Source organism: Helicobacter pylori (assembly GCF_014496485.1).
Lineage (GTDB): Bacteria > Campylobacterota > Campylobacteria > Campylobacterales > Helicobacteraceae > Helicobacter > Helicobacter pylori_DD.
Map to the genome: position 1 here is coordinate 1 of NZ_JACTAX010000013.1, position 46,514 is coordinate 46,514.

The 46,514-nt window shown below is 39.0% G+C and carries 39 protein-coding genes, 4 tRNA genes and 1 pseudogene; 20 read left to right on the forward strand and 24 right to left on the reverse strand.

Annotated features, from left to right (window positions below):
- Positions 1-219: 219 nt before the first annotated feature.
- From speA to metG, 6 genes are read right to left on the reverse strand one after another with little or no spacing between them, the layout of a single operon-like run.
- Positions 220-2,067: an arginine decarboxylase gene (gene speA / locus IC572_RS06760; protein ID WP_001158589.1), complete on the reverse strand. Its 1,848-nt coding sequence runs from the start codon at positions 2,065-2,067 to the stop codon at positions 220-222.
- A 14-nt stretch (positions 2,068-2,081) separates the two neighbouring features.
- Positions 2,082-3,251, reverse strand: a complete 1,170-nt coding sequence (locus IC572_RS06765) for a glycosyltransferase family 4 protein (RefSeq protein ID WP_187855562.1) — start codon at positions 3,249-3,251, stop codon at positions 2,082-2,084.
- A 4-nt stretch (positions 3,252-3,255) separates the two neighbouring features.
- Complete coding sequence (locus IC572_RS06770) at positions 3,256-3,684, reverse strand: hotdog domain-containing protein (RefSeq protein WP_001158316.1); 429 nt, start codon at positions 3,682-3,684, stop codon at positions 3,256-3,258.
- 14 nt (positions 3,685-3,698) lie between these two features.
- A complete protein-coding gene (cmoB, locus tag IC572_RS06775; protein WP_187855563.1) occupies positions 3,699-4,484 on the reverse strand; it encodes a tRNA 5-methoxyuridine(34)/uridine 5-oxyacetic acid(34) synthase CmoB in 786 nt (261 codons plus the stop codon).
- A 3-nt stretch (positions 4,485-4,487) separates the two neighbouring features.
- Entirely contained in the window at positions 4,488-5,495 is a 1,008-nt protein-coding gene (locus IC572_RS06780; protein WP_187855564.1) for a ferrochelatase, read from the reverse strand.
- Positions 5,496-7,460, reverse strand: a complete 1,965-nt coding sequence (metG, locus tag IC572_RS06785; RefSeq protein WP_187855565.1) for a methionine--tRNA ligase — start codon at positions 7,458-7,460, stop codon at positions 5,496-5,498.
- A gap of 168 nt (positions 7,461-7,628) precedes the next feature.
- Here metG and cfaS point away from each other — a divergent pair, with 168 nt between their 5' ends.
- The gene (gene cfaS, locus IC572_RS06790) at positions 7,629-8,798 is read left to right on the forward strand and encodes a cyclopropane fatty acid synthase (RefSeq protein ID WP_000623802.1); all 1,170 of its coding nucleotides are present in this window, start codon (positions 7,629-7,631) and stop codon (positions 8,796-8,798) included.
- Positions 8,799-8,800: 2 nt separating this feature from the next.
- On the opposite strand, the gene IC572_RS06795 is transcribed toward cfaS, so the two are convergent.
- The 12 genes from IC572_RS06795 to IC572_RS06850 all read right to left on the reverse strand — a co-directional run bounded on the left by IC572_RS06795 (position 8,801) and on the right by IC572_RS06850 (position 19,725).
- A complete protein-coding gene (locus IC572_RS06795) occupies positions 8,801-10,672 on the reverse strand; it encodes a mechanosensitive ion channel family protein (RefSeq protein ID WP_047419231.1) in 1,872 nt (623 codons plus the stop codon).
- A 607-nt stretch (positions 10,673-11,279) separates the two neighbouring features.
- Positions 11,280-11,356 (reverse strand) — tRNA-Arg (locus IC572_RS06800).
- A 22-nt stretch (positions 11,357-11,378) separates the two neighbouring features.
- Positions 11,379-11,455 (reverse strand) — tRNA-Arg (locus tag IC572_RS06805).
- Positions 11,456-11,515: 60 nt separating this feature from the next.
- Positions 11,516-11,592: transfer RNA gene (locus IC572_RS06810), tRNA-His, on the reverse strand.
- 67 nt (positions 11,593-11,659) lie between these two features.
- Positions 11,660-11,737 (reverse strand) — tRNA-Pro (locus IC572_RS06815).
- A 182-nt stretch (positions 11,738-11,919) separates the two neighbouring features.
- Complete coding sequence (hpaA2, locus tag IC572_RS06820) at positions 11,920-12,672, reverse strand: HpaA2 protein (protein ID WP_187855566.1); 753 nt, start codon at positions 12,670-12,672, stop codon at positions 11,920-11,922.
- 83 nt (positions 12,673-12,755) lie between these two features.
- On the reverse strand, positions 12,756-14,282 hold the full coding sequence (gene guaA / locus IC572_RS06825; protein WP_187855567.1) for a glutamine-hydrolyzing GMP synthase: 1,527 nt from the start codon (positions 14,280-14,282) through the stop codon (positions 12,756-12,758).
- On the reverse strand, positions 14,279-14,785 hold the full coding sequence (locus IC572_RS06830; RefSeq protein WP_187855568.1) for a hypothetical protein: 507 nt from the start codon (positions 14,783-14,785) through the stop codon (positions 14,279-14,281). The genes guaA and IC572_RS06830 overlap by 4 nt, the downstream gene beginning before the upstream one ends.
- A 173-nt stretch (positions 14,786-14,958) precedes the next feature.
- Positions 14,959-17,349, reverse strand: a complete 2,391-nt coding sequence (locus IC572_RS06835) for a molybdopterin guanine dinucleotide-containing S/N-oxide reductase (protein ID WP_187855569.1) — start codon at positions 17,347-17,349, stop codon at positions 14,959-14,961.
- Between the two features lie 104 nt (positions 17,350-17,453).
- Complete coding sequence (locus IC572_RS06840) at positions 17,454-18,044, reverse strand: DUF3972 domain-containing protein (RefSeq protein ID WP_000352070.1); 591 nt, start codon at positions 18,042-18,044, stop codon at positions 17,454-17,456.
- 25 nt (positions 18,045-18,069) lie between these two features.
- Entirely contained in the window at positions 18,070-19,392 is a 1,323-nt protein-coding gene (locus IC572_RS06845) for an aminotransferase class V-fold PLP-dependent enzyme (RefSeq protein ID WP_187855571.1), read from the reverse strand.
- 18 nt (positions 19,393-19,410) lie between these two features.
- On the reverse strand, positions 19,411-19,725 hold the full coding sequence (locus IC572_RS06850; protein ID WP_001100348.1) for a histidine triad nucleotide-binding protein: 315 nt from the start codon (positions 19,723-19,725) through the stop codon (positions 19,411-19,413).
- 81 nt (positions 19,726-19,806) lie between these two features.
- On the opposite strand from IC572_RS06850, the gene pheS reads away from it, so the two are divergent.
- The 13 genes from pheS (at position 19,807) to cheW (ending at position 36,408) form a co-directional block, all read left to right on the forward strand.
- Entirely contained in the window at positions 19,807-20,793 is a 987-nt protein-coding gene (gene pheS / locus IC572_RS06855) for a phenylalanine--tRNA ligase subunit alpha (protein WP_187855573.1), read from the forward strand.
- Entirely contained in the window at positions 20,793-23,087 is a 2,295-nt protein-coding gene (gene pheT / locus IC572_RS06860; RefSeq protein WP_187855575.1) for a phenylalanine--tRNA ligase subunit beta, read from the forward strand. The genes pheS and pheT overlap by 1 nt, the downstream gene beginning before the upstream one ends.
- Positions 23,088-23,112: 25 nt before the next feature.
- Complete coding sequence (gene aroA / locus IC572_RS06865; protein ID WP_187855577.1) at positions 23,113-24,402, forward strand: 3-phosphoshikimate 1-carboxyvinyltransferase; 1,290 nt, start codon at positions 23,113-23,115, stop codon at positions 24,400-24,402.
- Positions 24,392-25,216 carry a 4-hydroxy-3-methylbut-2-enyl diphosphate reductase gene (locus IC572_RS06870; RefSeq protein WP_000403563.1) on the forward strand — a complete coding sequence of 275 codons (825 nt, stop codon included), beginning with the start codon at positions 24,392-24,394 and terminating at the stop codon, positions 25,214-25,216. Before aroA ends, IC572_RS06870 begins: the two co-directional genes overlap by 11 nt.
- A 121-nt stretch (positions 25,217-25,337) precedes the next feature.
- Positions 25,338-26,996: a 30S ribosomal protein S1 gene (locus IC572_RS06875; protein WP_187855579.1), complete on the forward strand. Its 1,659-nt coding sequence runs from the start codon at positions 25,338-25,340 to the stop codon at positions 26,994-26,996.
- 28 nt (positions 26,997-27,024) lie between these two features.
- Positions 27,025-27,573, forward strand: coding sequence for a hypothetical protein (locus IC572_RS06880; RefSeq protein WP_187855581.1), 549 nt, complete (start codon positions 27,025-27,027; stop codon positions 27,571-27,573).
- Between the two features lie 15 nt (positions 27,574-27,588).
- Positions 27,589-29,163: a phosphoglycerate dehydrogenase gene (serA, locus tag IC572_RS06885; protein ID WP_187855583.1), complete on the forward strand. Its 1,575-nt coding sequence runs from the start codon at positions 27,589-27,591 to the stop codon at positions 29,161-29,163.
- A gap of 9 nt (positions 29,164-29,172) precedes the next feature.
- Complete coding sequence (locus IC572_RS06890; protein ID WP_187855585.1) at positions 29,173-31,023, forward strand: menaquinone biosynthesis decarboxylase; 1,851 nt, start codon at positions 29,173-29,175, stop codon at positions 31,021-31,023.
- 22 nt (positions 31,024-31,045) lie between these two features.
- On the forward strand, positions 31,046-31,714 hold the full coding sequence (locus tag IC572_RS06895) for a YggS family pyridoxal phosphate-dependent enzyme (protein WP_187855587.1): 669 nt from the start codon (positions 31,046-31,048) through the stop codon (positions 31,712-31,714).
- 1 nt (position 31,715) lies between these two features.
- Positions 31,716-32,474, forward strand: a complete 759-nt coding sequence (locus tag IC572_RS06900; protein ID WP_187855589.1) for a UDP-2,3-diacylglucosamine diphosphatase — start codon at positions 31,716-31,718, stop codon at positions 32,472-32,474.
- Between the two features lie 3 nt (positions 32,475-32,477).
- The gene (cheV3, locus tag IC572_RS06905; protein WP_097696561.1) at positions 32,478-33,413 is read left to right on the forward strand and encodes a chemotaxis protein CheV3; all 936 of its coding nucleotides are present in this window, start codon (positions 32,478-32,480) and stop codon (positions 33,411-33,413) included.
- A gap of 56 nt (positions 33,414-33,469) precedes the next feature.
- Positions 33,470-35,914 (forward strand): chemotaxis histidine kinase/response regulator CheAY2, encoded by a 2,445-nt coding sequence (gene cheAY2 / locus IC572_RS06910; RefSeq protein ID WP_187855591.1) that lies wholly within the window; start codon positions 33,470-33,472, stop codon positions 35,912-35,914.
- Positions 35,911-36,408 carry a chemotaxis protein CheW gene (cheW, locus tag IC572_RS06915; RefSeq protein WP_000070762.1) on the forward strand — a complete coding sequence of 166 codons (498 nt, stop codon included), beginning with the start codon at positions 35,911-35,913 and terminating at the stop codon, positions 36,406-36,408. Before cheAY2 ends, cheW begins: the two co-directional genes overlap by 4 nt.
- Before the next feature lie 260 nt (positions 36,409-36,668).
- Here cheW and tpx read toward each other — a convergent pair whose 3' ends face one another.
- Positions 36,669-37,169, reverse strand: coding sequence for a thiol peroxidase (gene tpx / locus IC572_RS06920; protein WP_001174694.1), 501 nt, complete (start codon positions 37,167-37,169; stop codon positions 36,669-36,671).
- A gap of 223 nt (positions 37,170-37,392) precedes the next feature.
- Here tpx and sodB point away from each other — a divergent pair, with 223 nt between their 5' ends.
- Positions 37,393-38,034: a superoxide dismutase [Fe] gene (gene sodB, locus IC572_RS06925; protein ID WP_000494629.1), complete on the forward strand. Its 642-nt coding sequence runs from the start codon at positions 37,393-37,395 to the stop codon at positions 38,032-38,034.
- Between the two features lie 53 nt (positions 38,035-38,087).
- Positions 38,088-38,831: a carboxy-S-adenosyl-L-methionine synthase CmoA gene (gene cmoA, locus IC572_RS06930; protein ID WP_187855593.1), complete on the forward strand. Its 744-nt coding sequence runs from the start codon at positions 38,088-38,090 to the stop codon at positions 38,829-38,831.
- A 26-nt stretch (positions 38,832-38,857) separates the two neighbouring features.
- Here the strand turns inward: cmoA and IC572_RS06935 are convergent, their stop codons facing one another.
- From IC572_RS06935 to zapB, 3 genes are read right to left on the reverse strand one after another with little or no spacing between them, the layout of a single operon-like run.
- Positions 38,858-40,717 carry a primosomal protein N' gene (locus IC572_RS06935; protein WP_187855595.1) on the reverse strand — a complete coding sequence of 620 codons (1,860 nt, stop codon included), beginning with the start codon at positions 40,715-40,717 and terminating at the stop codon, positions 38,858-38,860.
- Entirely contained in the window at positions 40,702-40,938 is a 237-nt protein-coding gene (locus tag IC572_RS06940; protein ID WP_000051171.1) for a hypothetical protein, read from the reverse strand. The genes IC572_RS06935 and IC572_RS06940 overlap by 16 nt, the downstream gene beginning before the upstream one ends.
- 12 nt (positions 40,939-40,950) lie before the next feature.
- A complete protein-coding gene (zapB, locus tag IC572_RS06945; protein WP_001191196.1) occupies positions 40,951-41,178 on the reverse strand; it encodes a cell division protein ZapB in 228 nt (75 codons plus the stop codon).
- Positions 41,179-41,380: 202 nt separating this feature from the next.
- Here zapB and IC572_RS06950 point away from each other — a divergent pair, with 202 nt between their 5' ends.
- On the forward strand, positions 41,381-42,127 hold the full coding sequence (locus IC572_RS06950) for an SPOR domain-containing protein (protein WP_187855597.1): 747 nt from the start codon (positions 41,381-41,383) through the stop codon (positions 42,125-42,127).
- A 42-nt stretch (positions 42,128-42,169) separates the two neighbouring features.
- On the opposite strand, the gene IC572_RS06955 is transcribed toward IC572_RS06950, so the two are convergent.
- Positions 42,170-42,694 (reverse strand): hypothetical protein, encoded by a 525-nt coding sequence (locus IC572_RS06955; RefSeq protein ID WP_187855599.1) that lies wholly within the window; start codon positions 42,692-42,694, stop codon positions 42,170-42,172.
- Positions 42,695-42,873: 179 nt separating this feature from the next.
- On the opposite strand from IC572_RS06955, the gene IC572_RS06960 reads away from it, so the two are divergent.
- From IC572_RS06960 to gdhA, 3 genes are all read left to right on the forward strand, one after another.
- Positions 42,874-44,097: a M48 family metallopeptidase gene (locus IC572_RS06960; protein ID WP_187855601.1), complete on the forward strand. Its 1,224-nt coding sequence runs from the start codon at positions 42,874-42,876 to the stop codon at positions 44,095-44,097.
- Positions 44,094-44,924: a peptide chain release factor N(5)-glutamine methyltransferase gene (gene prmC, locus IC572_RS06965; RefSeq protein ID WP_187855603.1), complete on the forward strand. Its 831-nt coding sequence runs from the start codon at positions 44,094-44,096 to the stop codon at positions 44,922-44,924. Before IC572_RS06960 ends, prmC begins: the two co-directional genes overlap by 4 nt.
- A gap of 66 nt (positions 44,925-44,990) precedes the next feature.
- Positions 44,991-46,337: an NADP-specific glutamate dehydrogenase gene (gene gdhA / locus IC572_RS06970; protein WP_187855605.1), complete on the forward strand. Its 1,347-nt coding sequence runs from the start codon at positions 44,991-44,993 to the stop codon at positions 46,335-46,337.
- Positions 46,338-46,350: 13 nt separating this feature from the next.
- Here the strand turns inward: gdhA and IC572_RS06975 are convergent.
- Positions 46,351-46,514 (reverse strand): annotated as a pseudogene (locus IC572_RS06975) (glycosyltransferase family 10 domain-containing protein); the annotation flags it as partial.

Genomic DNA, 46,514 nt, shown 5'->3' on the forward strand with positions numbered 1-46,514 from the left:
ATTAGCCGATAATCTTGGTAACTATGGACTACGAGATGAGGGCGATGAGGATTTAGCCGATAAAAACGAGGGCGAGGCTGAAAATTTAGAAAACTAAACCCCCCCATGTGGGGTGGCTCTTTTTTTTTGATCTCTCTTTTATTCTTTTATTTTTTCTTTTTTCATTCCCTTATTGATTTATAGCGATTAAAGCCGTTTAAATCCATTTATAGCGTTCTTTTAAGAAATCGTGCGCAAATACCCGTTTTCGCTCAGCATGACATACAAGCGCCCCATGATTTCTTTCTTTTCTTCCATGTCCAGTTGGTTGTTGTCTTCAATTTTTTGTTTTAAAAGGCGCTCAATTTCTTTAGTGTCATAGTCCAAATCGTCTAGCACGTCTAAAATCGTTTGGGCTTCACAAATATCTTCCACTTCATAATCGCCTTTTTCATCAAAAACCACGCTAAATTCCGTAGGGTGCGTGAATAAATTGTGTTTCATGCCTAAAACTTCTTGATACGCTCCCACTAAAAAAAACGCTAAAAAGTATTCTTCTTCATCTATATCTATATCATGCAAAAACAAGGGCTTCGTGGAATCAAAAGCGATTTCCCCATCGCTATCGCAAGTAATATCCCACAAGCTCGCGCTCCTGGTGGGCTTTTCATCTAATTTATTCAAGGGCATGACCGGGAAATTCTGCCTCAAACCCCAATAATCCGGCAAACTTTGGAAAAACGAGCAATTCAACAAATAGCGCTCTTGGACCTGCTCTTGAATGCGTAAAATATCGTTATGATCCTTAACATAAAGCAATTGCACCGCTTTTTTGACGATCAAATGGGCTAAAACTTCAGTGTTACTCCTGTCAATCAAATCAATATAGCCCAAATCAAAAAGCGTGAATAGCGACTCGGTGTGATCAAAACTATCATGCAAGTATTCAATGGCATTTTTTTCATTGATATTAGCGAGCAAGTCTAGCATTTCATCAATCAAGGGGGGGTTATTACTTTCTTTGATTTTTAGGGATTTTTCATTGTATTCATGCGAAAACAATTCTAACACCGGGGCCACTAAAACGGCATGGTTAGCGGAAATGTAACGGCCTGATTCAATGAAAATATCCGGCTCGATTTCTTGCTTATTTTTCACAATTTCTCTCAATAAAAACACCACATCAGCGCTGAATTCTTCTAAAGTGTAGTTCTTGTCTTGGTGGTGCTTGTGTTGGGTGTATTCTACGGCTAACCCCCCTCCAATATTCACGCTATTGAGATTTTTAGCGCCCATTTTACGCAATTCTGCATACAAGTTACCCGCTTCTCTTAAAGCCTTTTTTAAGGGCGAAATATCGCTGATTTGAGAGCCTATGTGGAAATGTATCATGTGGAAATGCTCTAGTAAGTCGTTTTCTTCTAAAAGGCGCATCGCTTCTAAAACTTCAGTGCTGCTAAGACCAAATTTAGAATTGATCCCCCCGCTCTTTGCCCAAACGCCAGTGCCAGCGCTGTGCAAACGGATACGAATGCCAATTTTAGGGCATGCTACAAAATCGTTTTGTTTAGCCACGGCGATAATGGTTTTTAATTCATTCAAACCCTCAATCGTTAAAGTGATCTCATGCTGCATGCTTTTAGCGATAAAGCCAAGCTCAATCATTTCTTTGTCTTTAAAGCCATTCACGGTGATAGGGGCTTTAGGGTTAGTGTAACTCATCGCAATGATGAGCTCAGACTTGCTCCCGGCTTCTAACCCGTAATCCAAGCCCTTAGCCCCTTGCACTAAAGGGAAAACAAACGAGGGCATTTGATTGACTTTTAAAGGGAAAACCGCCTTAAAAGCCCCGCTGTATTGATACTCTTTAATCGCTGAAGAAAACGCATCAAACAAACTTTTGATTTGTTTTTGCACCAAATGGGGGAATCGCACCAACAAAGGCCCTCTATAACCCTTATCGCGCACGCTTTGAACGATTTCCAAAAGCGAGGGGTTTTTGCCATGACAGACTTTAACCAAGCCTTTTTCTATCTTAAATTCGTTATTGCTCCAAAAATTAATCCCATAATCATGGACTTCTTGCATTTTTTATCCTTTTATCACGATAAGGTTTTAAAGAGATGGGGGTTGTTTTTAAAATCTCTGATCGCTTCTTCATAAACTTTTTCAATTTGAATGACTGAATTTTCTAAAGTGTAATTTAAAGCGCTTTTAGCGTATTCGTTTTGCATTCTTTCTCTTTCAAGCTTGTTTTCTAACCACCAATCTATTTTAGCGCTCAAATCTTTAGCGTTATTAGGCTCAAATAACGATCGTTCATCTAGCGCAAATTGCCTGGTCGCGCTTAAAGGGCTATTAGCGATAACAGGCACAATCCCCACGCTAATGGCTTCTAAACACGCAATCGCTTCGCTTTCCACATTGGCTGTGTGCGCATAAAGGGTGCAGGTTTTTAAAATCTCTAACAATTCATGGGAATTGACAAACCCAAACTCCGTTTTTACGCCTAGTTTTTGGGCTAGAAGTTTGATTTTTTTCTCATCAGGCCCTTTGCCTTTGAGCAATAATACAATGTCTTGTTTGTATCGGCTTAAAGCAACCGCTTTAATGAGAACGCTTTGATTTTTTTCATTAGAATAGCGCCCTACCATAGCGATTTTAAAGGGCGTAGTGTCAAAAAGGCTTTTTTGCGGGTGTTCAAATTTAAACATGGGATCAAAGCCGTTAGAAATAGCGTATTTTTTCCCTCCATAGTTGTATTTTTCTAATTCTTCTACAATGAATTTTGAGGGGCAATGGATATGGTGGATATAGCGGTAATGCGAAGATTTAAACCACGAAAAAAGCATCATGTTAAACCAAGAAAATTGCCCCAATTTCATGTTATAAGAAATATGCTCTGGCTGTAAATGGAAAGATCCAATATAAGGCACTTGCATTTCTCGCGCGATTTTTACGGCTGTTTTTTCTAGCAAAAAAGGCAAGTAAGTGTGGATCATATCCGCTCCCTTAAAAGCCTTTCTTAAAATTTTTTCATCGGGTTTAGCAAAAAGAATGTGTTGTTTGTGTGAGATTTCTGTAACTAGGGGGATGTAGCGCTCTTTAAGGTTGTAATACCCTTCTTCTTCACTCCCTAAATTATCCACATGAGGGGCAACCACTCTCATCACATGCCCTCTTTTTTTCAGCGCTTCAAAAAAACGAAACGCTGTCATAGAAGTGCCATTACTGGTGTCTTTAAAGCTATCCACGACTAAAACAATAACCATTTAACTACTCTTCTTTAAAATTGAATTTAAAAGGCTTTTTATCAAACACCACGATTTCTATCATTCCCTCTAAAACCTGAATGTCTAACACAAACGCCTCTATTTTTATTTCAGCTTTTTTCACGCCATCTTGAATGACTTGCGCTTTAATGAGTGCTTCTTGATTCAATTCTAGGGGGGCATAAAAATTGATGTTATTAGAAACCACCACGCTGTGCCTTTTATTCAACGCGCACAAGGCCGCATAATTGCACGCAATAAGCACAAACCCGGCATGCACAAAATTTTCTTCATACACCATGCTTTCATTGCCCTTGAAACGCGCATGGGCTATATCTTTTTCTAAAACGACCAGTTCAGTGCCAACGCTTGGTTTGAAATTCTTACAAGTCTCTAAAGAGTCATAATCCACACGAACGACTGATTCTTGCACTATTTAATCCTTTATTAAAGCTTGCTTGGTTTGAGCATTTTAAAATACCCTCTCAAAGGAGCGTCATACCCCTCTAAAGTTTTAGAGGGATCCGTTTTATCCAAAAAATCTTCCAAACTCTGCCCCAAAATAAAATCCGTTTTACGCTGTTCTTTAAGCGTGGTCTTTGAAACGCTAAGAATCTCAAAATTTTCAAACCCTACCCTTTCGCACCACCCTTTTAAAGCGTTAACACTAGGGATAAAATAAACATTTTTCATTTTAGCGTAAGTTTTTTTAGGGCAAAGGGCGATGTCTAGGGGCGAATCAATGATTAAGGTATCCAACACCAGCTCCCCTTTTATCTTTAAAGCATGATACAAGGCTTTTAAAGCCTCTAGCGGGCTTTTTCTATGGTATAACACCCCTAAGCAAAAAATGACATCAAAAGCGTTAGGGTATTTTTCATGCAAACCCTCTACCCCTAAAGACTCATAAATGATTTTTTTTTCTTTATCAAAAAAGGGGGCTAAAAATTCAAATTGTTTTTTGACTAAAACGCCCGGATCAAACCCCACCAAACTTTTAGGCCCATGTTCTAGCATTTTAAACAAGTAATAGCCGTTATTGCAACCCACATCAGCCACAATCTTATCTTTTAAAGGAGTGGCGTTTTTGACTAGATCCCATTTAATGGAGCTATCCCATTCGCTATCAATCTTAATTTGAGAAATTTCAAAAGGGCCTTTACGCCATGGCCTTAACGCCATGATTTCTTCTAAAAGGGTTTTTGGATTAATTTTATCGTTACAAATGAGCATGACTTACCATAGCGTGGGGGTTTTTTTAAAAAAGGGGGGGTTTAAAAGGGATTCTAAATGATGGGATCTAATCCCATAAATAAAAGCGAAATTAAACGCTAAATTTTTTAATTGCTCTTTTAAGTTGTTTTGGGTGGTGTAACAATAAGGGTTATTTTTTTCAAAGAAAGCCGCACTGTTTTTACGACAAAACACGACAATTTTCCCCCACGATAAAGTCTCAAGGGCTTTTTGAAGCATCATTTCAAACAATTCTTTTGAAGTCTCAGCGACAATCACCCTTGCTGTTGTGCCATAAGGGGCTATCTCTAGATTCTTATTCACAAAAAAGGGTTTGCAATGATCTAGTGGGTATTCTTTTTTGCCTAAAAGATTCAAATCAAATTCAATTTGTAATTTCTCGCACAATTGAATCACCCTTTTTAAAGGCTCTAAAAAAATGCATGGCATTTTTAATTCGTATTCTTGTTTTTCATAGACTAAAGCGCTGCAAAAAAACGATTGGTTGAGAATCATTAAACGACTTTCTTTCAAATCTTCTTTCAAGCGCTCCTGCTTATAAAACAAATGGAGCCACTCCAATTTATCAAAAAAGGCTATTTTACACCCCTCTATAATGAACAAATCTTCAAGGCTCTCTTTCAAGCACCATACAAATTCGCTCACGATGATTTTAGAAGCGATCTCTAATTCTATGGGGCTTAACAGCGCCCCGACCACGCGCTCATTCAACAAGCAAAATTTAAACAAATGGTTCAAAGAATGCTCTATATCTTTAAGCTTGATCCATGCCACATCTCTATCGCTTAAAGGATATTCTCCTGTGTATAAAATCCCATAAGCCCCTAACTCTAATGCTTTAGGAATGAGGGCATGATCCTTAGCCACAAATAAAGAACCTTTTTGCACCTTATTTAAAGACAAAACAATGGAATTAAAATAGCTGATTGAGGGCGTGTTTTGCAATTCGCCCAAACTCAATTCTACGGCTTCATTCACCCCTAATCGCATTTAGCTGATCAAACTTCCTGCGATTTTTTCTCTGGTAGGGCTAATTAAAGCCAGATTATCGCTATCTCGCACCGCTAAAATCATGCCCTCACTCATTTCGCCCATAAGCTTTGCAGGCTTTAAATTAGCCACCACGCACACCATTTGCCCCACCAAACTTTCAGGCTCATAATCCAAAGCGATCCCTGAGATGATCTGCCTCAAACGATTTTCGCCTAAATCCACTTTCAAGCGCAATAATTTATTGGATTTTTCAATCCTTTGAGCTTCTTTGATAAGCCCCACTTTGATCTCTACTTTTTTGAAATCCTCAATGCCGATATAGTTTTCTTGTTTTAGTGGGGCTTTTTCTTTTCTATCTTTTTTTTCTTTTTCGTTTTTTTCTGTTTTTTCTGGTGGGGCTTCTTTTTCCCCTTTTTCAGTCTTTTCAATTTTCTCCATTTTGGAAAATAAAGGCTCGGTGTCTTGTAAAACCATATCTTGTAATTTTTTAGCCTTAAAAAAGCGTTCGTAATTATTGGGCGTGATTTCTACACGAAAAGCACTCGCTAATTTCATAGCACTCTTTGGCATGAACGCATAAAGCAAAAAGCTTGATTGCAACAGCGCGTTTGCGATCAAACTCAATAAGGCTTCTAGTTTTTCTGATTCGTTGTTTTTGTGCAAAACCCACGGCTCTTCTTTAGCGATGAGTTTGTTTAAAAAATCATAAATATTAAACAATTCCTCTAAAGCTTTATGCAATTGCATTTTAGGCACAAAAGAATTAGCGTTATCTAAAATTTGATGCACTTTTTCTAGCTCTTTAGAATAATACGCAGTGATTTTGGCGCTTTTTAGAGAATGGTTAAAATATTTTTTAGCCATGCCTAGCAAACGATTCAACAAATTCCCCAAATCGTTGTTCAAATTCGCATTAATCCTTTCTATTAACGCTTTTTTAGAAAAATCCCCATCTTGCCCAAAAGGCACTTCACGCAATAAAAAATAGCGTAATTCCTCAATCCCATACTCCATAGCGAGCTTTTGAGCGTCTAAAACATTACCCAAGCTCTTACTCATTTTCACGCCCTCTATCGTCCACCACCCATGCACGCAAAGCTGTTTGAATAGAGGCAAATTCAAACTCATCAAAAAAGCCGGCCAATAAATGGCATGGAAGCGCAAAATATCTTTACCCACAATATGCCTAGCGCATTCAAAATGCGCCATTTTATTGTCTAAATCATTCAAATACCCTAACGCGCTCGCATAATTCAATAAAGCGTCCAGCCAAACATACACCACATGTTTAGGATCGTTCATTTTTTTAGGCAAAGGAATGCCCCATTCAAAGCTCGTGCGCGTGATAGACAGATCCAATAAACCCTGCTCAATAAAAGAAGTTACCTCATTTTTACGATAAATAGGCAAAATCGCTTCAGGGTTTTTAGCGTAAAACTCCAATAAAGGCTTTTCATACGCGCTCAATCTGAAAAAATAACTCTCTTCTTCTAAAAGCGTGGTCTCCCTCAAGCAATCAGGGCATAGGACTTTATCGTTCGTGTTGTCCGTTTTAGAGATCGCGCAATAACTCTCACAGCTCACGCAATAATACCCGCTATAAGTGCCTTTATAAATATCCCCTTTTTCAAACATGATTTCAAAGGCGTTTTGCACGCATTTTTGATGCTCGCTGTCTGTGGTGCGGATAAAACCATCATAATCCAAATTGAAAAAATCCCACTGGTTTTTAAAAATCGCGCTAATGCTATCGGCGTAAGCTTTGGGGCTTTGATTCCTTAGTCTCGCACTTTGTTCGATCTTTTGCCCATGCTCATCGGTGCCGGTTAAAAAAAAGACTTCTTCGCCTTGGAGCGTGTAATACTTCTTTAAAGTGTCCGCAATCAAAGTCGTATAAGCATGGCCAATATGAGGGATGTCATTCACATAATAAATGGGGGTTGTGATCAGTGATTTTTGCATCTTTATAATCGTGTTACCTTAAATTTGTTTAAATCTCTTAATTTTAACATGCTTTTAAAAATTTAGAGAATAGAGGTTGAATTTATGCTTATTCATGGGGTGTTTTTAGCTTAAAATTCATTATAATTAACGCTCAAAAAATTGAAAAAGAGTTCAAGGAATAGACAGATGATTTCAAAATTTTTGCTCAAAAGCATGTTCAAGCAGTGGAAAAACGGCGATTATCAGGTCGTTTTTTGGGACAATAGCGTTTATAGGAATGGCGAACATTCGCCTAAATTCACCCTTAAAATCCATCGCCCCCTGAAATTTAGCGACATTAAAAAAGACATGTCTTTGACGATTGCTGAGGCTTATATGGATGGCGTGATTGATATTGAAGGCTCTATGGATGAAGTGATGCATTCTTTGTATTTGCAAACCAATTATGAGCATTTGCACAAACATGATAACGCTAAAGCTATCCAAAAACCCATCAAAGAAAGCTCCAACATTTCTAAACATTACGATCTAGGGAATGACTTTTATTCTATCTGGTTAGATGAAACCTTAAGCTATTCATGCGCGTATTTCAAAAAAGACGATGACACCCTCCATGCCGCCCAGCTCCAAAAATTAGATCACACTTTAAAAAAGCTCCACCTAAAGCCTGGCGAAAAACTGCTGGATATAGGCTGTGGTTGGGGCTATCTCTCTGTAAAAGCTGCACAAGAATACGGGGCGGAAGTGATGGGGATCACCATTTCTAGCGAGCAATACAAACAGGCTAACAAACGAGTCCAAGAGCTAGGGTTAGAAGATAGGGTAACGATCAAGTTATTGAATTACCAGGATTTAGATGGGCGCTTATACCGCTTTGATAAGGTGGTGAGCGTGGGCATGTTTGAGCATGTGGGTAAGGATAATTTGCCCTTTTATTTCAAAAAAGTTAAAGAAGTGTTAAAAACGGGCGGGATGTTTTTGCTCCACTCCATTTTATGCTGTTTTGAAGGCAAGACTAACGCATGGGTGGATAAATACATTTTTCCGGGTGGCTACTTGCCCTCTTTAAGGGAAGTGATGAGCGTGATGAGCGAATGCGACTTCCACTTGCTCATGGCTGAAAGCTTACGCATCCATTACGCTAAGACTTTAGACATTTGGCGAGACAACTTCAACCACAATCTAGACCAAGTGAAAAGACTCGGCTATGATGAACGCTTTATCCGCATGTGGGATCTGTATTTAAGGACTTGTGCTTCCGCTTTCAGGGTGGGGAGCGCGGATTTATTCCAATTGCTTTTAACCAACAGCGTGGATAACACTTTCCCCTTAACCAAAGAATACATCTACCAATAATTTTAGATTTTAGCCCCTTCTTTCAGGCTAACTTCTGGCAAACTCTCCACATACAAACTCTGTGATGGGAAAGCAAAACTCAAATGGTGCTTTTCCACAATCCCCATGATTTTTAGCATCACGTCTTCTTTGACTTCTAGCCACTCTTCCCAAACCACTGTTTTAGAAAAGCAATACACTAAAATATTAATAGAGCTGTCCGCAAACTGATCTAAAAAGACAAACAGATTGTTTTTATACCCTAAAAAATCGTCAATAGAAACAATATCTTTTTTAAACATGTAGCGGTAATCGCTCGCGTTTTGCAAAGCGCTATCGGCTCCATTAGCAATTTTAGGGTGGTTTTCTAACATTTCTTTAATGTCTTTCACACAAAGCTGTAAAGCGCTTTGGCTAGAGCTATAGGTTAAGCCTATTTCCATTTTAATACGCCTTCCCACTTTACGACGGCTCCAATTCCTGATGGGTTTTCCGGCTAACTCTGAATTAGGCACGGACAAAAGAGCGTTGTCAAAGGCTCTGATCGTGGTGCGCCTTAACCCCATTTCCACCACCGTACCCTCCACTTCACCGCACACGATCCAATCCCCTTGAGAAAACGAATTGTCTAATAATAAAATGACCGAAGCAAAAAAATTCGCCAACACATCTTTAACCGCCAAAGCCACCGCTAACCCCCCAATCCCTAAAGAAGCGATGATGGCTGAAACGTTAAACCCCAGTTGTTTCAAAACCCCTAAAAGCGTGACAATAAAGATCAAAAAATACACGACTTTTAAAATCAAGTTGATCACTTCTTTTCTAAAATTGTGCGTGCTTTTGGTAGCCATATTCGTAACTAACGCTTCCCCATAGCCTTTAAAGAGTGCTATCACTAACCATGCTAAAAGCATGATATACACCGCACCCACCCACATAGAAACTTTAGGAGGCGATGCGTTAGGGTAGTAGAAAATATCTAAAGCCACATCGCAACTAAATAACGCTAAAAAGACAGAAACCGGCGAAACAATGCTGCTTTGCACATTGACATGCATTTTTTTATTGCGCTGCATGATTTCAAAAATACGATCTAACAATAAGGCTAAAAGCCAAGTGATCAACTTCCTTAAACCCAGCAATAAGGCTAAAATCATCAAAGCTAGCACGATCTTACTCACTTGCAAGCTATGGGTTGTGAAAGGCAAAACCTTACTGATTTTGTTTAACACAAAATCCATATTCACTTCCATGATCAAGTTTTTAGGAAGCACTTCTTTAGGGTGGTTTTTAATGTAACGCAAGACTTCAGTGTAAGTGTTCAAACGCAATTCATAATCGCTAAACATCTGCTCTAATTCATGCATTTTGACATTGTCTAAATTTTTAGGGAAAGTGTAGAGTTTGAATTGCCCTAAACGCAAAAGGAAAGCATCGCTGATACTTTCCACATCTTTTTGTTCGCTAAAAATATCAATACTGCTCCTGATTTTATCTATAAAACGATACAAAATTTCATCTATCAACAAAATATCTAAAGACAATCTGTCTTTCATGAAAGTGTAGAAATCATCGCCCTTAATGCTTTTAGACAAACGCTTTTTGATTTTTTCCTGCTCTTTTAAATTTTGATTGATATCAATCCCGATCTTATCCCTTTCATTCAACACTTTAGAAGTCAAACTTTTAATCAAATCATTCTTTTGGGTGTTATACAGAGAGACTTCAGCACTTCTTTCAGGGTTTTTCTTGTAAGTTTCAATGACTTGATTGAGTTGGTTGATTTGATTGAAAATCAAAAACAAATCCACCGCATCTGTTTCATGCTCTTCAACCGCTCTCAAAGGATTTAAAAAGAGCGATAATACCAATACCCACCACAATAATAAACGCATGCAAAACCCCACTCAAACAAGATAAAATCTTTCTCATAATTTCTAGCGATTATACCAAAAATTAGAAACGCTTCGCCCCATAAAGTTACCCATGCAATTTGAAAGCACTTTTTATTTATCCCTAAAAAGCGGGCTTTAGCTCAATTGTGAGCCTCTTTTTAGATCGCTATACCGCTTGATGCGATGCTTTGAGTATTTTTACATTTTACAATTAAAATACAGCCTTAATTTTTAACAAATCTTGCTTTATTTAATATTTTTAATATTTTTATAGTAGGATTTCGCATAGGCCGTAGTCAAAAAGCTTTCCATGTTCGGTGCAATAAAGTCACGGATAATGTGCATATCTTTTATTCTTGCATGTTTCACTTTCCTGTTTCACTTTTTAGGTTTTTATAACCGCTTTTATCAATGTTTTCATGCAAGATTTGTGTTTTAGGAGTTTCCAACCCTACTTCTTGTGATTGAGCTATTTTTAATGATCAATCTTTAGAAGAAAAAACCATAAAAATGTAGTATCCTATGCCTATAAGAAAAACAAGAATTAAGAAAATGAGTAATCCCCACTCTAAAGAATCCATAACTCCTCTTTAAAGAATGTCAAAAGTGGTGCGCTTGGCAGGACTCGAACCTGCGACCTACGGCTTAGAAGGCTGTTGCTCTATCCAGCTGAGCTACAAGCGCATTGAATGGTATTAATGTTAGGTGGTACGCCCGAAGGGAGTCGAACCCCTAACCCCCAGATCCGAAGTCTGGTGCTCTATCCAATTGAGCTACGAACGCTTACAATTCAAATAAAGGAATGACTAACATAAACTTGGTAAAAACGCTTATTTAATGAGATGGGGTGGAAGATGGGAATTGAACCCACGACCCTCAGGACCACAATCTGATGCTCTAACCGACTGAGCTACTCCCACCATTCAATGAAAGGAAGCGATATTCTACCAAAGAATCTTAAACAGAACAATAAATTATGCAAAAAAGTGGTCGGGGCGAAAGGATTCGAACCTTCGACCCCTTGGTCCCAAACCAAGTGCGCTAACCAGACTGCGCTACGCCCCGAAATTTTCACATGAAGCGTTATTATAGCTGAATTTTCTAATTTTTGAGTGCAATTTTTCAAAAATACCGCTAAAAATCAAAATTAACGCTCAAAAAACACCTAATCCAACTCCCCCACCCTTTTAAAAGCTGCTTTTTTAAAAACAGCTCTAAATGATTCTAAGCTTTTCGTTTCTAAAAAACTACTTTCGCTTTTTCATCTCGCTAGAAACTTTTTCATAACGTTCCATGTGTTTTTTGCTTAACTCTTTGGTAATATGCACCATCACTTTGTGATAGGCTTGATTCATGATCTTTCTAATGGCTTGGTCATGGTCAGTTTCCTTAATCTTATACACAAAAGTTTTGGGGACAAAACCTCCAGAATTGGTACGCCGCAATTCCACTCTTTCAATCACAGCCTTAATCTTTGAAACATCAATACCAAAACTATGGATAATATCTTCACTTTTTGGCTCAACAAAATTCAAGTTCAAATACCCTGAAGACATGTCTATCACTCTTTCTTCGCTAAGCGCATCGCTCTCTTCTACAATATCTTCTAAGATAGCCACATTCCCGTCCATGCGTAAAACGAGCAACGCTTTTTCTTTGATGTCTTGAGGGATTTCGCTAGCATCTTTAAATTGCGAAACGCTATAGCCTTTCCTCTCTAAAAAACTACTCAATTGCAAGAACAAAGACTTCTCAAACTCTTTTTGATAATTTTCAGGGATAACTTTATTAGCCTCTATCTTAGGATCGATTAAGACAACTAAATGGCCGTTTTTAGGCTCTTGCTTGCCTTTAATAGGATAGTGGAAATGCAAATCCACGGACTCGCCCATGTTATTGTGCTGCTGTTGCTTTGCAGGCATTCCATCAGCTAGAGCCGTATAAAACGCCCCACTCGCTAATAACGATCCTAAAACGATTGCCAAACTACCTTTTTTCATTAAATTCCTTTCTTTCTTTTTCTTTAAAATCAATTCCTAATCTTACCCAAAAAATCCCACTTTTGGCGCTATTTTTAAGATAATCATTCCCATTCAATCGTTCCTGGCGGCTTAGAAGTAATATCATACACCACCCTATTGATACCATTCACTTCATTAGTGATACGATTAGAAACCTTCTCTAAAAAAGAATGCTCTAAAAATGAAAAGCTCGCTGTCATGCCATCGCTCGCGTTTACCGCTCTTAAACAAATAGCGTTTTCATAAGTGCGATTATCCCCCATCACCCCCACAGAATTGACATTCAATAGCACGCAAAAGGCTTGCCAAACCTTATCATACAAATCCGCCTTTTTAAGCTCCTCTATAAAAATAAAATCCGCTTCTTGCAAGCGCTTGATTTTATCCTCACTAACCTCGCCTAAAATCCTTACAGCAAGCCCAGGCCCTGGAAAGGGGTGGCGCATTAAAAAATCCTGGCTAACGCCCAATTCTTTACCCAATAAGCGCACCTCATCTTTAAACAATTCCCTTAAAGGCTCTATGAGTTTAAAGTCCATCCATTCAGGCAGTCCGCCCACATTATGGTGGGTTTTGATCACTTTTGAAGGCCCTTTAACGCTCACGGATTCAATCACATCAGGGTATAAAGTGCCTTGGGCTAAAAACTCAATTTTGCCTTTTAAATGGTGCTTCTTGGCTTCTTTTTCAAACACTTCAATAAAGGTCTCACCGATGATTTTTCGCTTCAATTCAGGCTCGCTCACGCCCTTTAATTTAGACAAAAAGATTCCTTTAGCGTCTATCGTGTTTAAAGGGATTTGCAAGTCTTTAAACATCGCTTGCACCCTTTCTTTTTCATTTTTACGCAACAAGCCATGATCCACAAAAACAGCGATCAAATTATCCTTAATGGCTCTGTGTAATAGCGTAGCGACCACCGTAGAATCCACGCCCCCACTCACCGCGCACAAAACCTTAGCGTTAGCAATTTTTTCTTTCAATCGTGCGATTTCTCTTTGAGCGAAATGCCACATCCCCCAAGTTTTTTCACAGCCGCAAACTAAAAGGGCAAAATTTTCTAAAATCTTACCCCCTTCTTCGCTTTGAATGACTTCTGGGTGGAATTGCAAGCCAAAAATCTTGCCGTTTTCAATCGCGCAATGGGGGGAATTAGGGCTTTTTGCAAGGGTAGTGAAGCCTTTAGGTAATGTTATGACTTTATCCATATGGCTCATCCACACAAGGCTTTTAATCTTCACGCCTTCAAAAATCACAGAATCTTGAGTGATCTCTAAAACAGCCTTACCAAATTCTTGCTCATTCGCGCAAGCCACCACGCCCCCAAAAAAATCCACCAAATACTGCATGCCGTAGCAAATCCCTAAAATCGGCAAATTCAAATCAAAGATTTTCTCGCTAGGCTTGTAAGCGTCTTTAGCATACACACTCGCTGGTCCCCCACTCAAAATCAAACCTTTAGGGGCTTTTTTTTGAATGTTTTCTATGCTTTCAAAAAAAGGGACTATTTCTGCATAAATCCCGCTCTCTCTCAATCTTCTAGCAATCAGCTGTGTGTATTGGCTCCCAAAATCTAATACTAAAATCATCGCTCATTCTTTATTTTTAGTTTTTTTGTTTGTGTTTTATCATACTGGCTCTTATAATCCACTCTGTGGCTCTCAGCTAACTCAGGCGCTTTTTGCACAAACCAGCGTTCTAATTTTTCTAATTCGTATCTGTAATTCCCACCTTTTGAGCAATATTGAGAATCAATCAGCGAAAACGCATAGAGCGTCTTACTTTCTTTAGATTGGAATAAAAACTCCTTATGGAATAGCGCTTTTTTAGGCATGCCGCTCATTAGGGTCTCAGGCAATAAAAAAGCGTCAAAACCACAAAGGACTTTTTTACTCAATTTGTTGCTTTTGGTGAAAACAAAAACGACCTCTTTTCTCATGTCTTGTTTAAAAGCTAATGAAAGCACATTTAAAAAGGGCAGAGCTAAACTTTTATCCACCCTAACCTTAAAAGCTTTAAAATCCCCTAATAAGACCCCCACAGATAAAACCAACCCCACGCAACATTTCAAACTCGTTTGAAAAACGCTCATCTTTTATAATCCTTGACTTATCATCGGTTGCATAACCACAAGTTACATGACACAAAGTATTATAATATAAAAATTGAGAATCACCCCACGCTTTGGCTTGGCTAGTAGTCAAGTCTTTAGTTATTAAGTCTTTATTGGGTAAAAACACTCTCATGCTAGTATTTTCACTCCGTTTAAGCCCCAATGATGCTTGGTGTTGAAATAGAATGGTAGGGTTTGACTAATTCATACCTTCTAAGTCTTCTGATATTGACTAAAGCGGTATTGGCTGAAATGGCTTGTGTCATGCTGCTTGTGGGGCGTAAAGAAGTGAGCGTATTCACATGCCCTGCATTGCATCGTGGGTTTCTAACCCTCTCATCTTCTGGGTCATACCACGCCCCTTTTTGGATACTCAAAACCCCTTGACGGATGTTCTTAGTTACAAACGCCCCTGCCAACAACCTCCCCCTAGCGTTAAACACTTCTACAATTTCACCATGCCTAATGCCTAATTTATTAGCGTCTAGTTCGTTGATCATTACAGGCTCTCTGCCTTGAATTTTATACACATTCCTAACCCAAGTGTTATCAAGCTGTGAATTGACACGGTATTTTGGGTGCGGAGAGATTAAATGGAACGGATAAATCTCAGCCATTTTAGAACCTAGCCACTCAGCTGGCTCAAACCAAGTAGGATGCCCTTTAAAATCAGCCAGTTTAAAATCCGCGCATTTTTGAGAAAAAATTTGAATTTTCCCGCTCTCTGTATCCAGCTTGTTAGCGATAGGGTCTTGCCTGAATTTCGCATGACGCACAAACTTTCTCGCATTTTCAGGGATTTCAAACTCCACAAAGCCATCCCTCCAAAATTGATCAAACGATTTCAAAGTAGGGCCATCGCTTTTTTCATAAAGGCCCTTAATCCATTCCATGTAACTCTTAGATTCAGTGAATTTCTGCTCTGTTTCATTGCCCCCAATGCGTAAAGCAAGCTGCCTGAAAATCTCATAATCGTCTTTAGATTCATAAACAGGCTCTACCACTTTACGCATGGCATAAACCACATTCTTAGAATAACTCCCTCCAAAAGTAATATCATCTCTTTCCATAGTGCTAGTGGAAGCAAAGACAATATCAGCAAATTTTGCCGTAGGCGTCCACCAAGGCTCATGCACGATCACGCAATCTAAGGTCCTTAAAGCGCGAATCAGCTCGTTTGTATCAGCTTCATGCCCTAACAAATCCGCCCCACAATTATAAATCATTTTGATTTTAGGTAATTTGAGTTTTTTACCCATAAAATCAATTTCTTTATCCGGATTCAAAATCGCTTCAGAAATTCTAGATGCTGGAATAACGCTTTTTACAGAATTATGCCCTTGCGAAATCATAGGAACAATTCTTGCCCCCGAGCTCGCTTGAGCGTTCCCTCCATAATGCATAGAAAAGCCAAAGCCCCCACCCGATAAGCCCACTTGACCAATCATGCTGGCTAAAACAATTAACGCCCAATCCGGTTGCTCGCCATACTGAGCTCTTTGCATGGCCCAATTACCCGCTAAAAAAGTGCGCTTAGAGACAAATAAATCCGCTAATTCTTTGATTTTTTCTGCACTCACTCCAGTGATTTGAGACGCCCATTCTAAAGTCTTAGGCGCCTTATCGCTCTCTCCTAGCAAATAGGGTAAGAATTTATCAAAGCCATCAGTGTATTTAGCGATAAACGCTTTATCGTATTGATTGCTTGTATAAAGATAATGCATCATGCCTAGCATCAACGCTACATCAGTGTTAGGGCGAATGGGTATCCATTCAGCACTGAAGGCTTGAGCGGTTTCGGTATAAATGGGATCAATACTAATGAATTTAATACCAGCTCTTTTATACTTAGGGTAGTAGCTGTCATTGACATGGTTTGGCACAAAATAATCAATGCGGTTGCACTTGAATAAATCCGCCCCCCACATGACATACACCTTACAATTTTTAATCATCTCTTCATGCGTGGTTTGTTGCGAATAAACTTCCATATCCCCTACAATCATAGGGTTTATTCTTGCGGCCGCGCCATTACTATATTCCCCATCAGTGCCAATAGCCCCCCCTAAAGTCGTATTAAAAAAACGCCATGTTAAATGATGGCAACGATGCAAGCTGCCCGCATGCCCCCAACCACCATAACTGGCATTATAGATGTTTTCTTTAGGGATTTCTTTAAGCTTTTTAGCCGCTAAATCCAACGCCACATCCCAGCTCACGCGCACAAATTCTTCTCTCCCGCGCAATTCTTTGTGGTTTTTTTTGTTTTCTAAGAAGCTCTTACGCACGCAAGGATACTTCACCCTACTATCTGAATACACCCTATCTGCCATCGCTTTTAACATCATGGTAGGGTTATAATCGCTCTTTTGGGGGACAACATCTTTAATCACTCCATTTTGAACCTTTGCGATAAAGGGGCCAAAATGCGTTGCATGCGGAATGGATTCTACTTTTTCAAAAACACCAACAGCTTTCAAAACATTAGCGCTAGCGAGCGCGATTGGGATTTTTGTTAGGATACTTCTGCGTGAAATGGACATGATTCTCCTTCAAGCTTGCATTCTGTTAAAACACCCCAAATTCTAACATATATTCACATAAAATTACCGCTAATAAGCCCTCAAAGCATGGGCGTTAATTTAAACTACTTTTTATTCACGCTGCTCATGTCAGCGACTTTCCCCCACATCAAGCGGTATTTCCTCTTCATAAATTCAATTTCTTCTCTCGCTTGGTTGAGTTCATCTCGCAAAAGATCAATGGTTTTTTTATCTTCTTCATAGACTTCTTGCATAGAGATTAAAGCGTCTTTTAAAAACATGTTTTCATTTTTAAAGGCTGAAATCGTTTCATCTTTAGCACCAATGACTTTATCATGCAAGTTTAAAATCGTGTTAATGGTTTTTTCCACAAACACAGGCTCTAAAGAACGCCCGTTCATATCCATAGAAATCAAATTGTTTTCTACTTTTTTGATTAAAGCGTTTGTCCCGCTGCTCGCGTCAATTAAAAGCTTGTTGTGGCTTATTTTGCTTTTGATTTTACCAAGATTCACTAATTCCAAAATCCTTTCTTTAGGAAGCCCTGAAAGGCGGCTAAACTCTTCTAATTCAAGCCATGCTAAAGCGCTCAAATCTTCTAAAACCACCGGCTCTTTAGACTCTTTTTCTTTATCCTCTACCTCTTGTTCATTTTGTTGCACCGCTTGCGCTTTATTCAAATCTAAAATATCCAAATTTTTCCTTAAAAATAGTTTTAGCTTAACGCAATTTTTTAACCGCTTTTTTCAAGCTGTCTAGCAAATAATCAATATCGTTTATGGAATGCGTGAAGTGCAAGCTCACTCTAAGCCATCCGGGTTTAGCGTTAAAATCGCTTGACTTTTGAGCGTTAAGATTCAATAAATCATGCCCATAAGGCCCCGCGCAAGAGCAACCTGCCCGGGTCTCAATAGCGTATTCATAGCTTAAAACCCTCGCTAAATCATAAGGCGAAATCCCTCCAATATTAAAAGCCACTACCCCCACACGACTCGCTGTTAAGTTCCCATAAATATTAATAGCGGGCAAGTCTTTTAAGCCATGCATAAGCACCCTTAAAAGGTTGTTTTCTTTCTTATGGATAAAATCCAAACCGCATTCATCTCTTAATTGATACGCTAAAGCGCTCCTGTAAAATTGCAACAATCCTGGCGTGCCAAACTCTTCTCTTAAAGGCAATTCATCAATAAATTCATGCCGTGTGCAATTAGCGTATTTAATCACGCCCCCTGCACTAAAACTCGGAGCGATCTGCGTGTCAATCAAATCTTTAGAAATGCCTAAAAGACCGCACCCTCCAATGCCTCCTAAAAGCTTATGAGGCGCATAAAAACCGGTTTGGTATTCGCAATCTTTAGGGTTAGCATGCGCGCTAAAATTCGCTAAATCCAAAGCCAAAGCGGCCTTATATTTCTTGCACAATGATGAAACTTCTTTTAAGGGCGTGAGCAGTCCGGTTACATTAGAAGCCGCGCTCACAGAAACCAAGCTGTTAGGGGATTTTTTTAAAATTTGCTCTAAAATTTCTAAATCCAACAAACCATGTTCATTTAAAGGGATACGCACCACTTCACACAAACCTTCACGCCAGCTAATCTCATTAGAATGATGCTCATAAGGCCCCACAATCACACGCTTTAAAGCCATATCTTTCAAATACGGCTCTAAATTTTTCTTCGTTTTTGAAGGGATACACACCCCTAAAATTTCTTGAAATTTCTTAATCGCTGAGCTCGCCCCATACCCCGCGCTCAAGACGCAATGATTTTCGCTTAAGTTTAAAGAACGCTTTAACTTTTCTTGGCACTCTTTTAAAAGCATGCCCATTAAAATCGCATGCTTAGAAGCGACAGAATGAGCGTTCGCGTAATAAGGCAGTAAGGATTTCACGCGCTTTTCCACTAAAGTGCTCGCCAAGCCTGAAGCCCCCCAGTCAAAATAAGACACCCCTTTTTTTAAAATAATACTGGATTTAACCTGTTCTAAAGGATTCTCGTTAGGGTTGAGTAAGGGAGCAAAACTCCTGTTTAAAAACGCTTGCATGAAATCCCACCAATGCTTTTAATGCATATCCTCGCTTAAAATATGAAAATGCAAATGCATCACCTCTTGCCCTGCGTTTTTACCCACATTCGTTAAAAGCTTGTAACCTTTCTCTTTGATGCCTAATTTTTCCACCACTTCAAAAATAAAACTTGTCATTTGAGCCATAAGCTCTGGAGTGATGCCATTAAAATCCTGAATGCTTTGTTTAGGGATCACTAACGCATGCACTTTGGCTTTAGGGTTAATGTCATAAAAGGATAAAAAACGCTCGTTTTCTAAAATCTTAGAACAAGGGATTTCGCCTTGGATTATTTTTTCAAACACATTCATGCTCTTTTTACTCCCTTTTAAGGTTTTTCTTTTATTAAAGTTGTATTATAGCTTTTTAAAAATAAAATAGAAGGATCGTTATTGCACACCTTGATAGAACGCTTAGAAAAGGTTACTAACAGCAAAGAATTAGAAGAAGCGCGTTTGAATGCTTTGGGTAAAAAAGGGGTTTTTGCGGATAAATTCAACCAGCTCAAAAATCTGAACGGCGAAGAAAAAAACGCCTTTGCTAAAGAAATCCACCATTATAAACAAGCGTTTGAAAAGGCCTTTGAATGGAAAAAAAAGGCTATTATGGAGTTTGAATTAGAAGAACGCTTGAAAAAAGAAAAAATTGATGTGAGTTTGTTTAACGCTACCAAAACAAACTCTTCTCACCCTTTGAATTATACTAAAAATAAAATCATTGAATTTTTCACCCCATTAGGATACAAGCTTGAAATCGGCTCTTTAGTGGAAGATGATTTCCATAATTTCAGCGCTTTAAACTTGCCCCCTTACCACCCTGCAAGAGACATGCAAGACACTTTCTATTTTAAAGATCACAAGCTTTTAAGGACCCACACTTCGCCCGTTCAAATCCACACCATGCAAGAACAAACCCCACCCATTAAGATGATCTGTTTAGGCGAAACCTTTAGGCGCGATTATGATTTGACCCACACGCCCATGTTCCACCAAATTGAAGGGCTTGTCGTGGATCAAAAAGGGAATATCCGTTTCACGCACTTAAAGGGCGTGATCGAAGACTTTTTGCATTATTTCTTTGGCGGCGTGAAATTAAGGTGGCGCTCTAGCTTTTTCCCTTTCACAGAGCCAAGCGCTGAAGTGGATATTAGTTGCGTGTTTTGCAAGCAAGAAGGCTGTAGGGTTTGCTCGCACACGGGCTGGCTAGAAGTGTTGGGCTGTGGCATGGTCAATAATGCGGTGTTTGAAGCCATAGGGTATGAGAATGTGAGCGGGTTTGCCTTTGGCATGGGGATTGAAAGATTAGCCATGCTGACTTGTCAAATCAATGATTTACGCAGTTTCTTTGAAACTGATTTGAGAGTGTTGGAGAGTTTTTAATGAAACTGAGCGTCAATGATTTGAATGTTTTTGTCAATACGCCTAAAGATATAGCCAAACTCTGTGAGGATTTGAGCCGCTTAGGCTTAGAAGTGGAAAGCTGTGTTTCTTATATCGCTCCTAACAATGTGGTTGTGGGTAAGGTTTTAGAAAAAGCCCCCCATAAAAATGCCGAAAAACTCAGCGTGTGTCAAGTGGATGTGGGTAAAGAAGTGTTGCAAATCGTGTGCGGGGCTAAAAATGTCGCCCCAAACCAATTTGCGCCAGTCGCTCTCAAAGGAGCGATCATAGGCTCAACCACCATCGCTAAAACGGAGCTTAGGGGGGTTGAAAGCCATGGCATGATTTGCTCTAGCATTGAATTAGGCTTCCCTAAAATCAATGATGGCATCTTGGAATTAGATGAGAGCGTTGGGGAGTTGGTTTTAGGGAAAGAATTAAACGAATACACCCCTTTCAACACGCATGTTTTAGAGATTTCATTGACTCCCAATCGTGGGGATTGCTTGAGTGTTTTAGGTATTGCCAGAGAAATTAGCGCCTTTTATCACACGCCCCTAAAACCCATTAAAGCTTTAAATTTTACGCCAACAAGCGATTTGATCACGCTTAGTGCGGGTGAAAATATTGAATCGCATCTAGCTTATTATTTGATTTGCAACCATTCTTTAAAAACCCCTTTAAACATCAAGCTTTCGCTCGCTCATAATAACGCCTTAAGTGAGAACGATCTGAACAATTTCATAGAATTCAGCGCGCATTTTAGTGGGGTAATAATGAACGCTTATAGCCTGAATACAACCCCTATGGATTTGAGCGTGAAAAACGATAAAAACAACCTTGAAAGCGTTTATATCAACCATCAAAAACGCTCCACTATCGCTATCAAGCATCAAGTTCAAAAAGATTTGAGCGAGTTTTTGCTTTTAGAAGCGAGTTATACTGATCCGATAAGCCTGTCTTTAAAATTACACGCTCTAAAAGATAAAACGCTTCAAAAAGACAACGCCCTTATTTATAGGAGCGCTAGGGGGAGTAACCCTAATTTATCAGACGGCTTGAATTTTTTAAGCGCTCATTTGAAAGCCACGATTTTAGAAAGCAAACAAACTGAGCATTCTTTAAAAGATCGTGCCCTTAAATTCCAACTTGAAGACATTACCGAAATTTTGGGGCTTGCTGTAGAAGAAGAAAAAATTCAAAGCATTTTAAAAAATTTAGGCTTTAAAGTCAGCGTAAAAGAGCCAAATTCAAAACCCCAAGTTTTAGAGGTTGTTGCGCCAAATTTCAGGCATGACATTAAAACGATCCAAGATATTGCTGAAGAAATTTTGCGCTTTGTAGGGATTGATAATTTGATTTCAAAGCCTCTTCATTGTGTCAGCAGTAAAAATTCAAACCCCCATTATGACACGCACCGCTTTTTTGAAAACCTTAAACACAAGGTTCTCGCTTGCGGTTTTAAAGAAGTCATTCATTACGTGTTTTATTCTAAAGAAAAACAGCAAAAACTAGGCTTTGAAGTTTTAGAAGATCCCCTAGAATTGCAAAACCCTATCACAACGGATCTCAACACCCTAAGAACGAGTCTTGTTTGCGGGCTTTTAGACGCTAGCTTAAGGAATAAAAATTTAGGGTTTAAAAGCATCGCCCTTTATGAAAAGGGGAGCGTGTATAACGCTAAAAGAGAAGAGATCCAAAAACTAGGCTTTTTAGTAAGCGGCTTACAAAAAAAAGAAAGCTACCCTGACGCTAAGGGCAAGGCTTGGGATTTTTATTCTTTCGCTGAATGCGTTTCAAGAATTATAGGGGATTTTAGCTTGGAAAAACTAACCATTCAAACCCCCATTAACCACCCCTACCAGAGCGCTAAAATCATTCAAAACAATGAAATCATAGGCGTGATCGCCAAGATCCACCCTAAAGTGATCCAGGAATTGGATTTGTTTGAAAGCTATTACGCTGAGATAGACGCTTCTAAACTCAAACGCCATGCCATGCTGTTAAAACCCTTTAGCATTTACCCTAGTAGTGTGAGGGATTTGACTCTCATCATTGATGAAAACACCGCTTTTAGCAAGATTAAAAAAGCCTTAAAGGACGCTCAAATCCCTAATTTAAGCGAGATTCTACCCCTTGATATTTTTAAAGAAAGCGATAATGCCATAGCCTTAAGCGTGCGTTGCGTGATCCATTCTTTAGAAAAAACCTTAAATGATGAAGAGGTCAATTCAGCCGTGCAAAAAGCGCTTGAAATTTTAGAAAAAGAATTTAACGCCCGCCTTAAGGGATAACATAAAGGATAGCAAAGGATAATACATGATGGAGCTTGACATTAACGCTAGCGATAAATCGCTCTCACACAGAGCCGTTATTTTTAGCCTTCTCGCTCAAAAGCCTTGTTTCGTGCGGAATTTTTTAATGGGAGAAGATTGTTTAAGCTCTTTGGAAATCGCTCAAAATTTAGGGGCTAAAGTGGAAAATACCGCTAAAAATTCTTTTAAAATCACGCCTCCAACGGCTATAAAAGAGCCTAACAAGATTTTAAATTGCAACAATTCTGGCACTAGCATGCGTTTATACAGCGGTCTTTTAAGCGCTCAAAAAGGCCTTTTTGTTTTAAGCGGGGACAATTCCTTAAACGCGCGCCCCATGAAAAGAATCATTGAGCCTTTGAAAGCTTTTGGGGCAAGGATTTTAGGGAGAGAGGATAACCATTTCGCCCCCTTAGTGATTGTAGGGAGTCCTTTAAAAGCTTGCCATTATGAAAGCCCTATCGCTTCAGCTCAAGTCAAAAGCGCTTTTATTTTAAGCGCTTTGCAAGCTCAAGGCACAAGCACCTATAAAGAAAATGAGCTTAGCCGTAACCACACAGAAATCATGCTTAAAAGTTTGGGGGCTAACATTCACAATCAAGACGGCGTTTTAATGATTTCACCCCTAGAAAAACCCCTAGAAGCTTTTGATTTTACTATAGCTAATGATCCGTCTAGCGCGTTTTTTTTCGCTCTCGCTTGCGCGATTGCGCCAAAAAGCCGCCTTCTTTTAAAAAATGTCTTGCTCAACCCCACTCGCATAGAAGCTTTTGAAGCGTTAAAAAAAATGGGCGCTTCCATAGAGTATGTTATCCAATCCAAAGATTTAGAAATGATTGGCGATATTTACATAGAGCATGCCCCTTTAAAAGCGATCGCTATTAATCAAAATATCGCCAGTCTTATTGATGAAATCCCCGCTTTAAGTATCGCTATGCTTTTTGCAAAAGGCAAAAGCATGGTGAAAAACGCTAAAGATTTACGAGCTAAAGAAAGCGATAGGATTAAAGCGGTTGTTTCTAATTTCAAAGCTTTAGGGATTGAGTGCGAAGAGTTTGAAGACGGGTTTTACATAGAGGGATTAGAAGATATAAGCCAATTAAAACAGCGCTTTTCTCAAAAAAAACCCCCCCTTATCAAAAGCTTCAATGACCACAGGATTGCGATGAGTTTTGCTGTTTTAACTTTAGCGTTGCCTTTAGAAATTGATAATTTAGAATGTGCAAACATTTCTTTCCCGCAATTCAAACGCTTACTCAATCTATTCAAAAAAGGGAGTCTTAATGGAAATTAAAATGGCTAAGGATTATGGTTTTTGTTTTGGCGTCAAAAGAGCGATACAAATCGCTGAAAAAAATCAAAACAGCTTGATTTTTGGATCGCTCATTCATAACGCTAAAGAAATCAATCGTTTGGAAAAAAACTTCAATGTGAAAATTGAAGAAGACCCTAAAAAAATCCCTAAAAATAAGAGCGTGATCATAAGAACCCATGGCATTCCTAAGCAGGATTTAGAATACTTGAAAAATAAGGGGGTCAAAATCACTGATGCGACTTGCCCGTATGTGATCAAACCTCAACAGATTGTGGAATCCATGAGTAAAGAAGGGTATCAAATCGTGCTTTTTGGAGACATTAACCACCCTGAAGTCAAGGGCGTGATCAGCTATGCCACTAACCAGGCTTTAGTCATCAATTCCTTAGAAGAATTGCAAGAAAAAAAGCTCCAACGAAAAGTGGCTTTAGTCTCTCAAACCACCAAACAAACCCCAAAACTCTTGCAAATCGCTTCTTATTTGGTGGAAAGATGCACTGAAGTGCGTATTTTTAACACGATTTGTAACGCCACTTCCTACAACCAAAAAGCCGCTTTGGATTTGAGTAAGGAAGTGGATATTATGATAGTCGTGGGCGGTAAAACTTCTTCAAACACCAAACAGCTCTTAAGCATCGCCAAACAGCATTGCAAAGACAGCTACTTAGTGGAAGATGAAAACGAATTAGAGTTAGCGTGGTTTAAGGATAAAAGATTGTGCGGGATTACCGCTGGGGCTTCCACGCCGGATTGGATTATAGAAAATGTCAAGCAAAAAATCAGCACGATTTAACACGTTTTGAAAATTTTCTTTAAAAAAACCGCTAATTGTTAATTTTTAAACGATTTTGTAAGCCAAAAAAGGATACAATCCCCCTAAGGAATTTTATATTTATTTTATAGTAAGGCAGTCAATGAGCAAGATAGCAGACGATCAGTATTTTAATGACGAGGAGGAAGACTTCGCAAAACTCTTAGAAAAAGAAGAAACTCTAGAAAAAGGCACTATCAAAGAAGGGTTAATCGTTTCCATTAATGAGAATGATGGGTATGCCATGGTGAGCGTGGGCGGTAAGACAGAAGGTCGTTTGGCCTTGAGCGAGATCACCGATGAAAAGGGGCAATTGATGTATCAAAAAAATGACCCCATTGTCGTGCATGTGTCCGAAAAAGGCGAACACCCTAGCGTTTCTTACAAAAAGGCCATCTCCCAACAAAAGATTCAAGCCAAAATTGAAGAATTGGGCGAAAACTATGAAAACGCCATTATTGAGGGCAAGATTGTAGGCAAGAATAAAGGGGGTTATATCGTGGAGTCTCAAGGCGTGGAATATTTTCTCTCCCGCTCGCACTCTTCTTTAAAAAATGACGCAAACCATATCGGTAAACGCATTAAAGCGTGCATTATTCGTGTGGATAAGGAAAACCATTCTATCAATATTTCTCGCAAACGATTCTTTGAAGTCAATGACAAATGGCAGCTTGAGGTTTCTAAAGAATTGTTAGAAGCTAAAGAGCCGGTGTTAGGGGTTGTGCGCCAGATCACCCCTTTTGGCGTTTTTGTAGAAGCTAAGGGGATTGAGGGCTTGGTCCATTATTCTGAAATCAGCCATAAAGGGCCAGTCAATCCTGAAAAATACTACAAAGAGGGCGATGAAGTCTATGTCAAAGCCATCGCTTATGATGCAGAAAAAAGACGCCTTTCACTCTCCATAAAAGCGACCATAGAAGACCCATGGGAAGAGATCCAAGACAAGCTAAAACCCGGATACGCCATTAAGGTGGTGGTGAGCAATATTGAACATTACGGGGTGTTTGTGGATATTGGTAATGATATTGAAGGCTTTTTGCATGTTTCTGAAATCTCTTGGGATAAAAATGTCAGCCACCCTAGCCATTACTTGAGCGTGGGGCAAGAGATTGATGTGAAAATCATTGACATTGATCCTAAAAACCGTCGCTTAAGGGTTTCTTTAAAACAACTCACTAACAGGCCTTTTGATGTTTTTGAATCCAAACACCAAGTGGGGGATATTGTAGAGGGCAAAGTAGCGACCTTAACGGATTTTGGGGCGTTTTTGAATCTGGGTGGGGTGGATGGTTTGCTCCACAATCATGACGCTTTTTGGGATAAAGATAAAAAGTGCAAAGACCACTATAAAATTGGCGATGTGATCAAAGTGAAAATCCTTAAAATCAACAAAAAAGATAAGAAGATTTCTTTAAGCGCGAAGCACTTGGTGACTTCCCCCACAGAAGAATTCGCTCAAAAGCATAAAACAGACAGCGTGATTCAAGGCAAAGTGGTGAGTATTAAGGATTTTGGCGTTTTCATTAATGCTGATGGCATTGATGTGCTGATCAAAAATGAAGATTTGAACCCCTTGAAAAAAGATGAAATCAAAATAGGCCAAGAAATCACATGCGTGGTGGTTGCGATTGAAAAATCTAATAACAAGGTGCGCGCTTCTGTGCATAGGTTAGAGCGCAAAAAAGAAAAAGAAGAATTGCAAGCTTTTAACACGAGCGATGATAAAATGACTTTAGGGGATATTCTTAAAGAAAAACTCTAAAGAGTGATTTTAAAAGCATGAGAATGGCATGAGATTTAAGGGTGTTGTTGCTTTTATTTCCCTAGCTGTCGCTCTTGGCGTTTTAGCCTATTTGTTTTTAAGCGTTAAAAAAGAAATGCCCGCTACTTCTCATGCGATCTCTCAAACACATGCGATCTCTCAAACCAATGAAGGCCTCTCTCAAACGGATGCAAAAAGCCATGACATCAACCTAGAAGAAAATAGCCCTAATGGAACCTCTCATAATGAAAAAGCCCCCCATAACCAAGAAGATCGCAATAACGCCTTTTCTCAAAACCTTGATGCGCAAGAAGTGATCAATTACCCTGTTATAGAGCATCATTTTGAAATCCCTTTTGAAGAAAAAAAAAGGGAATATTCAAAGCTTATCATTAAGGATTTAAAGGGTTATCAATGGTGGTGTTTAAAAGAAATCCTTAAAAAAGAACAAATTGATTACGCTTACGATAGCACCAAAAACCAACCCAACCTCATCATCTATTTAGATGAAAATAAAAAAGAACGCTTTTTAGCTGATTTAGACTATTATAAAATACGCTATCATGCTGTTTTTTAAATTCAAAGGATAAAAATGTATCAAGTAGCCATTTGCGACCCCATCCATGCTAAAGGCATTCAAATTTTAGAAGCCCAAAAAGACATTGTCTTGCATGATTATTCCAAATGCCCCAAAAAGGAGCTTTTAGAAAAACTCATCCCCATGGATGCGCTCATCACTCGCAGCATGACCCCTATCACAAGCGATTTTTTAAAGCCCTTAACCCACTTAAAATCCATTGTGAGAGCGGGCGTGGGAGTGGATAATATTGATTTAGAAAGCTGCTCTCAAAAAGGCATTGTCGTGATGAATATCCCTACCGCTAACACGATTGCCGCTGTGGAATTGACCATGGCGCATTTGATCAATGCAGTGCGCTCATTCCCTTGCGCGAACGATCAAATCAAACACCAAAGGTTATGGAAAAGAGAAGATTGGTATGGCACGGAATTGAGAAATAAAAAGCTGGGCATCATTGGTTTTGGAAACATTGGCTCTAGGGTGGGCATTAGAGCAAAAGCTTTTGAAATGGAAGTTTTAGCCTATGATCCTTATATCCCTTCTTCAAAAGCCACTGATTTAGGGGTCATTTACACAAAGAATTTTGAAGACATTTTGCAATGCGATATGATCACTATCCACACCCCTAAAAATAAAGAAACCATTAACATGATAGGCGCTAAAGAGATCGAACGCATGAAAAAAGGGGTTATTTTAATTAATTGTGCTAGAGGGGGGCTTTATAATGAAGACGCTCTTTATGAAGCTTTAGAAACCAAAAAAGTGCGTTGGCTTGGCATTGATGTCTTTTCTAAAGAGCCTGGCATTCATAACAAGCTTTTAGACTTGCCCAATGTTTATGCGACCCCCCATATTGGCGCGAACACTTTAGAGTCCCAAGAAGAAATTTCCAAACAAGCCGCTCAAGGGGTTATGGAATCTTTAAGGGGTTCAAGCCATCCGCATGCTCTAAATTTACCCATGCAAGCTTTTGATGCAAGCGCGAAAGCCTACTTGAATTTAGCGCAAAAATTGGGTTATTTTTCCAGTCAAATCCATAAGGGCGTGTGCCAAAAAATTGAACTCAGTCTTTGCGGGGAGATCAACCAATTCAAAGACGCTCTTGTAGCCTTTATGTTAGTGGGGGTGTTAAAACCCGTTGTAGGGGATAAAATCAATTACATTAACGCCCCTTTTGTGGCCAAAGAAAGAGGCATTGAGATTAAGGTTAGCCTTAAAGAAAGCGCTTCGCCCTATAAAAACATGCTCTCTTTAACTCTCAATGCGGCTAATGGTGCAATCAGCGTGAGCGGCACGGTGTTTGAAGAAGATATTTTAAAACTCACTGAGATTGATGGGTTTCATATTGATATAGAGCCAAAGGGTAAAATGCTTTTATTCAGGAATACGGATATTCCAGGCGTTATTGGGAGTGTGGGGAATGCGTTCGCTAGGCATGGCATTAACATCGCTGATTTTCGTTTGGGGCGCAACACGCAAAAAGAAGCTTTAGCGCTCATTATTGTAGATGAAGAAGTTTCTTTGGAAGTTTTAGAAGAGCTTAAAAACATTCCTGCATGCTTAAGCGTTCATTATGTGGTTATTTAAGGTAGTTGGATGCGAGATTTTTTAAAGCTTTTAAAAAAACATGATGAATTAAAGATCATTGACACCCCCCTTGAAGTGGATTTAGAAATCGCTCATCTGGCGTATATAGAAGCGAAAAAGCCTGATGGAGGCAAAGCCCTTTTATTCACGCAACCCATAAAAAAAGAGCATGACCAGATCAAAACCTTTGGCATGCCTGTTTTGATGAACGCTTTTGGTTCTTTCAAACGCTTGGATCTTTTGTTAAAAACCCCCATAGAAAGCCTGCAACAACGCATGCAAGCGTTCTTACACTTTGACGCCCCTAAAAACTTCACTGAGGGTTTGAAAGTTTTAAAAGATTTATGGGATTTAAGACACATTTTCCCTAAAAAAACCACTCGCCCTAAAAATCTCATTGTCAAGCAAGATAAAGAAGTCAATTTGTTGGATCTGCCCGTTTTAAAAACTTGGGAAAAAGATGGCGGGGCTTTTATCACTATGGGGCAAGTCTATACCCAAAGCCTAGATCATAAAAAAAAGAATTTGGGCATGTACCGTTTGCAGGTTTATGATAAAAACCATTTAGGCTTGCACTGGCAAATCCATAAAGACTCCCAACTCTTTTTCCACGAATACGCTAAGGCTAAAGTCAAAATGCCTGTCAGTATCGCTATTGGTGGGGATTTGCTCTACACATGGTGTGCGACAGCCCCCTTACCTTATGGGGTTTATGAACTCATGCTCTATGGGTTTATGAGAGGAAAAAAAGTGCAAGTGATGCCATGCTTGAGCAATCCTTTGAGCGTGCCAAGCGATTGCGATATTGTGATAGAAGGGTTTGTGGATTGCGAAAAGTTAGAGCTTGAAGGGCCTTTTGGGGATCACACTGGCTATTATACCCCCATTGAGCCTTACCCTGTTTTAGAAGTCAAAACCATTAGCTATAAAAAAGATTCCATTTACTTAGCCACTGTGGTGGGTAAGCCCCCTTTAGAAGACAAATACATGGGGTATTTGACTGAACGCTTGTTCTTGCCTTTACTTCAAATGAACGCCCCCAATCTCATAGATTATTGCATGCCAGAAAATGGGGTGTTTCATAATTTGATTTTAGCCAAAATACACACGCGCTATAACGCTCATGCCAAGCAAGTCATGCATGCTTTTTGGGGCGTGGGGCAGATGAGTTTTGTCAAACATGCGATTTTTGTCAATGAAGACGCTCCTAATCTAAGAGACACCAACGCTATCATTGAGTATATACTGGAAAATTTTTCTAAAGAAAAAATTCTTATCTCTCAAGGCGTATGCGACGCCTTAGATCATGCAAGCCCTGAATACGCTATGGGGGGGAAACTCGGTATTGATGCGACTTCTAAAAGCAATACCCCCTACCCCACGCTTTTAAACGATAACGCCCTATTAGCGCTTTTACAAGATAAAATGCAAAATATCGTTCTTTTGAAGCAATACTACCCGCACACCCGTAACCCCATTTGCGTCATTAGCGTGGAAAAGAAAGATAAAAGCGTCATTGAACTGGCTAAAAATTTGCTCGGTTTTGAAGAGCATTTGCGCATCGTCATCTTTGTAGAGCATACCAGCAACGATTTAAACAACCCCTACATGCTGTTATGGCGCATCGTTAATAACATTGACGCCAAGCGTGATATCCTCACCTCTAAACATTGCTTTTTTATAGACGCTACCAATAAGGGCGTTATGGATAAACATTTTAGAGAATGGCCTACAGAAACCAATTGCTCCATGGAAGTCATAGAAAATTTGAAAAAGAAAGGGCTTTTAAAAGATTTTGAAACTTTAAATCAAAAATTCCACCTCACGCATTCTTTCAGCACGCACAAAGAAGATCTATAAAGAATAGCCATAAAGAAGAATTATGTTAGATTATCGCCAAAAAATTGATGCTCTCATCACCAAAATAGAAAAGGCTCGCATCGCCTATTCAAGGCACCACATTGTCAAAATCGTGGCTGTTTCAAAAAACGCTCCCCCAGAAGCTATCCAACATTACTACAACTGCTCTCAAAGGGCTTTTGGAGAAAATAAAGTTCAAGATTTAAAAACTAAAATGCATTCTTTAGAGCATTTGCCCCTTGAATGGCACATGATAGGCTCTTTACAAGAAAATAAAATCAATGCGCTTTTGAGTTTAAAACCCGCTCTTTTGCATTCTTTAGACTCTTTAAAACTCGCTTTGAAAATAGAAAAGCGTTGCGAAATATTGGGCGTCAATTTAAACGCTCTTTTACAGGTTAATAGCGCGTATGAGAAAAGTAAAAGCGGGGTGGTGCCTGAAGAAGCGCTAGAAATTTATTCTCAAATCAGTGAAACTTGCAAGCGCCTCAAGCTTAAGGGGCTTATGTGTATAGGGGCGCACACCGATGATGAAAAGGAAATTGAAAAATCCTTTATCACCACCAAAAAGCTTTTTGACCAAATAAAGAATGCGAGCGTTCTTTCAATGGGCATGAGTGATGATTTTGAATTAGCGATTGCTTGCGGGGCGAATCTTTTAAGGATTGGCTCTTTTTTGTTCAAAGAGTAAGATGCTAGAAACTTATGTGCTTAAAAATGGGGCTGTTTTTATCTCTGATGTGCATTTTTTGCCTAAAAGCCCTCATTTAATCCATACGCTTCAAGAACTTTTAAGCGCCAAACCCCCACAAGTCTTTTTCATGGGCGATATTTTCCATGTTCTTGTGGGCTACTTGCCCCTAGACAAAGAGCAGCAAAAAATCATTGATCTCATCAACGCTTTAAGCGAAATTTCACAAGTCTTTTATTTTGAAGGCAACCATGATTTTTCCATGCGTTTTGTATTCAATTCCAAAGTGGTAGTTTTTGAGCGCCAAAACCAACCCGTATTATTCCAATACGATAACAAACGCTTTTTACTAGCTCATGGGGATTTATTCACCACTAAAGCGTATGAATTTTACATCACGCAGCTCACTTCCACTTGGGCGAGATTTTTTTTAACTTTTTTAAATTTTGCGAGCTTTAAAACCTTATACCCTTTTTTGAAAAAACGCATCTATCAAAAACCCATCCGTCTTTGGGAATTAGAGCCAAAAGAATTAAAAGCCTTTATTGAAAAGCGCCTAAAAGCCTATCAAAACTACATTAAAGATCTTAACATTGATAGTATTGACGGCATTATAGAGGGGCATTTTCACCTCAAAAGCAGCGCAAAAATCCCCTTGAATGCGCCTATTTATTGCCCACTGCCCTCCTTTTATTACGAACAAAGCCTTTTTAAGGTATCATCAAGTATCTTAGAATCATCTCAAAATAAGGACGCCTAAATCATGGCAGAAAAAACAGCTAACGATTTAAAACTAAGCGAGATAGAACTCGTGGATTTTCGTATTTATGGCATGCAAGAGGGCGTCCCTTATGAGGGGATTTATGGCATCAATGTGGCTAAAGTCCAAGAAATCATCCCCATGCCCACCCTTTTTGAATACCCTACGAATTTGGATTACATCATCGGCGTGTTTGATTTGCGCTCCACGATCATTCCGCTTATAGACTTGGCTAAATGGATAGGGATTATCCCGGATAAAAGCAAGGAAAACGAAAAAATCGTCATTATCACGGAATTTAATAATGTCAAATTGGGTTTTTTAGTCCATTCGGCTAGGCGTATCAGGCGCATTAGCTGGAAAGATGTAGAACCTGCATCCTTTAGTGCCTCTAATAGCATCAATAAAGAAAATATCACCGGCACGACCCGCATTGAAAACGACAAAACCCTACTCATTTTGGATTTAGAAAGCATTTTAGACGATTTAAAACTTAATGAAGACGCTAAAAACACTAAAGATACCCCTAAAGAGCGTTTTGAAGGCGAAGTGTTGTTTTTAGACGATAGCAGAACGGCGAGGAAAACCTTAAAGAACCATTTGAGTAAAATGGGTTTTAGCATCACGGAAGCTGTGGATGGGGAAGACGGGCTGAATAAATTAGAAATGCTATTCAAAAAATACGGGGACGATTTGAGGAAACATTTGAAATTCATTATTTCAGATGTTGAAATGCCTAAAATGGATGGCTATCATTTCTTATTCAAGCTCCAAAAAGACCCTAGGTTCGCTTATATTCCTGTGATTTTTAATTCTTCTATTTGCGATAATTACAGCGCTGAAAGGGCTAAAGAAATGGGGGCTGTGGCGTATTTAGTCAAGTTTGACGCAGAAAAATTCACCGAAGAAATTTCTAAGATTTTAGACAAGAATGCGTAATTTTTATTGATAAAATTGTAAAATACTCTTATCTCAAACGCTAAAAAGGGGTTTAAATGGATGATTTGCAAGAAATAATGGAAGACTTCTTGATTGAAGCCTTTGAAATGAATGAGCAGTTGGATCAGGATTTAGTGGAATTGGAGCATAACCCTGAGGATTTGGACTTGCTCAATCGCATTTTTAGAGTCGCCCACACCATTAAAGGCTCTAGCTCGTTTTTGAATCTTAACATTCTCACGCACCTCACGCACAACATGGAAGATGTCTTAAATCGCGCCAGAAAGGGCGAAATTAAAATCACGCCGGATATCATGGATGTCGTGTTGCGCTCCATTGATTTGATGAAAACTTTGCTCGTAACGATTAGAGACACCGGATCGGATACTAATAACGGCAAGGAAAACGAGATTGAAGAAGTAGTCAAAAAGCTTCAAGCCATTACGAGCCAAAATTTAGAGGGCGCTAAAGAAACTTCAAGGACTAAAGAAGCCCCCCAAAAAGAAAATAAAGAAGAAGCGAAAGAAGAAAATAAAGAAGAAGCGAAAGAAGAAAATAAAGAAAACAAGGCAAAAGCCCCTACTACAGAAAACTTCTCAAGCGATAACCCGCTAGCCGATGAGCCGGATTTGGATTATTCCAACATGAGCACTGAAGAAGTGGAAGCGGAAATTGAACGACTGCTTAACAAGCGCCAAGAGGCCGATAAAGAACGAAGAGCCCAAAAAAAACAAGAAGCCAAACCTAAACAAGAAGAACAAGCCAAACCTAAACAAGAAGTTGCCCCAACAAAAGAAGCCCCTAAAACCGAAACTAAAGCTAAGGCTAAAGCCGATACTGAAGAAAATAAAGCCCCCTCTATTGGCGTGGAGCAAACCGTTAGGGTGGATGTGCGCCGCTTGGATCACTTGATGAATTTAATCGGTGAGCTTGTGTTGGGCAAAAATCGCTTGATCAGGATTTATAGCGATGTGGAAGAACGCTATGATGGGGAAAAGTTTTTAGAGGAATTAAACCAGGTGGTTTCTTCTATTTCAGCGGTAACGACAGACTTGCAACTTGCGGTGATGAAAACCAGGATGCAACCAGTGGGCAAAGTGTTCAATAAATTCCCTCGCATGGTAAGGGATTTGAGCCGGGAATTAGGCAAGAGCATTGAATTAATCATTGAAGGCGAAGAAACCGAATTAGACAAATCCATTGTAGAAGAGATTGGCGATCCGCTCATTCATATTATCCGCAACTCATGCGATCATGGGATTGAGCCTTTAGAAGAAAGAAGAAGGCTTAACAAGCCTGAAACCGGTAAAGTGCAATTGAGCGCGTATAATGAGGGTAACCACATTGTGATTAAAATCTCTGATGATGGCAAGGGGTTAGACCCTGTGATGCTTAAAGAAAAAGCGGTTGAAAAAGGGGTGATTAGCGAAAGAGACGCTGAAGGCATGAGCGATAGGGAAGCGTTTAACCTCATTTTCAAGCCAGGCTTTTCTACCGCAAAAGTCGTTTCCAATGTTTCAGGCAGGGGTGTTGGCATGGATGTGGTGAAAACCAATATTGAAAAGCTCAATGGGATCATTGAAATTGATTCAGAAGTGGGGGTAGGCACGACTCAAAAGCTTAAAATCCCTCTCACTCTGGCTATCATTCAAGCTTTACTCGTGGGCGTTCAAGAAGAATATTACGCTATCCCGCTTTCTTCAGTGTTAGAAACCGTGCGCATCAGCCAAGATGAAATTTACACCGTTGATGGCAAAAGCGTGTTGCGCTTGAGAGATGAGGTGCTTTCTTTGGTGCGCCTTTCTGATATTTTTAAAGTGGATGCTATTTTGGAATCCAACTCAGATGTGTATGTGGTTATCATTGGCTTGGCCGATCAAAAAATTGGCGTGATTGTGGATTATTTGATCGGTCAAGAAGAAGTGGTCATTAAATCTTTAGGTTACTACCTTAAAAACACTAGAGGCATTGCTGGCGCTACGGTGAGAGGCGATGGGAAAATCACCCTTATTGTAGATGTGGGAGCGATGATGGATATGGCAAAGAGCATCAAGGTCAATATCACTACCTTGATGAATGAATCCGAAAACACGAAAAGTAAAAATTCTCCTAGCGATTATATTGTCTTAGCGATTGATGACAGCAGCACGGACAGAGCGATTATCCGCAAATGTTTGAAACCATTAGGCATCACGCTTTTAGAGGCCACTAACGGGTTAGAAGGCTTAGAAATGCTCAAAAATGGCGATAAAATCCCTGATGCTATTTTAGTGGATATTGAGATGCCTAAAATGGATGGTTACACTTTCGCCTCTGAAGTGCGTAAATACAATAAATTCAAAAACTTGCCCTTGATCGCAGTAACCAGTCGGGTGACTAAAACAGACAGGATGCGCGGCGTTGAATCCGGCATGACTGAATACATCACTAAACCTTATAGCGGTGAATATTTAACCACCGTAGTGAAGCGCAGCATTAAATTAGAAGGAGACCAGTCATGAGCAATCAATTAAAAGATTTATTTGAAAGACAAAAAGAAGCTAATGCAAGCTCTAAACAAGAAGACAATGAAGAAATTTTGCAATTCATTGGATTTATTATCGGCGATGAAGAATACGCCATTCCCATTTTGAATATTTTAGAGATCGTCAAACCCATTGGCTACACGCGAGTCCCTGAAACCCCAAACTATGTGCTTGGCGTGTTCAACTTAAGGGGTAATGTCTTCCCGTTGATTAGCTTGCGTTTAAAATTTGGCTTGAAAGCTGAAAAACAAAATAAAGACACTCGTTATCTGGTGGTACGCCATAACGATCAAATCGCTGGGTTTTTCATTGATCGCTTAACTGAAGCCATTCGCATCAAGCAAACGGATATTGACCCGGTGCCAGAAACTTTGAGCGATAACAACAATCTAACTTATGGCATTGGGAAACAAAACGACAGACTCGTAACCATTTTAAGAGTGGAAGAAATCTTAAAGAAAGACTTCTAAAAACCTTTTCTATCCAAATAAGCCCCCTATGGGCTTTGAGAAAGATTTATTCCATTAAAAGCTTGATTTTAATCAAGCGATAATGTTTGATTGAAAATAGAGTCTTTTTTAATCTTTTCTTTTAAAAATAGCGTGAAACTTTTTTAAACGAATTAAAAGGAATCTCTTATTTTTTAGTCTTTGTTGCCAACACTTTTTAATAAGTGGGGCTTTTTGCGTTGAGATTCACTAAATTGTAGCCCCCTCCTTTTAAGGATTTCCTATTTCAACACTTTTAAAAGCGCTTCATAATTGGGCTCTTCTAAAATGTTTTGAACGATTTCTTTATAGATAACCACTCCCTTATCATCAAGAACAAACACTGATCGAGCGAGCAAGCCTTGCAAAGAGCCTTTGCCTAACAGCACGCCGTAATTTTCCCCAAAAGCCTTATACCTAAAATCGCTTAAGATTCTTAAGTCCTTAATGCCTTCAGCGCCGCAAATTTGCCCTTGAGAAAAAGGCAAGTCCATAGAAATAACGCTAAAACTCACAGAAGGCAGTTTGCCGGCTTGCTCATTGAAGTGTTTGGCTTGGAGCAAACAAACCGATCCGGTTAAACTAGGAAGCGCACTAACGACTTGAAAACGCACGCCTTGCTTCAACAAATTGACTTCTTGTAAATCGCCATTCACCAACTTCACATCAGGAGCTTTATCGCCCACTTTTAAGGTTTTCCCTTCTAACTGATATGTTTCTTCTTTAAAAGTAACTTTTTGCATGGTTAAATCCTTTCTAATGAATTGCTATATTGCTTTAGAATAGTAGCCCATTAAGATTAACTTTTAACAAATTTAAAAAGAATTTGTTTAAAAAGTCGTTTTCATTTTAAAAAACCCCTTAAAATCTACAAAATTTGCATAACGATTTAATTTTTAAGAAAAGATTTACCAAAAAGTATTAAAAAATGATTACAATACGGCTATCTGATCACAAGGAGAAAACATGTTTACATTACGAGAGTTGCCTTTTGCTAAAGACAGCATGGGAGATTTTTTAAGCCCTGTGGCGTTTGATTTCCACCATGGGAAACACCACCAAACTTATGTGAATAATTTGAATAACTTAATCAAAGGCACGGATTTTGAGAAAAGTTCTTTGTTTGATATTTTGACAAAGTCTAGCGGAGGCGTGTTTAATAACGCCGCTCAAATTTACAACCACGATTTTTATTGGGATTGCCTAAGCCCGAAAGCGACTGCTTTAAGCGATGAGTTAAAAGGGGCTTTAGAAAAAGATTTCGGATCGTTGGAAAAATTTAAAGAAGACTTCATTAAGAGTGCGACCACTCTATTTGGCTCTGGCTGGAATTGGGCAGCGTATAATTTAGACACTCAAAAAATTGAAATCATTCAAACGAGCAACGCTCAAACCCCAGTTACGGATAAAAAAGTGCCGCTTTTAGTGGTGGATGTGTGGGAGCATGCTTATTATATTGACCACAAAAACGCGCGCCCTGTGTATTTGGAAAAATTCTATGGGCATATCAATTGGCATTTTGTCTCTCAATGCTATGAATGGGCGAAAAAAGAAGGCTTAGGCTCAGTGGATTACTACATCAATGAGTTGGTGCATAAAAAAGCTTAAGCGTTACACGGCTATTGTGGTTTAAAGGTTTTTAAACCACGCTTCTTTTTTGAATGAAAGACACTCTGTTTAACAAATCCCTAAACAAACGCTTTTGTTTTGATGAGGAAGTCGCCCATGTTTTTGATGACATGCTGGAGCGCTCTATCCCCTATTATCACGAAATGTTGAATCTAGGGGCGTATTTTATCGCTCAAAATTTAAAAGAAAATATTTATCCTAAGCCCTTGCCTAAGTCCTTACCTAAGCCCTTGATTTATGATTTGGGCTGTTCTACCGGAAACTTTTTTATCGCACTTAACCAACAAATCCAACAAGATATTGAGCTTGTAGGGATTGACAATTCCATGCCCATGCTCAAAAAAGCGCAAGAAAAATTAAAAGATTTTAACAATGCCCGTTTTGAATGCATGGATTTTTTAGAGGTTGAGTTTAAAGAAGCGAGCGCGTTTTCATTGCTTTTTGTGTTGCAATTTGTCCGCCCCATGCAAAGAGAGGTGTTGCTCAAAAAGATTTATAACAGCCTTGCGTTGAATGGGGTTTTATTGGTGGGCGAAAAGATCATGAGCGAAGATCGGATATTAGACAAGCAGATGATAGAGCTATACTACCTTTATAAACAAAATCAAGGCTACAGCCACAATGAAATCGCTTTCAAAAGGGAAGCGTTAGAAAATGTGCTTGTGCCTTATAGTTTAAAAGAAAATATCGCGCTTTTAGAAAGCGTGGGGTTTAAGCATGTGGAAGCGGTGTTTAAATGGGTGAATTTCACGCTGTTAGCCGCCAGAAAAACATGAGTTTTTTGAAATAATATATAAAGTTTTTAAAAAATATCCACAGGATCCATGTTCACGCTGCAAGGGATATTGGTGGCGGTTTTTAAAAACGCATGCACGCTTTTGATTAGGCTTAAAGGGTTTTTGGAACGCAATAAAATCAGGTGGCGGTAAGAAGAGGCGATTTTTTCAATGGGGGCTTTGAAATTGGAGAGCGTTACGCCCTTTTCTAAACACGAAGAAAGGGTTTGAGAGGCTTTTAGGCTCAATTGTTGGGCTTTTTCTTCGTTTTTATGCTTAAATTCCAACAAACACAGCCTTGAAAAAGGCGGGTAGAGTTCGCACCTTTCTTGCAATTCGTATTGTAAAAAATCTTCATAATCTTCTAAGAAATTTTCTAATAGATCCGTTTCGGTGCTTTGAATGAACACTTGGCCAGAAATTTGCCTAGCGCTCCTCCCAGCGATTTGATAAAGTAACGACACGCCTTCTTCTAAAGCCCTGTAACTATTAGATTTAATGATATTGTCTATGCCTAAAACAACCGCCAAACTCACTTTAGCGTAATCATGCCCTTTGCTTATCATTTGAGTGCCGATTAAGATATTCGTTTTTTGAGCGTTGAAATCGTTTAAAATATTGTGGAGTTTTTTGGGTGTGCTAGTGTGATCTTTATCCAAAATCGCTATTTTAGCGCCTTTCAAAAGGCCTTCCAACTCGTTCAACACTTGCATGGTGCCTATCCTTTTACCCACTAAAACTTCGCTTTGGCATGCGCTGCAAATTTTAGGGATAGGGCTTGAAAAATGGCAATAATGGCACATGAGTTTGTTGGTTTTTAAATGCAAGCTCATATTCACGCTGCAAAAAGGGCATTGAACGCTTTTATAGCAATTTTGGCACAGCAAGGTTTTGAAATTAGCCCTTGTAGGCACAAAAATAATGGCTTGCTCGTTTTTGTCTATCACTTGTTTTAGCGCTTCTAGGAGTTTGGGCGTGATAAAACGCTCGGTTTTTTCAAAAATAATGTTTTTTTGCGTAGGGGTGTAGCGCCCCTTTAGACGCACTAAAGCCTTATCTTTGAAGCGTTTGTAACTATTCAAACTTGGCGTAGCAGAGCCTAAGATCACTTGAATAGGGAATTTATGGGATAAATACAAGCATAAATCCCTAGCGTTATACATAGGGCTTTGATGGGATTTATAAGAAAAGTCATGCTCTTCATCTACAATGATTAAACCCAACTCCTTAAGGGGTAAAAACAACGCGCTTCGTGTGCCTACCACTAATTTGATTTCTTGCGAATAAAGCTTTTCTAAAAATTGTTTTTTTTGATTTTGAGAGAGTTTGCTATGCCACAAGCCTAAATTTTCTTTAAAGACCCTTTTAAGGCGTTGTTGCATTTGAGGGGTGAGGGCGATTTCTGGCACTAACAATAAAGCGCTTTTTTCTTGATCTAAAATTTGAGCGATTGCATGCATATAAATTTCGGTTTTCCCGCTGCCCGTATCGCCAAAAAGCAAGCTTGCTGGATGTTTTTGCAATTCTTTTAAAGCGTTTGTTTGCGTTTGGCTTAATATATTAAGAACAGGCTCAATTTTTTCTAACCCCACTAAATCGCATTCTTTAAAAGGGGTAAAAAGGCTTAAAACTGAAGAAAGATTAGCTGAGTAATATTGAGCGATAAAAATAGCGAGCTCCATTTGAAAGGGGAGTAAAAAATAAGGGGTTTTTTCCAATTCTAGGCATTCAAAAGGGGGTTTTGAAACTTCTTCAAGAACGACTCCTAAAAGCGTTTTATTCCTTAAAGGGATATTGACTAACGCTCCTTTTTGGTGTTGCTCTTTAGAAAAGTAAGTTAAAGGAGGGGTTTTATTTTTTAAAGGAGCGATCAAGTGATAGAACATGATGAGATTTTTTCTAAAAGCTTTTTTAGTTCATTATGCAAATACTCGTTTTGACAACTTTCATGCAAATAATCCTTCAAAAGCTCTAAAGCGTTTAATTCTTGGTTATGGAAACGCTCCTTTAGGGTGCGTTTCATCTCATCGCTAAAGGTGTTATTGAGAGAGATTTTATAGCGTTTGCCTAAATAAGTGATTTCTAAGCTATCGTTTTCTAAAGACATGTTTTTAATGGTTTATGACAATAAATCAGAGATTTTGTCATAAAGACCTTGAATACCCTTATCTTTAGCGCTCAATTCATCGTATAAAATAGCGATTTGAATGTCTTTTTCTTCATTTTGTGCATTCAAGGTGGTGTTTGCTTGGCGTAAAGCGCTCAACTCTTCTTCTTGTTTTTGGATTTTTTCAATCAATTCATCAATTTTAGCGCCCAATTGGTTTAACAAACTTAAAGATTGCATCATAAGCCTTTCATGGTTTTTAAAAGTTATTATATCAAAGCTATTAAATTATCGCAAAATACCCCTATCCTCTTAAGATAATGGCTTTTACTATAAAATAAAGTAACTAAAACCCCATGTTTTAAACCATTCTTATGGCGGTATTTGGTATTTTTGATTACCATAAAGCAACAAGACAGAAAGCTTGGCATGGGAGTGGTGAATGCAAAAAAGTATATTAAAAATGACTCTGTTGTTGGTTTTCCTCTTTTTAAGAAGCGCTGTTGGTTTGGAGGACAAAAAAGCGGATCTTAAAAGCGTTCAAAATACGCCCAAAAATTTACCCCCTATCCAATTAAGGCTCAATCAAGTCCATGAAGAACTTATAGAAATGTTAGAAAATATGGGGAAAGGCACGCAATATGAGTTCCCTAAAATCAAAGAAATCCTGGAGCAAAGCGAAGAAGAATGGCTCAAAGTCGCCCATGAAGAATGCGTGGCGTTGGTCATGCTAATAAGCCCTAAAGCTTCTATTGAAAATAGCCCGATTTATAAAAATTGCTATGAAGCTTATGTGAAGCAAAGAATCCATGATTTATATGATTTTTATATAGAAAGCAAAAAGGTGAAAAGAAAAATCAAAAAAGCCCATAAGCAAGAGACCGCTATTAATCAATCCCAGCCTTTAATAAAAGAGCCACCCAAGAACGAGAATAAAAAAAGCTTAGTAAAACCTAGCTTAAAAGATGCGAGTGTCCCTAAAGGGTATTACTTGCAAATTGGGGCTTTTTTGAACGCGCCCAGTAAGGATTTTTTGCAAACGCTCAAAACTTTCCCCTACCAAATAAAGAAAAAAGACTCCCTCACGCATTATTTGATTGGCCCTTATAAAACGAAAGAAGAAGCCCTAAAACAGCTTGAAAATGCAACTAAAAGCTTTAAAAATAAGCCTGTGTTGGTGGAAAAGTAATCGTTTTAGCTATCCCTATTTGATGAAAACAAATCTATAGTTTTATTGGATTTGATAAAGCCACCTAGCTATTAGCACGACAAACAAACTCGCACCCAAAAACACATAGCCTATCATTTTATAAAGGGGGATAAAATTTTTTTGAATTTCTTCTTCTGCAATGATGATTTTAGAAACCTCTAAGCGGTTAGTTGGGGCGCTGTCTGTGAGGTAAAAGCCCTGTTTTTTAAGCGCAAAATAAGGGGTTTTGATCAGGGCGTCATTTTTAAAAGAGGCCACAAACGCCCCGATATTAGAAAACTTGACTTTGTTATCCGCATCTAATAAGACAAAGGGGGTGTTTTTGAATCGTTCTTCTAAGATTTTTAAAGGTTCCAAAGAAGAGGCATTATTTAATTCTAAAAGGCTTTTAGCGATCGCATCAGCGGTGTATTGCATGCGTATTTGGGTGTTTTCTAAAAGGTTATTTTTCGCATAAAAGAAAAATAACGCTAACAAAACCCCCACTAAAAGCAAGGTAGAAAGGGTATAAACGATTAAAAAACGCTTTTTAAAAGAATAGGGCATGACAAACCTTTTTGTTGATAGCGGGTTGGATAACACAGCTTTTTATGATTGGATTAAAAACGCTCAAAAACAGCCTCTTTTTTCTACCATACTTATTTAATTTTATGGTAAATTTTTGAAAAATTGTTATAATTCCTACACTTTTATTGGTAAATTCAATGGAGAAAGGAGTTTGGAACATGCTTGACATATGGATAGATATGATAATTTGTATTTTTTATTTGCTCTTTTTTACGACTCCTTACATTGTAGGCGATATTTTGCAATTGAAATTTATCCGTCAAAAACTCTGCGAGAAGCCTGTTTTACTCCCACAAAAGGATTATGAAGAAGCGGGAAATTATGCCATTAGGAAAATGCAATTATCCATTATTTCTCAAATTTTAGACGGAATCATCTTTGCTGGCTGGGTCTTTTTTGGTTTGACGCATTTAGAAGATCTCACGCATTATTTAAACCTTCCTGAAACGCTAGGCTACTTGGTGTTTGCTTTGTTGTTTTTAGCGATTCAAAGCGTTTTAGCTTTACCCATTAGCTACTACACCACCATGCATTTGGATAAAGAATTTGGCTTTTCTAAAGTGAGCTTGTCGTTGTTTTTTAAGGATTTTTTCAAAGGGTTATCGCTCACTTTAAGCGTGGGGTTGTTGTTGATTTACACTCTCATAATGGTCATTGAACATGTGGAGCATTGGGAGATTAGCTCGTTTTTTGTCGTGTTTGTTTTTATGATCTTGGCTAATCTTTTTTACCCTAAAATCGCCCAGCTTTTCAACCAATTCACCCCCTTGAATAACCGGGATTTGGAGAGTCAAATTGAGAGCATGATGGATAAAGTGGGTTTTAAATCTGAAGGTATCTTTGTGATGGACGCTAGCAAGAGAGATGGGCGTTTGAATGCGTATTTTGGAGGCTTGGGTAAAAACAAGCGGGTGGTGTTGTTTGACACTTTGATCTCTAAAGTTGGGACAGAAGGGCTTTTAGCCATTTTAGGGCATGAATTAGGGCATTTTAAAAATAAGGATTTGTTGAAAAGTTTAGGGATTATGGGAGGCTTGCTCGCTCTTGTTTTTGCTTTGATCGCTCATTTGCCGCCATTGGTTTTTGAAGGCTTTAATGTCTCACAAACGCCAGCGAGTTTGATTACGATTTTACTCTTGTTTTTGCCGGTGTTTTCTTTTTACGCCATGCCTTTGATCGGGTTTTTTAGCCGAAAGAATGAATACAATGCGGACAAATTTGGAGCGAGTTTAAGCTCTAAAGAGACTTTAGCCAAAGCGTTAGTGTCCATTGTGAGCGAAAATAAAGCGTTCCCCTATTCGCACCCTTTTTATGTTTTCTTGCATTTCACCCACCCGCCGCTATTAGAACGCTTGAAAGCTTTGGATTATGAAATTGAATGACCCTTTCACAAGCCCTAAATAAAGCCAAAAAAGAATTATCGCAAAAAGGCTTTAGAGGGGGCTTGGAGTCTGAAATTTTATTAGGCTTTGTCTTGCAAAAAGAAAGGGTTTTTTTGCACACGCATGCTTATTTAGAGTTAAACCACGAAGAAGAGACATGCTTTTTTGAATTAGTAGAAAAGCGCTTGAATGACTGCCCCATAGAGTATTTATTAGGAAGCTGTGATTTTTATGGGCGCTCTTTTTTCGTGAATGAGCATGTTTTAATCCCACGGCCTGAAACCGAGATTTTAGTCCAAAAAGCCCTTGATATTATTTCTCAACACCATTTAAAAGAAATAGGCGAAATCGGCATAGGGAGTGGTTGCGTGTCTGTTAGTTTGGCTTTAGAAAACCCTAATCTCTCTATTTATGCGAGCGATATTTCACCAAACGCTTTAGAAGTGGCGTTAAAAAACATTGAACGCTTTAATTTAAAAGAGCGTGTTTTTTTAAAACAAACGCATCTTTGGGATCGCATGCCAACGATAGAAATGCTTGTCTCTAACCCACCCTATATCGCTAGAGGTTATCCTTTGGAAAAATCCGTTCTCAAAGAACCGCACGAAGCCCTTTTTGGGGGGGTTAAAGGCGATGAAATCTTAAAAGAAATCGTTTTTTTAGCCGCTGGATTAAAAATCCCTTTTTTGGTTTGTGAAATGGGGTATGACCAGTTAAAGAGCTTGAAAGAATGCTTGGAATTTTGCGGTTATGATGCAAAGTTTTACAAGGATTTGAGTGGCTTTGATAGAGGGTTTGTGGGCGTTTTAAAAAGTTTTTTAAAATAAGGTTAAAACTTAATTACCCTTTTAGTGTTACAATAAAAACACTTAAAATAATAAAGGATGCCGCTCATGTATATTGAAAAAATCCTCCAATCTTTACAGGAAAAATACCCCTATCAAAAAGAGTTCCATCAAGCCGTTTATGAAGCTATCACTTCGTTAAAACCCCTTTTAGACAGCGATAAAAGTTATGAAAAGCATGCCATTTTAGAGCGTTTGATTGAGCCTGAAAGGGAGATTTTTTTTAGGGTGTGTTGGCTAGATGATAACCATCAGATCCAAGTCAATCGGGGGTGTAGGGTTGAATTCAATTCAGCTATTGGCCCTTATAAGGGGGGTTTGAGATTCCACCCTAGCGTGAATGAAAGCGTGATCAAGTTTTTAGGCTTTGAGCAAGTGTTGAAAAATTCGCTCACCACTTTGGCTATGGGGGGTGCTAAGGGGGGGAGCGATTTTGACCCTAAAGGGAAGAGCGAGCATGAGATCATGCGTTTTTGCCAGGCGTTCATGAACGAATTATACCGCCATATTGGAGCCACGACTGATGTGCCAGCTGGGGATATTGGAGTGGGCGAAAGAGAGATTGGCTATCTGTTTGGGCAATACAAAAAATTAGTCAATCGTTTTGAGGGCGTATTGACCGGTAAAGGACTCACTTATGGGGGGAGCTTGTGCAGAAAAGAATCTACCGGCTATGGGTGCGTGTATTTTGCGGAAGAAATGTTGCAAGAAAGGAACAGCTCTTTAGAGGGTAAGGTTTGCAGCGTTTCTGGGAGCGGTAATGTCGCTATTTATACCATTGAAAAATTGCTTCAAATAGGAGCCAAACCGGTAACGGCGAGCGATTCTAATGGCATGATTTATGATAAAGACGGCATTGATTTAGAGCTTTTGAAAGAGATTAAAGAAGTGCGTCGTGGGAGGATCAAAGAATACGCCCTACAAAAGCCAAGCGCGAAATACACCCCCATAGAAAATTACCCCAAAGGGGGGAATGCGGTGTGGCATGTGCCTTGTTTTGCGGCTTTTCCTAGCGCGACTGAGAATGAATTGAGCGTTTTAGACGCTAAAACTTTGCTTTCTAACGGATGCAAATGCGTGGCTGAAGGGGCGAACATGCCCTCAAGCAATGAAGCGGTTGAATTGTTTTTGCAGGCTAAGATTTCTTATGGTATAGGCAAGGCGGCTAATGCTGGGGGGGTGAGCGTGAGCGGCTTGGAAATGGCGCAAAATGCGAGCATGCACCCTTGGAGTTTTGAAGTGGTGGATGCGAAATTACACCATATTATGAAAGAGATTTATAAAAATGTCTCTCAAACCGCTAAAGAGTTTAAAGACCCTACTAATTTTGTTTTAGGGGCTAATATCGCTGGTTTTAGAAAAGTGGCGTCTGCGATGATAGCACAAGGGGTTTGATTACCCCCCAATTTTACAAACCCAATTTTTTAACCAACTTTCTCGCCGCACGCAACAAAGGCAAGGATTTTTGATAAGCTTTGCGATAGATTTTAAAAGTGGTGTTTTGAGAGAGTTCCAACAAAGGCGAAGCGTTTTGTAAAAGGCGATCATAATTAACCCTCAAATCATCATAAT

Bases quoted from the DNA above. Each gene is read 5' to 3' on its own strand.
- speA (WP_001158589.1), bottom strand. From the start codon at position 2,067: ATGCAAGAAGTCCATGATTATGGGATTAATTTTTGGAGCAATAACGAA.
- IC572_RS06765 (WP_187855562.1), bottom strand. From the start codon at position 3,251: ATGGTTATTGTTTTAGTCGTGGATAGCTTTAAAGACACCAGTAATGGC.
- cmoB (WP_187855563.1), bottom strand. From the start codon at position 4,484: ATGCTCATTTGTAACGATAAAATTAATCCAAAAACCCTTTTAGAAGAA.
- IC572_RS06780 (WP_187855564.1), bottom strand. From the start codon at position 5,495: ATGCGATTAGGGGTGAATGAAGCCGTAGAATTGAGTTTGGGCGAATTG.
- metG (WP_187855565.1), bottom strand. From the start codon at position 7,460: ATGCAAAAATCACTGATCACAACCCCCATTTATTATGTGAATGACATC.
- cfaS (WP_000623802.1), top strand. From the start codon at position 7,629: ATGATTTCAAAATTTTTGCTCAAAAGCATGTTCAAGCAGTGGAAAAAC.
- IC572_RS06795 (WP_047419231.1), bottom strand. From the start codon at position 10,672: ATGCGTTTATTATTGTGGTGGGTATTGGTATTATCGCTCTTTTTAAAT.
- hpaA2 (WP_187855566.1), bottom strand. From the start codon at position 12,672: ATGAAAAAAGGTAGTTTGGCAATCGTTTTAGGATCGTTATTAGCGAGT.
- guaA (WP_187855567.1), bottom strand. From the start codon at position 14,282: ATGATTTTAGTATTAGATTTTGGGAGCCAATACACACAGCTGATTGCT.
- IC572_RS06830 (WP_187855568.1), bottom strand. From the start codon at position 14,785: ATGAGCGTTTTTCAAACGAGTTTGAAATGTTGCGTGGGGTTGGTTTTA.
- IC572_RS06835 (WP_187855569.1), bottom strand. From the start codon at position 17,349: ATGTCCATTTCACGCAGAAGTATCCTAACAAAAATCCCAATCGCGCTC.
- IC572_RS06845 (WP_187855571.1), bottom strand. From the start codon at position 19,392: ATGCAAGCGTTTTTAAACAGGAGTTTTGCTCCCTTACTCAACCCTAAC.
- IC572_RS06850 (WP_001100348.1), bottom strand. From the start codon at position 19,725: ATGAATGTGTTTGAAAAAATAATCCAAGGCGAAATCCCTTGTTCTAAG.
- pheT (WP_187855575.1), top strand. From the start codon at position 20,793: ATGAAACTGAGCGTCAATGATTTGAATGTTTTTGTCAATACGCCTAAA.
- aroA (WP_187855577.1), top strand. From the start codon at position 23,113: ATGATGGAGCTTGACATTAACGCTAGCGATAAATCGCTCTCACACAGA.
- IC572_RS06870 (WP_000403563.1), top strand. From the start codon at position 24,392: ATGGAAATTAAAATGGCTAAGGATTATGGTTTTTGTTTTGGCGTCAAA.
- IC572_RS06875 (WP_187855579.1), top strand. From the start codon at position 25,338: ATGAGCAAGATAGCAGACGATCAGTATTTTAATGACGAGGAGGAAGAC.
- IC572_RS06880 (WP_187855581.1), top strand. From the start codon at position 27,025: ATGAGATTTAAGGGTGTTGTTGCTTTTATTTCCCTAGCTGTCGCTCTT.
- serA (WP_187855583.1), top strand. From the start codon at position 27,589: ATGTATCAAGTAGCCATTTGCGACCCCATCCATGCTAAAGGCATTCAA.
- IC572_RS06890 (WP_187855585.1), top strand. From the start codon at position 29,173: ATGCGAGATTTTTTAAAGCTTTTAAAAAAACATGATGAATTAAAGATC.
- IC572_RS06895 (WP_187855587.1), top strand. From the start codon at position 31,046: ATGTTAGATTATCGCCAAAAAATTGATGCTCTCATCACCAAAATAGAA.
- IC572_RS06900 (WP_187855589.1), top strand. From the start codon at position 31,716: ATGCTAGAAACTTATGTGCTTAAAAATGGGGCTGTTTTTATCTCTGAT.
- cheV3 (WP_097696561.1), top strand. From the start codon at position 32,478: ATGGCAGAAAAAACAGCTAACGATTTAAAACTAAGCGAGATAGAACTC.
- cheAY2 (WP_187855591.1), top strand. From the start codon at position 33,470: ATGGATGATTTGCAAGAAATAATGGAAGACTTCTTGATTGAAGCCTTT.
- cheW (WP_000070762.1), top strand. From the start codon at position 35,911: ATGAGCAATCAATTAAAAGATTTATTTGAAAGACAAAAAGAAGCTAAT.
- tpx (WP_001174694.1), bottom strand. From the start codon at position 37,169: ATGCAAAAAGTTACTTTTAAAGAAGAAACATATCAGTTAGAAGGGAAA.
- sodB (WP_000494629.1), top strand. From the start codon at position 37,393: ATGTTTACATTACGAGAGTTGCCTTTTGCTAAAGACAGCATGGGAGAT.
- cmoA (WP_187855593.1), top strand. From the start codon at position 38,088: ATGAAAGACACTCTGTTTAACAAATCCCTAAACAAACGCTTTTGTTTT.
- IC572_RS06935 (WP_187855595.1), bottom strand. From the start codon at position 40,717: ATGTTCTATCACTTGATCGCTCCTTTAAAAAATAAAACCCCTCCTTTA.
- IC572_RS06940 (WP_000051171.1), bottom strand. From the start codon at position 40,938: ATGTCTTTAGAAAACGATAGCTTAGAAATCACTTATTTAGGCAAACGC.
- zapB (WP_001191196.1), bottom strand. From the start codon at position 41,178: ATGCAATCTTTAAGTTTGTTAAACCAATTGGGCGCTAAAATTGATGAA.
- IC572_RS06950 (WP_187855597.1), top strand. From the start codon at position 41,381: ATGCAAAAAAGTATATTAAAAATGACTCTGTTGTTGGTTTTCCTCTTT.
- IC572_RS06955 (WP_187855599.1), bottom strand. From the start codon at position 42,694: ATGCCCTATTCTTTTAAAAAGCGTTTTTTAATCGTTTATACCCTTTCT.
- IC572_RS06960 (WP_187855601.1), top strand. From the start codon at position 42,874: ATGCTTGACATATGGATAGATATGATAATTTGTATTTTTTATTTGCTC.
- prmC (WP_187855603.1), top strand. From the start codon at position 44,094: ATGACCCTTTCACAAGCCCTAAATAAAGCCAAAAAAGAATTATCGCAA.
- gdhA (WP_187855605.1), top strand. From the start codon at position 44,991: ATGTATATTGAAAAAATCCTCCAATCTTTACAGGAAAAATACCCCTAT.